Source organism: Streptomyces pseudovenezuelae, from assembly GCF_029892565.1.
In the GTDB taxonomy this organism is placed as follows: domain Bacteria; phylum Actinomycetota; class Actinomycetes; order Streptomycetales; family Streptomycetaceae; genus Streptomyces; species Streptomyces pseudovenezuelae_A.
In genome coordinates this window covers 56,823-113,879 of record NZ_JARXVH010000006.1, presented here as the reverse complement: position 1 = coordinate 113,879, position 57,057 = coordinate 56,823, and the positions used below count along the sequence as shown (strand labels likewise).

At 70.5% G+C, this 57,057-nt stretch carries 52 protein-coding genes; 18 read left to right on the top strand and 34 right to left on the bottom strand.

From position 1 onward, the window contains the following. Positions 1–207: 207 nt before the first annotated feature. From M2283_RS20445 to M2283_RS20430, 4 genes are all read left to right on the top strand, one after another. Positions 208–1,743 (top strand): DUF4331 domain-containing protein, encoded by a 1,536-nt coding sequence (locus tag M2283_RS20445; RefSeq protein ID WP_280877751.1) that lies wholly within the window; start codon positions 208–210, stop codon positions 1,741–1,743. 193 nt (positions 1,744–1,936) lie between these two features. Continuing rightward, positions 1,937–3,502: a tetratricopeptide repeat protein gene (locus tag M2283_RS20440; RefSeq protein ID WP_280877750.1), complete on the top strand. Its 1,566-nt coding sequence runs from the start codon at positions 1,937–1,939 to the stop codon at positions 3,500–3,502. Next, positions 3,499–5,169, top strand: a complete 1,671-nt coding sequence (locus tag M2283_RS20435) for a nickel transporter (RefSeq protein WP_280877749.1) — start codon at positions 3,499–3,501, stop codon at positions 5,167–5,169. Before M2283_RS20440 ends, M2283_RS20435 begins: the two co-directional genes overlap by 4 nt. A 63-nt stretch (positions 5,170–5,232) precedes the next feature. Continuing rightward, on the top strand, positions 5,233–6,852 hold the full coding sequence (locus M2283_RS20430) for a serine/threonine-protein kinase (RefSeq protein ID WP_280877748.1): 1,620 nt from the start codon (positions 5,233–5,235) through the stop codon (positions 6,850–6,852). A gap of 24 nt (positions 6,853–6,876) precedes the next feature. Here M2283_RS20430 and M2283_RS20425 read toward each other — a convergent pair whose 3' ends face one another. Continuing rightward, positions 6,877–7,683 (bottom strand): SGNH/GDSL hydrolase family protein, encoded by an 807-nt coding sequence (locus tag M2283_RS20425; protein ID WP_280877747.1) that lies wholly within the window; start codon positions 7,681–7,683, stop codon positions 6,877–6,879. Between the two features lie 315 nt (positions 7,684–7,998). Here M2283_RS20425 and M2283_RS20420 point away from each other — a divergent pair, with 315 nt between their 5' ends. The 6 genes from M2283_RS20420 (at position 7,999) to M2283_RS20395 (ending at position 16,743) form a co-directional block, all read left to right on the top strand. Next, a complete protein-coding gene (locus M2283_RS20420; RefSeq protein WP_280877746.1) occupies positions 7,999–9,207 on the top strand; it encodes a S8 family peptidase in 1,209 nt (402 codons plus the stop codon). 199 nt (positions 9,208–9,406) lie between these two features. Continuing rightward, entirely contained in the window at positions 9,407–9,835 is a 429-nt protein-coding gene (locus tag M2283_RS20415) for a hypothetical protein (protein ID WP_280877745.1), read from the top strand. A 370-nt stretch (positions 9,836–10,205) separates the two neighbouring features. Continuing rightward, positions 10,206–11,057: a glycosyltransferase family 2 protein gene (locus M2283_RS20410; protein ID WP_280877744.1), complete on the top strand. Its 852-nt coding sequence runs from the start codon at positions 10,206–10,208 to the stop codon at positions 11,055–11,057. Further along, positions 11,054–12,070 (top strand): glycosyltransferase family 2 protein, encoded by a 1,017-nt coding sequence (locus M2283_RS20405; RefSeq protein WP_280877743.1) that lies wholly within the window; start codon positions 11,054–11,056, stop codon positions 12,068–12,070. Before M2283_RS20410 ends, M2283_RS20405 begins: the two co-directional genes overlap by 4 nt. Further along, complete coding sequence (locus tag M2283_RS20400) at positions 12,063–12,863, top strand: polysaccharide deacetylase family protein (RefSeq protein ID WP_280877742.1); 801 nt, start codon at positions 12,063–12,065, stop codon at positions 12,861–12,863. The genes M2283_RS20405 and M2283_RS20400 overlap by 8 nt, the downstream gene beginning before the upstream one ends. Next, the gene (locus M2283_RS20395) at positions 12,856–16,743 is read left to right on the top strand and encodes a lipopolysaccharide biosynthesis protein (RefSeq protein ID WP_280877741.1); all 3,888 of its coding nucleotides are present in this window, start codon (positions 12,856–12,858) and stop codon (positions 16,741–16,743) included. Before M2283_RS20400 ends, M2283_RS20395 begins: the two co-directional genes overlap by 8 nt. 26 nt (positions 16,744–16,769) lie before the next feature. On the opposite strand, the gene M2283_RS20390 is transcribed toward M2283_RS20395, so the two are convergent. Beyond that, the gene (locus tag M2283_RS20390; RefSeq protein WP_280877740.1) at positions 16,770–18,194 is read right to left on the bottom strand and encodes a GH39 family glycosyl hydrolase; all 1,425 of its coding nucleotides are present in this window, start codon (positions 18,192–18,194) and stop codon (positions 16,770–16,772) included. A 201-nt stretch (positions 18,195–18,395) separates the two neighbouring features. On the opposite strand from M2283_RS20390, the gene M2283_RS20385 reads away from it, so the two are divergent. Beyond that, on the top strand, positions 18,396–19,490 hold the full coding sequence (locus M2283_RS20385; protein WP_280877739.1) for a DUF5925 domain-containing protein: 1,095 nt from the start codon (positions 18,396–18,398) through the stop codon (positions 19,488–19,490). Positions 19,491–19,574: 84 nt separating this feature from the next. Here M2283_RS20385 and M2283_RS20380 read toward each other — a convergent pair whose 3' ends face one another. Beyond that, on the bottom strand, positions 19,575–19,943 hold the full coding sequence (locus M2283_RS20380) for a GntR family transcriptional regulator (protein ID WP_280877738.1): 369 nt from the start codon (positions 19,941–19,943) through the stop codon (positions 19,575–19,577). 71 nt (positions 19,944–20,014) lie between these two features. On the opposite strand from M2283_RS20380, the gene M2283_RS20375 reads away from it, so the two are divergent. Beyond that, the gene (locus tag M2283_RS20375) at positions 20,015–20,944 is read left to right on the top strand and encodes a GNAT family N-acetyltransferase (RefSeq protein WP_280877737.1); all 930 of its coding nucleotides are present in this window, start codon (positions 20,015–20,017) and stop codon (positions 20,942–20,944) included. After that, the gene (locus M2283_RS20370) at positions 20,925–21,425 is read left to right on the top strand and encodes a DUF402 domain-containing protein (RefSeq protein ID WP_280877736.1); all 501 of its coding nucleotides are present in this window, start codon (positions 20,925–20,927) and stop codon (positions 21,423–21,425) included. Before M2283_RS20375 ends, M2283_RS20370 begins: the two co-directional genes overlap by 20 nt. A 52-nt stretch (positions 21,426–21,477) precedes the next feature. On the opposite strand, the gene M2283_RS20365 is transcribed toward M2283_RS20370, so the two are convergent. Next, positions 21,478–22,104 carry a class I SAM-dependent methyltransferase gene (locus tag M2283_RS20365; protein WP_280877735.1) on the bottom strand — a complete coding sequence of 209 codons (627 nt, stop codon included), beginning with the start codon at positions 22,102–22,104 and terminating at the stop codon, positions 21,478–21,480. Positions 22,105–22,244: 140 nt separating this feature from the next. Between M2283_RS20365 and M2283_RS20360 the strand changes: the two genes are divergently transcribed. Then, positions 22,245–22,379: a hypothetical protein gene (locus tag M2283_RS20360; RefSeq protein ID WP_280877734.1), complete on the top strand. Its 135-nt coding sequence runs from the start codon at positions 22,245–22,247 to the stop codon at positions 22,377–22,379. Between the two features lie 9 nt (positions 22,380–22,388). Here the strand turns inward: M2283_RS20360 and M2283_RS20355 are convergent, their stop codons facing one another. Both M2283_RS20355 and M2283_RS20350 read right to left on the bottom strand, forming a co-directional pair. Further along, positions 22,389–22,838, bottom strand: coding sequence for a GNAT family N-acetyltransferase (locus M2283_RS20355; RefSeq protein ID WP_280878193.1), 450 nt, complete (start codon positions 22,836–22,838; stop codon positions 22,389–22,391). A gap of 22 nt (positions 22,839–22,860) precedes the next feature. Beyond that, complete coding sequence (locus M2283_RS20350; RefSeq protein ID WP_280877733.1) at positions 22,861–23,283, bottom strand: hypothetical protein; 423 nt, start codon at positions 23,281–23,283, stop codon at positions 22,861–22,863. 285 nt (positions 23,284–23,568) lie between these two features. Here M2283_RS20350 and M2283_RS20345 point away from each other — a divergent pair, with 285 nt between their 5' ends. Further along, the gene (locus M2283_RS20345) at positions 23,569–24,612 is read left to right on the top strand and encodes a lytic polysaccharide monooxygenase auxiliary activity family 9 protein (protein ID WP_280877732.1); all 1,044 of its coding nucleotides are present in this window, start codon (positions 23,569–23,571) and stop codon (positions 24,610–24,612) included. A 59-nt stretch (positions 24,613–24,671) separates the two neighbouring features. Here the strand turns inward: M2283_RS20345 and M2283_RS20340 are convergent, their stop codons facing one another. Next, on the bottom strand, positions 24,672–25,547 hold the full coding sequence (locus M2283_RS20340; protein ID WP_280877731.1) for an esterase/lipase family protein: 876 nt from the start codon (positions 25,545–25,547) through the stop codon (positions 24,672–24,674). A 171-nt stretch (positions 25,548–25,718) separates the two neighbouring features. Further along, the gene (locus tag M2283_RS20335; RefSeq protein ID WP_280877730.1) at positions 25,719–26,165 is read right to left on the bottom strand and encodes a MarR family winged helix-turn-helix transcriptional regulator; all 447 of its coding nucleotides are present in this window, start codon (positions 26,163–26,165) and stop codon (positions 25,719–25,721) included. Between the two features lie 95 nt (positions 26,166–26,260). Here M2283_RS20335 and M2283_RS20330 point away from each other — a divergent pair, with 95 nt between their 5' ends. Next, on the top strand, positions 26,261–26,635 hold the full coding sequence (locus tag M2283_RS20330) for a cupin domain-containing protein (protein WP_280877729.1): 375 nt from the start codon (positions 26,261–26,263) through the stop codon (positions 26,633–26,635). Positions 26,636–26,686: 51 nt separating this feature from the next. Here the strand turns inward: M2283_RS20330 and M2283_RS20325 are convergent, their stop codons facing one another. The 15 genes from M2283_RS20325 to M2283_RS20255 form a co-directional block, all read right to left on the bottom strand. Further along, the gene (locus M2283_RS20325) at positions 26,687–27,361 is read right to left on the bottom strand and encodes a transglycosylase SLT domain-containing protein (RefSeq protein ID WP_280877728.1); all 675 of its coding nucleotides are present in this window, start codon (positions 27,359–27,361) and stop codon (positions 26,687–26,689) included. A 186-nt stretch (positions 27,362–27,547) separates the two neighbouring features. After that, positions 27,548–28,528, bottom strand: coding sequence for a DNA polymerase Y family protein (locus M2283_RS20320; protein WP_280877727.1), 981 nt, complete (start codon positions 28,526–28,528; stop codon positions 27,548–27,550). Further along, positions 28,525–32,010 carry a DNA polymerase III subunit alpha gene (locus M2283_RS20315; protein WP_280877726.1) on the bottom strand — a complete coding sequence of 1,162 codons (3,486 nt, stop codon included), beginning with the start codon at positions 32,008–32,010 and terminating at the stop codon, positions 28,525–28,527. The genes M2283_RS20320 and M2283_RS20315 overlap by 4 nt, the downstream gene beginning before the upstream one ends. A gap of 221 nt (positions 32,011–32,231) precedes the next feature. After that, a complete protein-coding gene (locus M2283_RS20310) occupies positions 32,232–32,399 on the bottom strand; it encodes a hypothetical protein (RefSeq protein ID WP_280877725.1) in 168 nt (55 codons plus the stop codon). A 20-nt stretch (positions 32,400–32,419) separates the two neighbouring features. Next, entirely contained in the window at positions 32,420–33,547 is a 1,128-nt protein-coding gene (locus tag M2283_RS20305) for a hypothetical protein (protein WP_280877724.1), read from the bottom strand. Next, a complete protein-coding gene (locus tag M2283_RS20300) occupies positions 33,547–34,548 on the bottom strand; it encodes a hypothetical protein (RefSeq protein ID WP_280877723.1) in 1,002 nt (333 codons plus the stop codon). The genes M2283_RS20305 and M2283_RS20300 overlap by 1 nt, the downstream gene beginning before the upstream one ends. A gap of 25 nt (positions 34,549–34,573) precedes the next feature. After that, positions 34,574–35,656 carry a hypothetical protein gene (locus M2283_RS20295; protein WP_280877722.1) on the bottom strand — a complete coding sequence of 361 codons (1,083 nt, stop codon included), beginning with the start codon at positions 35,654–35,656 and terminating at the stop codon, positions 34,574–34,576. A 39-nt stretch (positions 35,657–35,695) separates the two neighbouring features. Next, positions 35,696–36,553 (bottom strand): phage distal tail protein, encoded by an 858-nt coding sequence (locus M2283_RS20290; protein WP_280877721.1) that lies wholly within the window; start codon positions 36,551–36,553, stop codon positions 35,696–35,698. Then, a complete protein-coding gene (locus M2283_RS20285; protein ID WP_280877720.1) occupies positions 36,550–37,749 on the bottom strand; it encodes a phage tail protein in 1,200 nt (399 codons plus the stop codon). The genes M2283_RS20290 and M2283_RS20285 overlap by 4 nt, the downstream gene beginning before the upstream one ends. A gap of 50 nt (positions 37,750–37,799) precedes the next feature. After that, on the bottom strand, positions 37,800–38,636 hold the full coding sequence (locus M2283_RS20280; protein WP_280877719.1) for a hypothetical protein: 837 nt from the start codon (positions 38,634–38,636) through the stop codon (positions 37,800–37,802). 13 nt (positions 38,637–38,649) lie between these two features. Then, on the bottom strand, positions 38,650–38,820 hold the full coding sequence (locus M2283_RS51655; protein ID WP_348538916.1) for a hypothetical protein: 171 nt from the start codon (positions 38,818–38,820) through the stop codon (positions 38,650–38,652). A gap of 242 nt (positions 38,821–39,062) precedes the next feature. Continuing rightward, positions 39,063–39,353: a hypothetical protein gene (locus M2283_RS20270; RefSeq protein WP_124002523.1), complete on the bottom strand. Its 291-nt coding sequence runs from the start codon at positions 39,351–39,353 to the stop codon at positions 39,063–39,065. 78 nt (positions 39,354–39,431) lie between these two features. Then, positions 39,432–40,007, bottom strand: a complete 576-nt coding sequence (locus tag M2283_RS20265; protein ID WP_280877718.1) for a phage tail protein — start codon at positions 40,005–40,007, stop codon at positions 39,432–39,434. 185 nt (positions 40,008–40,192) lie between these two features. Beyond that, entirely contained in the window at positions 40,193–40,600 is a 408-nt protein-coding gene (locus M2283_RS20260) for a hypothetical protein (protein WP_280877717.1), read from the bottom strand. Continuing rightward, the gene (locus M2283_RS20255) at positions 40,597–40,779 is read right to left on the bottom strand and encodes a hypothetical protein (RefSeq protein ID WP_280877716.1); all 183 of its coding nucleotides are present in this window, start codon (positions 40,777–40,779) and stop codon (positions 40,597–40,599) included. Before M2283_RS20255 ends, M2283_RS20260 begins: the two co-directional genes overlap by 4 nt. A gap of 257 nt (positions 40,780–41,036) precedes the next feature. Here M2283_RS20255 and M2283_RS20250 point away from each other — a divergent pair, with 257 nt between their 5' ends. Then, positions 41,037–42,053 (top strand): DUF3533 domain-containing protein, encoded by a 1,017-nt coding sequence (locus M2283_RS20250; protein WP_280877715.1) that lies wholly within the window; start codon positions 41,037–41,039, stop codon positions 42,051–42,053. Positions 42,054–42,220: 167 nt separating this feature from the next. Here M2283_RS20250 and M2283_RS20245 read toward each other — a convergent pair whose 3' ends face one another. The 9 genes from M2283_RS20245 to M2283_RS20205 all read right to left on the bottom strand — a co-directional run bounded on the left by M2283_RS20245 (position 42,221) and on the right by M2283_RS20205 (position 52,978). Then, positions 42,221–43,303 carry a S1 family peptidase gene (locus M2283_RS20245; RefSeq protein ID WP_280877714.1) on the bottom strand — a complete coding sequence of 361 codons (1,083 nt, stop codon included), beginning with the start codon at positions 43,301–43,303 and terminating at the stop codon, positions 42,221–42,223. 233 nt (positions 43,304–43,536) lie between these two features. Continuing rightward, entirely contained in the window at positions 43,537–44,397 is an 861-nt protein-coding gene (locus tag M2283_RS20240; RefSeq protein ID WP_280877713.1) for a slipin family protein, read from the bottom strand. A gap of 186 nt (positions 44,398–44,583) precedes the next feature. After that, a complete protein-coding gene (locus M2283_RS20235) occupies positions 44,584–45,480 on the bottom strand; it encodes a S1 family peptidase (protein WP_280877712.1) in 897 nt (298 codons plus the stop codon). Between the two features lie 249 nt (positions 45,481–45,729). Beyond that, positions 45,730–46,512 carry a DUF1684 domain-containing protein gene (locus M2283_RS20230; protein ID WP_280877711.1) on the bottom strand — a complete coding sequence of 261 codons (783 nt, stop codon included), beginning with the start codon at positions 46,510–46,512 and terminating at the stop codon, positions 45,730–45,732. Positions 46,513–46,557: 45 nt separating this feature from the next. Continuing rightward, positions 46,558–47,859: an NtaA/DmoA family FMN-dependent monooxygenase gene (locus tag M2283_RS20225; RefSeq protein WP_280877710.1), complete on the bottom strand. Its 1,302-nt coding sequence runs from the start codon at positions 47,857–47,859 to the stop codon at positions 46,558–46,560. Further along, positions 47,856–48,935, bottom strand: coding sequence for an LLM class flavin-dependent oxidoreductase (locus tag M2283_RS20220; protein ID WP_280877709.1), 1,080 nt, complete (start codon positions 48,933–48,935; stop codon positions 47,856–47,858). Before M2283_RS20220 ends, M2283_RS20225 begins: the two co-directional genes overlap by 4 nt. Positions 48,936–48,981: 46 nt before the next feature. After that, a complete protein-coding gene (locus M2283_RS20215; RefSeq protein ID WP_280877708.1) occupies positions 48,982–50,745 on the bottom strand; it encodes an FAD/NAD(P)-binding protein in 1,764 nt (587 codons plus the stop codon). A gap of 384 nt (positions 50,746–51,129) precedes the next feature. After that, positions 51,130–51,726: a GTP-binding protein gene (locus M2283_RS20210; RefSeq protein ID WP_280877707.1), complete on the bottom strand. Its 597-nt coding sequence runs from the start codon at positions 51,724–51,726 to the stop codon at positions 51,130–51,132. 79 nt (positions 51,727–51,805) lie between these two features. Next, positions 51,806–52,978, bottom strand: a complete 1,173-nt coding sequence (locus M2283_RS20205; RefSeq protein ID WP_280877706.1) for a DUF5685 family protein — start codon at positions 52,976–52,978, stop codon at positions 51,806–51,808. Between the two features lie 290 nt (positions 52,979–53,268). Here M2283_RS20205 and M2283_RS20200 point away from each other — a divergent pair, with 290 nt between their 5' ends. After that, positions 53,269–53,709 (top strand): cell division protein SepF, encoded by a 441-nt coding sequence (locus tag M2283_RS20200; RefSeq protein ID WP_280877705.1) that lies wholly within the window; start codon positions 53,269–53,271, stop codon positions 53,707–53,709. A 37-nt stretch (positions 53,710–53,746) separates the two neighbouring features. Here the strand turns inward: M2283_RS20200 and M2283_RS20195 are convergent, their stop codons facing one another. Then, the gene (locus tag M2283_RS20195) at positions 53,747–54,937 is read right to left on the bottom strand and encodes an acyl-CoA dehydrogenase family protein (protein WP_280877704.1); all 1,191 of its coding nucleotides are present in this window, start codon (positions 54,935–54,937) and stop codon (positions 53,747–53,749) included. A gap of 424 nt (positions 54,938–55,361) precedes the next feature. After that, on the bottom strand, positions 55,362–56,969 hold the full coding sequence (locus tag M2283_RS20190; RefSeq protein WP_280877703.1) for an MFS transporter: 1,608 nt from the start codon (positions 56,967–56,969) through the stop codon (positions 55,362–55,364). Between the last annotated feature and the right edge of the window lie 88 nt (positions 56,970–57,057).

Here is a 57,057-nt window from a genome sequence, read left to right as displayed (position 1 = left end):
AGGCATTCGCAACGAACGCACCTCCGGATGGGGTTACGGATCAGCCTGCCCAAAAAGCGGGTCCGCGGCCGACGAAAACAAGATTCCCGGTCCGGCTGAAACAAGCTCCCGAGTCCGCCGTAAGAACGTTTGGGATTCGACCAATCCATCCTGCCGACCGCTCCGAATCAGCGTTCGTCAGGCAAGTTGGCACTGAGGACGGACGGCATGACACCTATCTCCAGGAGCGGTTCGGGACGCAGGAAGCTCGCGGCCCTCGTATGTGGCGCGCTCGCCGCCGGGGGGCTCGCAGCCGCCGGCACGGCCGCGCTGGAACCGGGAGTGGCCTCGGCCTCCTCCCACCGGGAGGCCCCCCTCATCTCGGGGACCCCGCAGTACGACAACACCGACCTGTACGCGTTCGCGAGCCCGGACAAGGCCAACACCACGACGATCGTGGCGAACTGGATCCCGTTCGAGGAACCCGCCGGCGGCCCGAACTTCTACCAGTTCGCGGACGACGCCCAGTACGACCTGCACATCGACAACAACGGTGACGCGCTGGACGACTTCATCTTCCGCTACACCTTCAGCACGCAGACCAAGAACAAGAAGACGTTCCTGTACAACACGGGTCCGGTGACCAGCCTCACCGACCCCGACCTCAACATCACGCAGTCCTACGACATCGACCTCATCAAGCTGAAGAAGGGGAAGCAGCAGTACAAGACCAGGATCGCCGACGACATACCGGCGGCCCCGTCGAACGTCGGCAAGGCGTCGATGCCGGACTACGCCAAGCTCCGCTCGCAGGCGATCTACAAGACGTCGAACGGCGGCGCGACCTTCGCCGGCCAGGCCGACGACCCGTTCTTCGCCGACCTGCGCGTCTTCGACCTGCTGTACGGCGGCAACCTCTCCGAGGTCGGCAACGACACCCTCAAGGGCTACAACGTCAACACGATCGCCCTCCAGGTGCCCAACGACCTGATCCGGCAGTCGAAGTCACGCCCGACCGTCGGCATCTACTCGACGACCCAGCGCAAGAACGCGCAGGGCTACTACTCGCAGGTCTCGCGCCTGGGCAACCCGCTGGTCAACGAGGTCGTCAACCCGCAGAAGGACAAGGACAAGTTCAACGCGTCCCAGCCCAAGGACGACGCGCAGTTCCTGAAGAACGTGACCGAGCCCGAGATCCCGAAGCTCATCGAGGCGATCTACAAGATCAAGGCGCCGGCCGAGCCGCGCAACGACCTCGTCAGCGTGTTCCTCACGGGCGTCAAGGACCTCAACACGGAGCAGCCGTACGCGACGCCGTCGGAGATGCTGCGCCTCAACACGTCGATCCCGGCGACCGCGCACCCCAAGCGGCTCGGTGTCCTGGACGGCGACAACGCGGGCTTCCCGAACGGCCGTCGGCTCACCGACGACGTGATCGACGCCGCGCTCCAGGTCATGGAGGGTGAACTCGTCGGTTCCAAGAACGACTTGGGCGACGCGGTCGACAAGAACGACAAGGGCTTCGAGAAGTACTTCCCGTACGTGGCCGAGCCGACCTCGGGTTCGCGCGGTCCGCTCGCCAAGGGCACGTCCAGCGGCACCGACGTCAAGAACCAGCTGGGCGACGCCCTCCAGCCGGCCGGTTCCTCGTCGAACGGCAACACCCCGCTGATCGCCGCCTCGGCCGGCGCCGGCGCGCTCGGCATCCTCCTGATCGGCGGCGGCCTGATGTGGTGGCGCCGGATGCGCGAGCGGGCGTACTAGGCCGCACGGCCCCTCATGGCCGGGCCGGGTGTACCCCGGCCCTCTAGGTGGCGGATCGGGCGGCTCTTGAAGCGGTGCCGCCCGGTCCGCGAACCCCGGCCCAACGACTGGCGCGGCCCGCTCGTACTCATCCCCCACGGCGCGGGCCGCGCCGCACGACTTCCGTTCACCGCAAGCCGATCGAGGAGAGGGCATGGCCCCGCGTACGAACGACACCGAGCCGACGAGGACGAACGGCAGTGCGCCGCCCCCCTCTTCGGACCCCGAGGCCATGCCCGACAAGCCCGTCACCGGCGAGTCGACACCGAAGGACACCAAGCAACGGCCCGTGCCCGTACTCCACTTGGTCTCCAGGGAAGACGCACCGACGCCGGCGCCCTCCGCCGCCGAGGACGAGCGCGTCGCGGCCGTGCGCCGCGTGGGTGCCGTCGGGCGGCGGATGAGGGCCGCCCAACTCGGCGGCTCCGTCGTGCTGTTGGCCATCGCGCTCACCGCCGGGTCGATCGCGGTCGGGGCCATCCGGGACGAGGGCCGTACGACCGTGGCCGCCGCGCCCAGCACGATGTCGCCGGCGCTGCTGGCCAGTGGCGACCTCGACTCGACGATCACCTCGCTGCAGTCCCAACTGCGCTCGCAGCCCAAGGACTTCGGCAGCTGGGCCACCCTCGGACTCGCCTACGTGGAGCAGGCCCGCACCAAGGGCGACCCCTCCCGCTACCCGCAGGCGGAGAAGGCCCTGGACCGCTCCCTCGACGTGAAGCCCGGCAACGAGGCGGCCGTCACCGGCCAGGCCGCCCTCGCCGCGGCCCGGCACGACTTCAAGGACGCCCTGAAGTACGCCGACCAGGTCCTCAGGGAGAACCCCTACAGCGCGAACGCCCTCTCCTCCCGCATCGACGCCCTCGTCGAACTCGGCCGCTACGCCGACGCCTCGAAGGCCGCCGACCTCGCGGACACCCGCCGCCCGGGCGTCCCCGTCTTCACCCGGTACGCGTACGTGCACGAACTGCGCGGCGACGTGAAGACCGCCCGCCGGGTCCTGGAGCAGGCACTCACCACCGCGACCTCCCCCGGCGACATCTCCTACGTGGCCGCCCAGCTCGGCCAACTCGCCTGGAACCAGGGCGACTACAAGAGCGCGCTCGACTTCTACGCCCGCGCCCTGTCCGCCGACGAGAACTACCTCCCCGCCCTGGAGGGCCGCGCCCGCGCCCTGTACGCCACCGGCGACAAGGCCGGTGCCGTCAAGGGCATGGAGCTGGTCGTCGCCCGCTACCCGCTGCCCGGCCCGCTGGTCGAACTCGGGGAGCTGTACGAGGACCGCGGCGCCGAGGGCGACCGGATGAAGGCCGCCGACCAGTACGCCCTCGTCAACGCCTGGATCGCCCTCGCCCGCGCCAACGGCGTCAACGCCGACCTCGACACCGCGCTGGCCGCCGCCGACCACGGCGACAAGGCAGCGGCCCTGCGCGCCGCCCGCGCCGAATGGGCCCGCCGCCACACCGTGCACACCGCGGACGCCCTCGCCTGGGCCCTGCACGTCAACGGCCACGACGCAGAGGCCCTCCCGTACGCCCGCCGGGCCACGGCCACCGGCTACCGCAACGCCTCCTTCATCTACCACCGCGGCATGATCGAGCTGGCCACCGGTCACGAGAAGGACGGCATCGCCCACCTGAAGGCGGCCCTGAAGCTGAACCCCGGCTTCTCGCCCCTGGGCGCCCGTACGGCCCGTGCGGCACTGGAGGCGGCCAAGTGACGCCCCGGCGCCTGTTCGCGTCCTGCACGGCCGTGTTCACGGCCGCCTGCGCGCTCGTGCTGCTCCCTTCCGGCGCCGCGAGCGCGCACCCCCTCGGCAACTTCACCGTCAACCGCTACGACGGTCTCGTCGCCGCCCCCGGCCAACTGCGCGTCGACCACGTCGAGGACCTCGCCGAGATCCCGGCCACCCAGGCCAAGCCGGACATCGAGCGGCTCGGCATGACCGACTGGGCCCGGGAGCGGTGCGAGAAGGCGGCGGACGGCAGCAAGGTCACCGTCGACGGCCGCGCCACCGACCTCACCGTCGGCACCAGCCACGCGCGCGTGCGCCCCGGCCAGGCCGGCCTCAACACCCTGCGCGTGGAGTGCCGCCTCACGGCCCCGCTCCCCAAGGGCGACACCGTCACCCTCGGCTTCCACAGCGCGGGCGCCACCTCCGGGCCCGGCTGGCGGGAGATCACCGCGCGCGGCGACCGGATGACGCTCAGCGCGACGGACGTACCCAAGACCTCGGTCTCCCACGAACTCACCAGCTACCCCAAGGAGTTGCTCTCCTCCCCCGCCGACACCGCGACCGCGTCCCTGCGGGTGCGGCCCGGCGGACCGGCCCTGGTCGAGGACGAGCGGGACGCCCCCGGCGCTTCCGTGCTGCCCCGCGGCGCCGACCGCTGGACCCGCGCCCTGGACAACCTGGTGGCCCGGCACGACCTCACCGTCGGCTTCGCCGCGCTCGCCCTGCTCATCGCGGTCGTCCTGGGCGCCATGCACGCGCTCGCCCCGGGCCACGGCAAGACCCTGATGGCCGCGACGGCAGCCGCGCGTGGGGGCCGGGCCCGCCTGAAGGACGTGCTGCCGCTGGCCGCGTCGGTGACGGTCACCCACACGCTCGGCGTGGTGGCCCTCGGCCTCCTGGTCACGGCCGGCTCGGCGGCGACCCCTTCGGTGATCGCCTGGCTGGGCATCGCGAGCGGTGCGCTGGTCCTCTTCGCGGGCGCGACCCTCGTACGCAGGGCCTGGCGCAACCGCACGCACGGTCACGACCACCCGCACCCGCACCCGCACGAGACCGCGACCAAAAAGGTCGAGGAACGCGCCCTCGTCCTGGCCTCCGCCCACTCCGCGCACGCCGACACCACCACCGAGACCCACCCCCATCCGCACACTCACGATCACGATCACCACACCCACGACCACGACCACGACCACGACCACAGTCACCCCCACCCGCACCCCCATTCCCACGACCACCCTCATCACCCCGCCCCCGACTCCCCCCTCGAACACACTCACGGCGGCTTCACCCACACGCACGCCGTCGCCCCGACTCTTCGCGGCACGATCCTGCTCGGCTTCGCCGGCGGGCTCGTGCCGAGTCCGTCCGCGGTCGTCGTGCTCGTCGGCGCGGCGGCGCTCGGTCAGGCGTGGTTCGGGCTGCTGCTCGTCGTGGCGTACGGCGTCGGGCTCGCCCTGACCCTGACGGCGGCGGGATTCGCCGTCGTGAAGCTGGGTACCGGAATGACTCGGGTGCTGGAGAACCGCCCGCGTCTGACGAGCCATCCGATGACGACCCTGGTGCGCAGGTCCGCCCCGCTGATGTCAGCGTTCCTGGTCGTGGCAATCGGGGCCGGATTGGTGCTCAAGGGGGCGGCATCCGCACTCGGCTGAGCTACTTTTGGGCACAAATGACGCGGAGTGGAGACATCGCGCGGATGCTATGGGGGGACGCCCGTGTCCGAAGAACCGGGCAGTGAACGTGTGATCGCCGGCCGCTACCGGCTCCTGTCGCCCCTCGGTGAGGGCGGGATGGGAACCGTGTGGCGCGCCCGCGACGAGTTGTTGCACCGCGAGGTCGCCGTCAAGGAGGTGCGCGCGCCCGCCGGTCTGCCGGACTCGGAGATCTCGCGGATGTACGCCCGTCTGGAGCGCGAGGCGTGGGCCGCGGCCCGGGTCGCCAACCGCAACGTCGTCACCGTGTACGACGTGGCGATGCAGGACGACCGCCCGTGGATCGTGATGGAGCTGGTGCGGGGCATCTCGCTGGCCGAACTCCTGGACATCGAGGGCCCGCTCAGCCCGCAGCGCTCCGCGCACATCGGTGCCGAGGTGCTGTCCGCGCTGCGGGCGGCGCACGCGGCCGGGGTCCTGCACCGGGACGTGAAGCCGGCCAACGTGCTGATCTCGAACGACGACCGGGTGGTGCTCACCGACTTCGGCATCGCCATGGTCGAGGGCAGTTCGGCGCTGACCATGACCGGCGAGGTCATCGGCTCGCCCGAGTTCCTGGCGCCGGAGCGGGCACTCGGCCGTACCCCGGGTCCGGAGTCGGACCTGTGGTCGCTCGGCGTGCTGCTGTACGCGGCCGTGGAGGGCAACTCGCCCTTCCGGCAGGCCACTCCGCTCAACACCCTGCGCGCGATCGTCGACGAGGAGCTGCCGTACCCGCACCGGGCCGGTCCGCTCGCGCCGGTGATCGAGGCGCTGTTGCGCAAGGACCCGGCCGAGCGGCTGCCGGCCGAGCAGGCGGAGCGGGATCTGCGGATCATCGCCGCGGGCGGCACGGTCGACGCGAACATGGCGCAGGCGCCCATGTATCCGCCGACGACCGCCGGCTACGCCTCGCAGGAGTCGTCGACGCCGTCCCAGCCGTATACGGCCGCCCAGACCCGGCCCGTCCCCGCGCCGGGGAGCACCACGACATCGCCCGCCACACCGCCGGAGCGCAATCGCCGGGCCGCCGTCGCGCTGATCGTGGGCGCGGTCGTCCTCGCGCTGGCGCTGGCCGGACTGACGTACGCGCTGCTGAACAACGGGGACGGGGACGGGGGTTCGGCCGACGCGGGGGCCAGTACCAAGACCGGGGGCGGGACTTCGCAGAGCGCCACGGCGACCAAGCCCGGTGGTGGCGAGGAGAGTTCCACGCCGAGCGCGAGCAGCAGCTCGTCGAGTTCTTCCGAACCGCAGTCGGTGCAGGTCACGTTGGCGGGGGCGAACACGGACTACTCCGGGTCCTGTCCGCCGTCGAGCGGTCAGGCGCCCACGTTCACGGCGACGATCACGGTGGGCAAGCTGCCGGCCCAGGTGAGTTATCGGTGGGTGTCCGAGGACGGGCAGGTCATGGATGACGGCTGGAAGACCATGTCCTTCTCCGCGGGCGGCGGGAAGACCAAGCAGGACAAGGCGTTCGTGACGACGTACGACAGCACGGGGACGTTCCGGAACTCGATCAGTGTCGAGGTGCGCTCGCCGGTGGAGAAGACGTCCAACTCCGTGCCGTTCACGGTGACCTGTGTGGCGGAGACCCCGTCGGACGGAGCCTCCGCCAGTGCGTCCGAGTCGCCGGACGAGTGACGGTCCGGACGCGGCCGGAACCGGTCAGGCGGCGCTGTTCATGACGGGCAGATAGCCGCCGGACTGGCCGGCCGCGGTCGGGTGGTACGACTCTCCGATGCTCAGCAGGTTGAGGCTGTGCAGCCAGGCGCTGCCGGAGCAGAGCTCGTGGCCGGTGAAGGTGGCGCGGACGTCGCCGTAGGTGAAGCCGTGGTTCGCGGCTGCCTTGTTGATGGCGGTGTCCAGATAGTCGGCCGCACCGTTGATCGCGCTCCGCTTGGTCCCGGAGAGGCCGACGCAGGTGGTGCCGAGCTTGTAGAAGCGCGGGTAGCCGATGACGACCACGTGCGCGTTGGGCGCCTTGCTGCGGATCGCCGTGTAGACGGTGTCGAGTTGCTTCGGGAGCGTCGAGTCGACGTACGCCTTCGCGGTCTTGATCCGGGAGAGGCAGGAGCTGTCGGACTGGAGCACACAGGTCGTCATGACGTCGGCGAAGCCCGCGTCGTTGCCTCCGACGCTGATGGAGACGAGGCTCGTGGCCGTGCTGAGCGGGCCCAGCTGACCGGAGAGAACATCACCCGTACGAGCGCCCGAGCAAGCCGTGAAGTCGAACTTCGAGGGTGAATGGGCGGCGGCCCACAGGTAGGGGTACGCCTTGGTGCTGCGATCGCAGTCGCCGCCGGATCGGATGTAGCTGCCCGCTCCGACCCCGGAGGAGTAGGAGTCGCCGAGGGCCACATAGCCCCCCGTGGCGGCGGTTTGGGACGCCTGCGCCGCCGCGGCCCCGGTGAGGGCCGTGCCGGTGGCGAGGAGGGTGGAGATCACGAAGACCGCAAATCGGGAACGTCTCATGGAACCTCCCTTTAGCAGGATCTCTGCCTTGACTGTCGTACCAACTACGCGCATGGACGGGAAGTGCTCATGTCAAGACTTTCCCGCTGGTACCGACGCCCACCCTGTGCGTTCACCATGGGTTTGATTACGTGCCCATGACAGATTTGTTGACAGCCCCTCAACTCCCTTGTTCTACGCACGTAGATGATCGACCCTTTACTCAGCCTTGAACGGGAACGCGACGTTCCGGGCCGTGTGCGCGACGACGCGCGCACCCCCCACAGTCGCGCGCCCGACCCAGGCGCGCGCAGCCTGGAGGAGGACTCCCTCGTAATGGCACAACTGCGTAGCAAGAAGCTCCGGTTCGCCGCCGTCACCGGCCTCGCGACCGCCGCCCTCGTCGGCGGACTCACCGCACTGCCCGCCCAGGCCGCCCCGGCCGAGGGCAAGGTCCTGTCGGCCGGCTCCCCCACCGCGGTCAAGGACAGCTACATCGTCACGCTGAAGAAGACCGCCGGCCTCAAGGCGGCCTCGACGGCGGGCAAGGGGCTGGTCAAGGAGTACGGCGGCACGGTCAGGAAGACCTTCGACACCGTGCTCAACGGCTACTCGGCCACCCTGACGGCCACGGAGGCGAAGAGACTCGCCGCCGACCCGTCGGTGGCCTCCGTCGAGCAGAACCAGCGCTTCCAGCTGGCCGACACCACACAGTCCAGCGCTCCTTGGGGCCTGGACCGCATCGACCAGGCCGCCCTCCCGCTCTCCGGCACGTACACCTACCCGGACACCGCGGGCGCCGGCGTGACGGCCTACGTCATCGACACCGGTGTCCGCATCACCCACACCCAGATCAGCGGCCGGGCCTCCTACGGCTACGACGCGGTCGACGGCGACACCACCGCCTCCGACGGCAACGGCCACGGCACGCACGTGGCCACGACGATCGCGGGCACGACCTACGGCGTCGCCAAGAAGGCGAACATCGTGGCCGTGCGGGTGCTCGACAACAGCGGATCCGGCACCACCGCGGGCGTCATCGACGGCATCGAGTGGGTCACCGAGAACCACACCGGCCCGGCCGTCGCCAACATGTCCCTGGGCGGCTCCGCCTCCTCCACTCTCGACACCGCGGTCGCCAACTCCATAGCCAGCGGCGTCACTTACGCGGTCGCGGCCGGCAACAGCAGTGCCAACGCCTCCTCCTACTCCCCGGCCCGTGTCGCCACCGCGATCACGGTCGGCGCGACCACGAGCGCCGACGCCCGGGCGAGCTACTCCAACTACGGTTCGGTTCTGGACATCTTCGCCCCCGGTTCGTCGATCCTGGCGGGCTACAACACGAGTGACACCGCCACCGCCACGCTCTCCGGTACGTCCATGGCGACCCCGCACGTCGCGGGCGCCGCGGCCGTCTACCTCGCGAGCCACACCTCGGCCACCCCGGCCGCGGTCGCCACGGCCCTGGTGAACGGGGCCACTTCGAACGTCGTCACCAGCGCGGGTACCGGCTCGCCGAACAAGCTGCTCAAGCTCGTCCCGTAACACCGCACCGCGGTACCCGAACGACCGTTCCCCGGAGGCAGCCGGCGCCTCCGGGGACGCGTGTTTGAGCCACGCGAGTACAGAGGGGTTCAGGGGCTGCCCAAGAAATGACGTGAACACCTTCCGCATCTTGACGCCCCGTCTAGTAGTGCGCGACATTGAAGTCCGGCATCCGGCGCGCTGGGGGGCATAGTCGCCAATGCAGACCATCCGTATCAAGAGAACGTCGACCGACGGCACCGAGCGAGCGCGACCAGGTCCGGGGAGGGACCTTTCGCCACTGCTCGCGGGCGCCGCCACGGCCGTGGGGGGATTCGGCGCGCTGCTCGCGCTGACCGATACCGACTCACCTCTGCGCGGCCCGCTCACCCTTTTCTTCCTGCTCGCGGCACCCGCTACGGCCATCGCCGTGGCGCTGCGCGGGCTGGAGTCCTTCGGCCGAGTGTTGACCGCGATCGCCGGTTCGATCGTGGTCAACATGCTGGTGGCCCAAGGGATGTTGGCCGTACACCGATGGTCCGTCCGCGGCGGTGTCGTCGCGGTGACCGTGATCAGTCTGCTGGTGTTCGCACCGGTGCTGGTCCGACGGTTGTACGGGCCTTCGGAAACGCCCGACAAAGTTCAGTAACGGTCAAACCAACAAAAACGTGAGGCCACGGTTCAGGTCTTGCCATACAGGTTCAATCATCAATACCGTCGTACATCTCACCCGCATCGGTCCATCATCTAGCGGCTCCAGGGGAGGGCTCAAGGACCGCGATGGCTTCCGGCGCGGGGCGCGGTAGGGGGGTGCCGTGCTCGGTGATCACTTTTGTGACCGAGTCGTGCCGCGTGACCGGCTGCCATTTTTCGGCAGACGGCCAGCTTTGCCAGCTCGCCCGGCATGTCCGGAGACCCTTTTCGGCATGTCGCAGGGGTGAGAACCCCCCTTTCGAACCGGACACGAAGCCGGGCCGCCCTTGGGGCGGGCGGCCCACCGGACGAGAGGGACCAGACTCATGAGTTCTGTTCTGCGGCCGGCGACCACGGACCACGGTCCGTCAGCAGCCAGCAAATACCGGCCGATCTCTTCTCACCTGGCCATCACGCCACCGGTGAGTGTGGTGATCCCCGCCATGAACGAGGCGGAGAATCTCCCGTACGTCTTCAAGACCCTTCCCGACTGGATACACGAAGTGGTTCTTGTGGACGGCAACTCCACCGACGACACCGTCGAGGTGGCGCGCGGCCTGTGGCCGGACGTCAAGGTGGTCGAGCAGCGCGGCAAGGGCAAGGGGGACGCACTGATCACAGGGTTCGAGGCGTGCAGCGGCGACATCATCGTGATGGTCGACGCGGACGGCTCGGCCGACGGCAACGAGATCGTCAGCTATGTCTCCGCGCTGGTCTCGGGCGCGGACTTCGCCAAGGGGTCCCGCTTCGCCAACGGCGGCGGCACCGACGACATGACGTTCATCCGCAAGCTCGGCAACTGGGCGCTGTGCACCATCGTCAACCGCAAGTTCGGCGCCCGCTACACCGATCTCTGCTACGGCTACAACGCGTTCTGGCGGCACTGCCTGGACAAGATCTCCCTGGACTGCACCGGATTCGAGATCGAGACCCTGATCAACATCAGGGTGGTCAAGGCCGGGCTCAAGGTGCAGGAGATCCCCAGCCACGAGTACCTCCGCATCCACGGCACCAGCAATCTGCGCGCCGTGCGGGACGGGATACGGGTGCTCAAGGTGATCCTCAAGGAGCGCTCCAACCGGCGTGAACTGCGCCGCCAGGAACACCACTCCCCGATGCTCGACACGGTCCAGCCTGCCTCGGCCCGGCTCGACTCCGTCCAGGGAGAGGTGTCTTGAGCGATCTCGACATCTCCGTCGTGATCTGCGTCTACACCGAGGACCGCTGGGAGGACATCCTCGCGGCGGTCTCCTCGGTGCGTACGCAGTCGCGGCCCGCGCTGGAGACCCTGCTGGTCGTCGACCACAATCCGGCTCTGCTGGACCGGTTGACCAAGGAATACAAAGAGTTCGAACTGTCCGGTGAGGTCCGCGTGTTCGCCAACGCGGGCCCCCGCGGCCTGTCCGCCGGCCGCAACACCGGCATCGCGGCCTCGCGCGGCGAGGTGATCGCCTTCCTCGACGACGACGCCGTGGCCGAACGCGACTGGCTGCGCCGCTTCGCCGAGGGCTACGCCGACCCGAAGGTGATGGCCGTCGGCGGTCGTACGATGCCGATCTGGGCGTCGGGCCGCCGGCCTGCCTGGTTCCCCGAGGAGTTCGACTGGGTGGTGGGCTGCACGTACAAGGGACTGCCCCCCGGCCGGGTCCGGGTGCGCAACGTCCTTGGTGGCAACGCCTCGTTCCGGCGTACGGCGTTCGACGCGGCGGGCGGTTTCGCGACCGGCATCGGACGCGACGGCGACAAGCGCCCGCTGGGCTGCGAGGAGACGGAACTGTGCATCCGCCTCACCCGCGCCCGACCGGACGCCGTGCTGCTGATCGACGACCGCGCGGTGATCCACCACCGGGTGCCCGATGTGCGCGAGCACTTCGGGTACTTCCGCACGCGTGCGTACGCCGAGGGTCTGTCGAAGGCGCTGGTCGCGCGAAGTGTGGGGGCGGACAAGGGACTTGAGTCCGAGCGCCGGTACGCGACCCGGGTGCTGCCGGCCGGCGTGGCCCGCGGACTGCGCGACGCGGTGCTGGCACGGCCGGGCGGCGCGGGCCGGGCGGGCGCGATCGTCGCCGGGGTGCTCACGGCGGCCGGCGGCTATGTGGTGGGGAGCGTCCGGGCGCGCAAGGGGGGCGCCACGTTCTCCGTGGTCGAGATCGAGGGGGATCACACGGGCCGAGGGGGTTCTCATGACTGAGACTCCCGTGCCGGTCCTCATGTACCACTCGGTCGCGACCGCGCCGAACGACGCCACGCGCGAACTGTCGGTCGCCCCGGAGGCGTTCTCCGAACAGATGGCGCTCATCGGCGACTTGGGGCTCGCCCCGGTCAACACGGCGGCTCTGGCGGCGTGTTGGCGTACGGGCCGACCGCTGCCGCCCCGTCCCGTGCTGGTCACCTTCGACGACGGCTACGAGGGCGTGCACCGGCACGCGCTGCCCGTGCTCGCCAAGCACGGCTTCGCGGCCACCCTGTTCGTCTCCACCGGCTGGATCAGGGGCGCCCACGACACCGGGGGCGGCCCGGACGCCATGCTCGACTGGGACCAGGTGCGCGAACTGGCCGCCACGGACGTCGAGATCGGCGGCCACAGCCACACCCACCCGCAACTCGACCAGCTCGACGACGAGACACTGCGCCACGAGCTGATCCACTGCAAGGGGATCGTCGCCGACGAACTGGGCACCGTCCCGGCCTCGTTCGCCTACCCGTACGGCTACTCCAGCCGCCGGGTGCGCACCGCGGTGCGCGAGACGGGCTACGCCCAGGCGCTCGCCGTCGGCAACGACCTCGCGCGCCGCCGCCAGGGGCCGTACGCCCTGCGGCGGGTCACCGTGCGCCGCACCACCGGGATCGAGGAGTTCGAGCGGCTGGTCGAAGGCCGCGCGATCGCCCGGAATTTCGCCAGGGACCGTGCCCTCACCAAGGGGTACGCCATGGTCCGCAGAGCACGACAGGTCCGCCGGAAGGCCATCCGTTCCCGTGTCTGACACGACGACCACGACCGAGGCAGAGCCCACCACCCAGGCGCCCGGGCAGTCGGGGCGCCGGCTCCGGCTGCCCGGCATGGGCAGGTCCAAGGGCGGCAACCAGCTGTTCCGCAACGCCTACGCCCTGATGCTCAACACCGGCATCTCCGCCGTGCTGGGCCTCGGCTTCTGGCTGGCCGCGGCCCGCTACTACTCCGAGTCCGCGGTCGGCCAGGGCTCCGCCGCGATCGCCGCGATGAAGTTCCTCGCGGGCCTGACCGCGGTGACCCTGACCGGCGCCCTGGCCCGCTTCATCCCGGTCGCCGGACGCTTCACGGTGCGCCTCATCTTCCGTACGTACGCGGGCAGTTCGATGATCGTGGCGGTCGCCGCCGTCGTCTTCCTGATGACGCTGAACGTGTGGGGGCCGTCGTACCGCTTTCTGCACGGGCCGCTCAACGGCCTCGGGTTCATCGTGGCCGTCGTCGCCTGGAACGTGCTCACGCTCCAGGACGGCGTACTGACCGGGCTGCGCAGCGCGCCGTGGGTGCCGGTGGGCAACACCGTGTTCTCGGCGGTGAAGCTGGCGCTGCTGGTCGGGCTCGCGACGGCGTTCACCACGAGCGGTGTCTTCGTGTCCTGGGTCGCCGCGATCGCCACCTCCGTGGTGCCGCTCGGCTGGCTGGTGTTCCGGCGGCTCGCGCCCCGGCACGCCAAGGCGACCGAGGGACGCGCGAAGCCGCCGACGCTGAAGGAGATCAGCAGGTTCCTCGCCGGCGACTACACCGGCTCGCTGTTCTCGCTCGCCGTCGTCTACCTGATCCCGGTGATCATCGCCTCGCAGGTCAGCTCCGAGGACAACGCGTACTTCTACATCACCACGACGATAGGCGGCACGGTCAACCTGCTCGCCATCAACATGGGCGCCTCGCTGACCGTCGAGGGCTCGCACGACCCGGCCCGGCTGGCCTCCAACACCCGTGCCGCGCTCAAGCGGATGGCGCGGATCATGCTGCCGATCTGCGGGCTGCTGTTCATCGGGGCGCCGTGGATCCTCGGCGTGTTCGGCGCGGGCTACGCGGACGCGGCGACCCCGCTGCTGCGCTGGTTCGCGGTCGGCGCGGTGCTCCGGGTCGTCATGGAGACGTACTTCGCGGTGCTGCGCGCGCAGAGCCGCACCAGTGGACTGGCCTGGCTGCAGGGCCTGTTGTGCGTGCTGGTGCTCAGTCTGACGCTGATCCTGCTGCCCCGCATGGGCCTCACCGGCGCGGGCGTCGCCGAGATCTCCTCGCTCGCGGTGATCGTCCTGCTCGCCGCGCCCAGGCTGTACCGCGTCCTCAAGGCCGCACCAGCCGCCGTCCCCGAGGACGCGGCACCCGACGGGGACCTCGCCGACCTGGGGGCGCGCGAGGTCCCGGCCACCGACCAGCCGCGCCGGCGCGGGCCGGCCTGGGCGCTGGACTCCGACACCCTCGCGCTCGGCATCCACGTCGACTTCGACCACCAGGAACGCCGTCCCGACGTGCGCCCTGGGCCGGGCACTCCACCCACCGGCACGTCCGTGGTACGCGCCGACCACCGGCCGACCTGGGCGAAGAACCCGGAGCTCGGACTGCCCGTGGAGGAGCGCGAGCCCGGCTCGGAGGCCTCTCTGGGGCCGTCCGAGGTGGAGGTGGACGCCCCCTTCGAGGCGGAGTTCGAGGCCGACTTCGCCTCGGCCACCGACACCGACACCGACACCGACCCGGACCCGAACTCGGAATCGGGCTCAGGTGCGGGGGGCGGACGAGCGGTGTCGGCATCGGTCGTACGGCAGGACCCGCCCGTACGTGAAGAGCTTCCCGAGCCTGTCGCGCCGCCGCCGGCCCTGTCGTTGCGCGAGCGGCTGCAGCCCACCCGTTTCGGGCTCGTCCTCGGCTGTCTGCTGGTCGCCGCGCTGCTGCTGTACTGGGTGCCCGCGGCCCGGCTCGACGACGCCGACCTGGACCGGATGGGCGGTCTGGGGCTCATCTCGATCCTGCCGCTGCCGACACTGGTCGGGGCCGCGCTGCTGATCACGGTGTTCGCCTCGCTGCTGTGGCTGGGCCGGGAGCACAAGGCGCTGCTGCTGATCACCCTGCTGGCGACCGTGGTGTCGCTGCACGCGCTGCCCGCGGTGATCGAGAGCGAGCCGCGGTTCCCGACGGCCTGGCAGCACCTGGGCTTCCTCGACTACATCGACCGCACCGGCTCGGCCGTGCCCGACCTGGACGCGCGCTGGAGCTGGCCGGGCTTCTTCGCGGTGACCGCGTTCGTCGCGAAGGCCTGCGGGATCAACGACCTGACGGAGGTCATCCGTTGGTGGCCGACGGCCATCGAACTCCTCTATCTGGCCCCGATGTTCCTGCTCGTGCGCTCGATGCGGGCGAGTTGGCGGGCCAAGTGGACCGGCATCTGGATCTTCGCGCTGAGCAGTTGGGTGGGCCAGGACTACTTCTCACCGCAGGGCTTCACGTACTTCCTCTACCTGCTGTTCGTGGCGATCCTGCTGGTCTGGTTCCGCGCACCACGCGTGATCTGGACCAAGATGCGCCCGGGCGAGGCGGAGGTCGAGCCGACGGACCGGCGGCAGAAGGCCGTTCTGATCTCCGTGCTGATCGGCCTGTACGCGGCGAGCGTGCCGGCCCACCAGCTCACGCCGTTCATGATGCTGGGCGTCCTGGCGGTGCTCGTGCTGATCGGCAGGTCCGAACTGCGCGGCCTGCCCATCCTGTTCGGCGTACTGGTCGCGGCCTGGCTGGGTTTCATGGCCGAGCCGTACTGGTCCGGGCACTTCCAGGACCTGTTCGGCGGGGTCGGCGGCGTCGGCGGCAACGTCTCCTCGTCGGTCTCCGGCCGTATCGAGGGCGGCAGTTCGACCCACAAACTGGTGCTGTACGCGCGCGTGCTGCTGGCCGGCGGCGTGATGGCCTTCGCCTGCTGGGGCTGGTGGCGGCGGCGCGACCACAAGTACCGCGAGCGCTCGCTGCTGGTCCTCACCTTCGTCCCGTTCCTGGGCTTCGGCATGCAGTCGTACGGCGGCGAAATGGCCCTGCGCGTCTTCATGTTCGCGGTGCCGGGGGCGGCCCTGCTGGCCGGTCTCGCCTTCTTCCCGCGCACCGGCGTCACCGCCGAGGAGCGGGACAAGGACCGGGTGAGCCTGGCCCCACTGGCCGCGCTCCTTGCCGGTCTGCTCCTCATGGGCGGCTTCCTGGTGGCCCGTTGGGGCAACGAGCCGTTCGAGCGGGTGCGCCCCGGCGAGGTCGCGGCGATGGACTACGTCTACGCCCACGACAAGCCGACGGCGCGACTGCTGTGGCTGACCAGCGACCCGGTGAACGACGTGACACCGGCGATGCCGTGGGGCGCGAAGGACATGGAACGGGTGAACTATCTGCCGACGTTGGCGCCGGCCGACCCGGTGCTGGTGTCCGGCCTGGTCAAGGCGCTCAAGGACGCGGGCCCGAACTCGTATCTGATGATCAATGTCAGCCAGATCAGGTATCTCCAGCTGGACGTGGGCTATTCGGCCACCTGGGAGCCCCGGCTGATCCAGAACCTGGACCAGCGCACGGAGCTCAAGAAGGTCCTGGTCAACGACGACGTCACCATGTACTCGCTGAAGAAGCAGCCGGCGGGCGCGGTGCCGAAGCCGGATCCGGGCCCGATCGGACCGCAGATCACCTGGACGCCGTGGTCGGTCGTCGGCGGCCTGGCCGCCCTCGCCCTGATCGTCCTGCTGACGACCCGCGAGGTGGTACGGGTCGCCGTGCGGCCGGGCGTGCGCCAACTGCGCTGGCTGCAGAGCAGTTTCTGGTTCTCACTGCCGCTGCTGGCGGTGCTGCTCGCCTCGCTGATCCAACGGTTCCTGACGATGAAGTGACGACGAGGTGAGGCTCACCAGGCCAACTACCTGGTGAGCCACTTCACTTCGTAGGCCTGCATCTCGAACTGCTTCCCGTCGACCTTCGCGCTGATCGACCGGTCGAGGGTGTTGACCACCAGGACCGCCTTGTCGGTGGCCAGGACGCGGACGTTGGGCACGTCGTCGGCGGCCACGGCGACGGTGCCGTACGTCGTACCGGGTCCGAAGGCCTGGTTGAAGCGGGCGACGAGGTCGAACATGGGCAGCTTCTTGCCGCCGTCCGCGCCGTCGGTCGGTGTCCACAGACAGCCGGGGCAGTCGGTGCCTTTCTCGTCCTCCGGGTTCCAGTAGAAGCCGGAGGAGGCGCCGCCCTTGACCATGGCGATCAGCCCCGCGGCCTGGACGGCGACGCGGCGGTTCTCGGACCAGCCCTTGCGCTCGTCCTTGCCGTCGGCGGGTTCGACGTAGTACTCCGCCCACCACAACGGCAGCTTGTCGCCGGTCTGTTGTCGCACCCACTTGCCGACGGCGGTGAACTTGTCGGTGGCCGCGAACTCGTTCGGCAGCAGCTCGTCGTCGTTTGTGTAGCTGGAGCCGTCGACGACGACGAAGTCGGCGCCCACCTTGTGCTCGTTCCAGTAGTCGAAGGCGTCCAGGACCCGCTGGTCCATGGCGCCCCAGGGCCCCTTGAAGGTCGAGGAGGCCTCGTCCGCGCGCGGGTCGACGCTGTCCATGACCAGGTAGGGACCGCCCACCATGATGTCCTTGTCGACCTTCTTCAGCGCCTTGTAGACCAGGTTGTAGAGCTTGGTGTAACCCTCGTAGTCCCAGCGGCCCTTGGAGTCGTTCCAGAAGCCCTTGAACTCGTTCCAGACGACGAAGTGGTGCACGTCCGGATAGCGCTTGGCGACGGTCGCGGCGAGCGCGGCGAAGTCGGCGAAGTGCGCGGGCTGCGGGGCGGTCTCCAGCGAGGCCTGGCTCCAGTCGGTGTTGTTCACACCGGCCTTGCCGCCCTTCATCCAGTCCGGGGAGCAGCACAGGGTGACGACCGGGGTACCGCCGGACTTGCGGATGAAGTCGATACGGCGGTCCATCGCGCCGAAGTCGTAACGCCCCTTCACCGGCTCGGGGTTGTCCGAGCCCCAGCCCATGACCGCCTGGTCCTGCGGCATGCCGCCGGCGTCGGAGACGAGCCCCTCGACCCGGTCGGTGGCGGCGGAGCTGCCCTCGTCGGCGCTGAACTGGGTGTGCGTGAACCCCCAGCCGACCTCGGGCCCGTCCTGGTCGGGCGGGGTCACCGGAGTGCCGTGCACGGTGTCGCCGTTGCGCGAGGTACCGGCGGTGCTCGCGCCGCCGTCCGGAAGCGTGTTGATCAGGGTCACGATGAGGGCCAGCGCGGCCATGCCCACGCCGAGCAGCGCGGTGAGCCGCCACCGCCCCGTCCCCGAAGTCCACCCATGACGTCCCATTGAGGGCAACAGTAACCAAGGGCGTCCCCGGTCGGGCAGACGTTGTGGATGCACAGCTCTGTAACAGGCGGGAGGGGATACGGAGCGGACACGACGGGGACATAACACGGACACAACCGGACCAAGCGACCGCAGCCGACACACCCGACGCACTGCGGAAAGCGGGTGCACCGGGCGCCCTCGTGTCGGATCATGGACGCCATGTCTGCCAACCCACACGACGCTCTGCCGATCCGGCTCAACGTAGACGACAGCGACTCGCCGTCCGACGTCGTCGACGCGCTGTTCCTCGGCCGCTTCGCGACGGGCGAGCAGCCGTACTCGCACGCGGCCAACATCGACCGCGTACGCACGGGCGCCACGCTGCTGCCGGCCGGCGCCCGGGTCCTGCGCGTCGCCCGCGACGACGACCGCAGCGCGACGCTGGCGGAGGGCGACGGCTGGACCCTGCTCGTCTCCCGCTGGAACCGGGGCGCCGACGTCACGGTCACCGCGACCACCGCCGACCTGGCCGAGAAGGTCCTCGACCAGGCCACGGACGGCGCGGCGGACGAGCCCGAACCCCAGCCGGAGAACGTGACGATGGGCTTCTGGTACGTCTCCCCCAGGCGCGGCCCGCACCGCACGACCCGGCAGATCTCCGCCGGCACCTGGGACGAGGTGCGGGACAACTACACGGCGCCGGTCGCGGACGCGATGGACCACCTGATGAAGACGACACCGGAGGACATCGCGGGCCGCCTGCTGCTCCTGCACGGTCCGCCGGGCACCGGCAAGACCTCCGCGCTGCGCACCCTGGCCCGTTCCTGGCGGGACTGGTGTCAGGTGGACTGCGTCCTCGACCCAGAGCGCCTCTTCTCCGACGTCGGCTACCTGATGGACATCGCGATCGGCGAGGAGGACGGCACGGGCAAGGGCCGCTGGCGCCTGCTCCTCCTGGAGGACTGCGACGAGCTGATCCGCGGCGAGGCGAAACACACGGCGGGCCAGGCGTTGTCGCGGCTGCTGAACCTGACGGACGGCCTCCTCGGTCAGGGCCGCAACGTCCTGGTGGGCGTGACGACCAACGAGGACCTGGAGCGCCTCCACCCCGCCGTGGTCCGCCCCGGCCGCTGCCTCGCCCGCATCGAGGTGGGCCCCTTGACCCGCGGCGAGGCGGTCAGCTGGCTCGGCACGGAGGAGGGCGTGAGCCGCGAGGGCGCGACGCTGGCAGAGCTGTACGCGTTGCGCCGGGGGACGTCACCGACGTCGGTGCCGGAGCCTCGGGAGGGGGCGGACGCGGGTCTGTACCTGTAGGGGAGGAGCGGGGTCTACCGGTAGGCAAGCGTGGTGGGCGACGTCTGCCGGCTTTCAGTGCACGCCGCTGCTCAGTGCACGCCGCTACTTCCCGTAGGCCGCCCGCAGGGCATCCCGCACAGCGACCAACGCCGCCCCTTCGTCCAACCCGAGACGCCGAACCCGATCGACGTAGGCCTGAGCGGCCGACGCCGCCTCCCGTTCAGCTGCGGAGCCGACCGCAGCCACGAACGTCCCGTTGCGCCCCCGTGTCTCGATCACCCCGTCCGTCTCCAGCGCCCGGTACGCCTTGGCCACCGTGTTCGCCGCGAGCCCCAGCGACTCGGCCAGCCCCCGCACGGTCGGCAGCCGGTACCCCACCGGCAGCACCCCCGCCCGCGCCTGTTCGGAGATCTGCGCCCGCACCTGCTCGTAGGGCGCGGCACTGTCGTCGATGTGGATCTTCAAGGTCACGGAGCGATTGTCCCGCACCCACCTGAAAATAGGAGGCACCGGGGTGTGTTCGACCCGTAGCGTTCGCCGTCATGACTGTGACCGTGCGCGACCTCCGCACCGACGTGCCGGCCGAGGTGGCGGAGTACTCCGACGTCCGCCACCAGGCGCTCCCCCACATCCTGTGGACCCCGGCAGCCATCCTCCACAACCTCACCCACACGCCCCCCAGCGCCCGCAACCGCTCCCTCGTCGCCGAGCAGGACGGCGAGTTGATCGGCACGGCCCAGGTGGGCCTCGCCCACGACAGCCCGGAGCCGGGCCAGGGGTACCTCAACATCTACGTCCGCCCGGACCGCGCCCACCGCGGCGCCGGCACGCTTCTGGTCCGCGCCGCCGAGGAACACCTGACCGCGCACGGGGCGACGAAGCTGTACGCGTGGGTCATCGACGCGCCGGCCAACCGCGCGTTCGCCGAGCGCCACGGCTACCGCGCCAGCCGCTCCGCCCACTTCCTCCGCCTGGACCTGGTGAACGGCGCGCTGCCGCCCCGCCAGGACCTCCCCGCCGGCGCCGAACTGCGCACCGGCGCCGACTTCGCGGACGACCCGCGCCCGGTGTTCCGGCTGGACGCGGAGACGATGGCCGACGAACCGAGCGACGTGGAGTTCGCGTTCACGGACTACGAGGCCTGGCTCGCGGAGACCTGGCGTCACCCGCAGTTCAGCCCCGAGCTGACCTCGGTCGTCCTGGTCGACGGCCGCCCCGCCGCCTTCACCCTGGCCCGCACCGACGGCGGCACCCGCTACGGCACCGCGATGACCGGCACCTCCCGCGACTTCCGCGGGCGTGGCCTGGCCAAGCTCGCCAAGAACGACTCCCTGCACCGCGCCCGCGCCGCCGGGTACACGGAGGCCCTCACGGGCAACGACGCCGGCAACGAGCCCATGCTCGCGGTCAACAAGTGGTTCGGATACGAGGTCTGCGGGACGGAGGTGCGGTATGTCCGCGAACTCGGCTGACCCGGCACGGTGGTTGGACGTCGTACTCGTCAAGGCGGGGCGCACGAAGATCCGTTACGCGGCCGAACTGCTCGGCGACGACGGCACCCGGATCGCCGTACGCGCCCCCTGGGCGGGCGAAGGCGTCCGCGACTTCGGCTTCGTCCGGTTCGAGAAGGGCGACATCTTCACGGAGTACTACTGGCGCGACCGCTGGTACTCGGTGAAGGAGGTCCGCGACTCCTCGGGCACCCTCAAGGGCTGGTACTGCGACATCACCCGCCCCGCCGCCCTCTCCGGCGCCGAACTGACCGTCGAGGACCTCGACCTGGACCTGTGGCGCTCCGCCGACGGCACGGACGTACGCCGCCTGGACGAGGACGAGTTCGCCGAGAGCGGTCTCACGGAGACGGACCCCGAGGCCGCTGCCGCCGCAGTGGCCGCGCTCGAGGAACTGGAACGCCTCGCCGTAGAGGGCGACTTCGACGCGCTGCTGACCTGAGGGCCGCCTCCCGACAGCAACCGGGCCGTACGCGTCCGTGTCTCCCGGCGTCTCACACCACAGCCACCACCACATACCGTTCGTCTTCTACGTCCCTCCCCCACAGCTGCGCGTCCCCCGACAGCCGCTCCACCCGGACCTGTCCGGCGAGCGGTGCCACAAGACCCGCAAGCCGCTCGGCGGGTATGCCGACCGGGCCGACCGTGCCCCACACGCCCTCGACGAGCACGAGCCGGCCGCCGGGGCGCAGCAGTCCCCGCCAGTGCCGCAGGGCCCGGCCGGGGTCGGGCAGCGTCCACAGCACGTGCCGGACGAGCACGGTGTCGTAGAGCTGCTCGCCCACCGGTGGTGCCGCCGCGTCACCGACCAGGAACACCGCGTCACGGCCGGCGAGCTTCGCTCTGGCGAGGTCGACCATGGCCGGGGACGAGTCCACGCCGGTGACGCGGTGTCCCTGCTCGGCCGCGAGGAGCGACAGGCTGCCGGTGCCGCAGCCGAGGTCGAGGACGTCGGACGCGCGCGGGGGCAGCCAGTCGCGCAGCCGCTCCGCCCAGGCTGCGCGCACCACGGGGTCGCGAAGCCCGTGGTCAGGCTCCTGGTCGAAGCCGGCGGCCTCGGCGTCCCAGTCCACACCCGCCCCGTCCACGCCCGCCCCGGGGAATCCCTCGTCGTTCGTCATGCGCCCAAGAGTGACACCCGCCACTGACAACCGAATCGTGACAGCCGCCACTGACAGACCGGGAGCGATGAGTCACCCTCCCGGGAAAGGTCTACCAACGTGAGAACACGGGAAATCGGTAGGCATCGAAGGAGGCAGCCATGCGCCGGACGACAGTGCAGAAGCCCCTGAAGAAGACGGACACCCGCAGGGTGCGCGAAGAGGCCGACGAGCGTCCGGCCGGGCGCCCCGAGGTCCGAAAGGACATCGCGCGCACATGGTGGCCCGACGGCTGACCCGGCCGGTCAGTCCAGGCGCCTGCGGTAGTGGACGCGGTCGTAGGGCCCGTCGGTGCGACGCTCCACGACCTCGTATCCGTACCTCGGATAGATCTTCTGGTTCTCCCACATCATCGCGTTGGTGTAGAGCCTGACCTCGGCCAGCCCGAGCGCACGCGCGCGTGCGTCCACGAAGCGCAGCAGCCGTCCGCCCACGCCTCTGCCGTGCGCGTCGGGATGGACGGCGATGCTGTCGAGGAACAGATGGTCGTCGCGCTCCTCGATCACGACCAGGCCGACGACGGGCTCGCCCGTCACGAACACCTTCCCTTCGGCCACGTTCGCCGCGTGATCCGCCTCCATGGGCTGCGGCGCGCGTCCGATGCGCTCGATGTAGGGCCGGTAGGCGGCATCGGTCACGGCCCGCACGGCCGCCACGTCGGCGGCGACGGCCCGCCGGATCTCATCGGTTCGCATTCCGCGCTCGGTCGACATCAATTCAAGTTACGGCGTCGTGGCGCACCTGACTGGTGACGTGGTCGGCTGCGTGAACCACTCGCCGCTTGCGAGCCGTCCTCTCGGCCGCGCCGGCCTGCTGCCCGTCCGGCGCGTCGTCTTCCTCGGTTCTCAACCGCCCAAGCTCTTGGAGCATCTGCCCGACCGCCTCGATCACAGGCCGTGTGCCAAAGGCGTTGACGCGCGCTCGGGTCTCAGCGGCCAGGACCGGCTTTTCGTCGTCGTCCGCAGAAGCGACGAAGTGCCGGACGGCAGCCAGGTGTTCCATGAGGGCGACATAGGCCGCGGCCCGCTGCTCCAGCAGCCATCGCTCCCGCTCACGCCTGCCTTGCGTATGCAAGCTGTAGATGGCAGTCGCCGCACTTGCCGCGACGGCTACGGCAGCAACGACATCCGCTCCCTCCATGAGATCAGTGTGGCGCATGAAGCCAACGCGGCACGACTGGGGCGTCGGCGGCGCCGCTCGCCCGCAGGTGCGGCAGGGCTCCTCAACCACCCTCCCTGAGCCCTCAGTTAGCTCTGCCTTAACGCCGCCATAAGGATCTCCGTCACCCGCCTCCAGCAGGCGATTCCACGGTTTCTTGGAGCTAGCTTGCTGATCGCCCCCCACGGGATTCCGCCCACGGCATCCGGCTACGGAGTCCGTGGGCGGGATCCACTCCAAGTCGAGGACCGTTTCGAGGAGTTCGCCATGCCCGCACGCCGCCGCAGGGTCGCCACGCTCGCCGTCCTCGGCACGGCTCCGCTCGCGCTGACCGCCCTGGCCACCGCGCCGGCGTCCGCGCACGGCTCGATGGGCGACCCGGTCAGCCGGGTCGCGCAGTGCTATGCGGAGGGTCCCGAGAGCCCGAAGTCGGACGCGTGCAAGGCGGCGGTCGCGGCCGGCGGCACCCAGGCGCTCTACGACTGGAACGGCATCCGCATCGGTGACGCGAACGGACAGCACCAGGCGCTGATCCCGGACGGGAAGCTGTGCAGCGCGAACAACGAGGAGTTCAAGGGCCTCGACCTGGCCCGCGCCGACTGGCCGGCGACGAGCGTGCGCAGTGGCCCGTACACCTTCAAGTACCGCGTGACGGCCCCGCACAAGGGCACGTTCAAGGTGTATCTCACCAAGGCCGGCTACGACCCGGCGCAGCCGCCGGCCTGGTCCGACCTGGACCTGGAGCACCCGGTGGCGACGTCCACCGACCCGGTCGCGGCGGGCGGCTTCTACACCTTCTCCGGCACCCTCCCCCAGCGCTCGGGCAAGCAACTCCTGTACGCGATCTGGCAGCGCTCGGACAGCCCGGAGGCCTTCTACTCCTGCTCGGACGTGACGTTCGGCGGAAGCAACACCGGCAGTGGCGGGAACACCGGCAGCGGCAGCGGTACGCCGGTCAGTGCGTCGCCCGCCCCGACCGCCTCCTCCCCCTCCGACGAGCAGATCTCGGACGGTGCCGACAAGTCGACGATCGAGCACCACGGGCACGGTGACGACGACGCGAGTACGTCGGTGAAGCCGACTCCCGAGGTGACGGACGACGGCGCGAACGACGGTGTGGAGCCGGCCGCGGCCAACGAGCCGAGGACGGCGGGCACTTCGGAGCCGACGAACCTCGCCGAGACCGGGAGCGACGACAACACCCCGTATCTCGCCATGGGTGGCGCGGCCGCCCTGGCGCTCGGCTCGGCGACCCTGTTCGCCACGGTCCGCAGGCGGGCGGCCGGTGGCGGACGGCACGGCCGCCCGTAGCGGTCGTGTGGGGGCGGGGTCTGCCCGGCGGCTCAGGTCGGACAGACCCCGCACGTGCCTCAGCCGATGACCGCGGAGGCGCAGGTGGTGGCGGTGGCGTGGACCGGGTCGAGCGCGTTGGTGACCTCGTGGAAGGCGATCCGGTCGGTCAGCCCGAGAAGGGCGTGCTCGGAGAGGTCGAGCGCGCACCGGTTCTGGATCAGGACGTTGCGGACGTCGGATCCGCTGAGGAACTGGCTCTGGTACGGCGTCACCACCTCGTCGTACTTGGTGGCGATGACGGTGTAGTGGACGCCGGGGACGGTGTCGCCGCCGGCGTTCAGCTTGGTCAGGAAGGCGGAGCCGACGATCTGGTCGGCCAGGGCGGGCGCGGACGTGGAGATCAGGTCCTCGGCGCCGGGGAAGTACGGCAGCAGGTTGGTCAGGCCGTCCAGGTCGGTGCCGTGGTTGTCGGGCGCGATGCCGACGAGGGCGTTCACCTTGGCGGCTCCGCCGAGGAACTTGAGGTAGTAGCGGGGCATCATGCCGCCCTGCGAGTGACCGACGAGGTCGGCCTTGGGGGTGCCGGTGGCGGCGAGCACCTCGTCGACGAAGGCGGAGAGCTGCTCGGCCGACCTGTCGATGGGGCCGAGGCCGTATACGAGGGGGATGCCGGGCAGTTGGCCGTAGTCGAAGGAGAAGACGCAGTAGCCGCGGTTCTCCAGGTAGGGCGCGAGGGCCAGCCAGTTGTCGACGGAGTTGGCGAAGGTGCCGTGGACCAGGACGACGGGGTGGGGGTGGGTGGTGGACGGCTTGCACGAGTAGTCGTTCCAGCCACTGTGGGGAGCGGCGGAATCCTCGGCGGCCTGGGCGGCGGTGGCGGTGGGGACGACGGCGACCGCGGCTGTCAGCAGCAGCGGGGCAAGCGGTCTGAGCAGTCGTTTCCAGGGCAGCATCGTGTGATCTCCTTGCGGCTCAAGGGATGTGCGACGGCCTTACGCCCTGTGATCCGGATCACAAAGATTGCTGTTCACTGTCAAGTTACGGGCGAGTAGTACAACTGTGAAGTTACGCGTCAGTAAAAACTTCCAGTGATAACTGACTCCGTAGTAGCTAATGCCGAACCGTCACCAGGCGGGCCTGAGGGGACCATAGGGCGCAATACGCCCCAATCGGTCGCGCAACGCGCGCACTTCACCCTCGCCGAGCAGATCGCTCCACTCCCGCACCACCTCGGCGGCCGCCTCCTCCGCCGCCCGGGTGCACGCCCACCCCCGCTCGGTCAGCACGACCAACCTGGCCCGCGCGTCACCGGGATGGGCGCGCCGCTCGGCGTACCCCCTCCGCACGATGTCGTCGACCAGTTGACTCGCCGCCTGCTTGGTCACCCCGAGGTGCGCGGCGAGTTCGGTGACCGTGGCGCCGCCCGGGGCGAGCCGGGCGAAGGCGAAGCCGTGCGCCGGCCGCACCCCCTCGAACCCACGGGCCACGACGCCTTCGTGGATGCGTTGGGTGAGCTCACCGGCGGCGGCGAGCAGGGCGGCGGACAGGGCCATGGCCTCGGAGTTCTGCACGGACGCATTGAAACACCCTTGACGGATTGGTCAAGCAGCTTGACCATGGAGGCCGGGAACATAGTCAAGCTGCTTGACCATCTGGAGGCAGAGCCATGCCCGTCGTCCGCCCGTCCGAGGCCCTGGTGCACGAAATGCACGGCGCCCGCTTCATCTCGTACGCCACTCCGCGCACCGGCAGCAAGGAGCTGTGCGCCTGGCGCGGCGAGATCCCGCCGGGCACCAAGGCGCCCGCGCACACCGTCAGCCGGGAGGAGATCCTGCATGTGCTCGACGGCGAACTACTGGTCACCCTCGACGGGCACGCCACCCGCGTCACCGTCGGCGACACCCTGATCATCAACCCCGGCGCGACCCTCGCCGTCGAGAACCCGGGCGACCGGACCACCGTCACCTGGGTCACGACGTCCATCGGTCTGGAGGCCGAACTGGCCGACGGGACACGGATCACGCCGCCTTGGACGCGCTGAGGCTCGTGCCGGGAACCGACCCTGGTACCTGGTCGGCCGGGTCAGGTGCGCTCAGTACGCGTGGTGGACCTGCCAGAACGACCAGGCGTCGCAGGGGCTGCCGTAGGTGGCGTTCATGTAGTTGAGGCCCCACTTGATCTGGGTGGCCGGGTTGGTCTGCCAGTCGGCGCCGACGGAGGCCATCTTGGAGCCGGGCAGGGCCTGGACGAGACCGTAGGCGCCGGAGGAGGGGTTGACCGCGAGGTAGTTCCAGGTGGACTCGTGGTCCACGATGTTGCTGAAGCACTGGTACTGGCCGCTGCCCACGATCTGCACGGCCATCGCCTTGACCTGCGCCACGGTGTAGGAGGGCTGCAGCGAGAAGGTGGCGTCGGGATTGCCGGCCTTGTCCTTGGCCTCTTGCCGGTCCCTGGCCGCCTGGTCGGCCGCGTCCTTCTTGGCCTTCGCCGTCTTGGCCGCCGCCACTCGGGCGGTCTGCTCGGCGTCCTTCCTGGCGCCGGCGTCCGCCTGGATGGCCACGGCGTTCGCCTGCTGCGTCAGGGACACGGTCTGCACCTGTGCCTGATGGCCCGCGGGCAAGTCCGCGAGGAGGGTGACATCGGTGGCCGTCGCCTCCGCGTCGTTGTTCTGCGCGCTGCTGCCCGAGGCAACACCGACGACGCTTCCGACAGCGGTGACCGCGGTGGCCGAGACCACTGCGAATCCCCGGACCGATATCCGGCTCACTCGCTTCTCTTCCTCTTCGTACGTGCCACCGTGGGTGGCAGCCGAGCAAGCATCTCGCTTGCTGAGTAAGACAGTTGCCACACTCTTGCGTGCCGACCCGGTCGGCGCAATCCCGAAGCGGGTGTGGATACTCACACCCGCCGAAGGGCCGGTCTGGCCGGCTGCCCTTTCGAACACGTCGGCCGGCTATCCGGCCAGGGTCGCCGGACCCACGGCTTCGGGACCGAAGCGGCGGCGGGCACGGTCGGCGGCCGCTTCGGCGGCGCGGGCACGGTCGGCGGCGGGATCGAGGGAGAGCTGGCGGTAGGCGTCGGCGGCCGGCAGCAGGGCGTCGGCGCGGAGCACGAAGGCCCGGACGCGGGCGCGTTGCAGTCCGAGGGACGCCAACAGGCCCAGGGCGGTGGCGGTAAGGGCGGGTGAGTGGTCGGTGTGTTCCGGCAGCGCGCGCGTACGTGTGGTGGAGGTGCGGTCGGCGTACCGGACCGTGAGGGTGAGCCGGCCGGCGATCTGCCGTTCGCCGCGCAGGCGTTGACCGATCTGCTCGGCAAGTCCCAGCACGGCTCGGTGGTGTTGTGCCGGATCGAGGCAGTCCCGGTCCAGCACCAGGTCGGCGGCCAGGTGCCGGGCCGGTTCCGACGGGGTGACCGGGCGGGGGTCGTGGCCGCGGGCGCGCTGGGTCAACAGCCGTGCCTGGCCTGCGCCGAGAAGGCGTTGCAGGGTCCCCGCGGGCAGGTCGACGACCTGCCCGATGGTGTGCAGGCCGTATCTGCCGAGCGTCTCCGCGATGGTCCGGCCGATCCCGGGCAGCGCGGTGACCGGCCGGGGGTACAGCCAGTCGGAAGCCTGCCCGGTGGGCACGCAGGTGGTGTCCCCAGGGGCAGATGCGTCGGCCGCCATCGCCGCCAGCATGCGGTTGCCCGCGAGGCCGGCGCTGCTGTCGATGTCATAGAGGGCCTTCAGCCTCATCTTCACCGCCTGGACCGCGTCGTAGGGAGACAGGTCGTAGTACCGAAGTGCCGAAGTCAGGTCCAGCTGAAGGGCGTTGGGCGGGACGGCCTGGACGTGAGGCGTGATTCCGGACACCAGTTCGATTACATCGTCGTACTGGGTCTCGGTCAGTGCGGTGTGCAGGTGAAAGTGGGCGATGTGCCGTAGGCGCGCAGTCATCCCGCACTCCCCGGGCTGCGATGACCGAACTTCTTCAGGTCGGCGGAGCGGGTGCCGGCCGGCTGGAGGTCGGCGTACGGGTGGAGGCGAGCACCGGTAGTGCCGTTGGCCAAGGTGCGCTGCGGCTGGGCGGGTTGCGGCTGACCCGAAGCAGGTTGGGCGGGGGTCGGATGCGGACGGTCGGCGCCCAGGAGGGCGAGCGCCGCCTCGGGCCCGTTGTCCCGGCGGGCCGCCGCGATCTCGTCCAGGTCCCAGGCCATGGAACCGACGACCGTACGGCGGGTTCCGCGCACCTGGACCGTGCCGCGCACCAGTAGCAGGCCGCTGTGGAAGACCGTGTACGCGCAGGCCGGGTGGGAGTCCTCGAAGAAGGCGAGGTCGACCAGACCCGAGCCGTCCTCCAACGTCACGAAGATGATCCGCTTGCCGCTCGCGATCGGCGGGGTCTGGGTCGAGGCCCGCACCCCGGCCACCAACACCTGCTGACCCGCACGCAGTCCGGCCAGGTGCGCCGCGTCGGTCGCGCCGATCTCGCGCAGCAGCCGATGGTGATGCTCCATCAAATGCCTGGAGACGTCGATGCCGAGGGTGCCCAACTCGGCGCTCAGCGCCTCGCGTCCGGTCATCTCCGGCAGCCCGCTCGGCTCCGCTCCCCCAACCGCACCCGTATCTATGGGCAGTTGACCCGAGCCGGCGGTCCGGTTGCGGGACTGGCGATGCAACTCGGCGATCTGGAGCAGCAGATCACGTCGAGTGAGGCGGCCGTCGTGCAGACAGGTGAACGCACCGATCTCCGCGAGGCGTTCGGCCACCGGTCTGCTGGGGCGGGCCCGCTGCCAGAAGTCCGACAGCGATCCGTACGGCTGCCCCTCCTCGATCCGCGCGCACTCCTCCTCGCCGATGCCGTGCACCCCGGACAGCGCGAGCCGCACGCCCCACTCCTCCTGCTCGGTCATCTCCACGGTGTGCTTCGCCCTCGAACGGTTGATGTCGACGGGCAGGACCTGCACCCCACGCCGACGGGCATCCGAGACCAGCACCCGCTTGGGCCACATCCCGGGGTCGTGTTCGAGCAACCCCGCCAGCAGGAACGCCGGATGGTGCGCCTTGAGCCAGGCGCTCTGCAGGGCCGGTACGGCGAAGGCGACCGCGTGGGCCCGGCAGAAGCCGTACGCGCCGAAGGCCTCCACGGTCTTCCAGACCTCGTCCCGGACGGCCGCGCTGTAGCCACGCTCGCGAGCCTTCTGATGGAACCACTCCTTGATCCTGGGCAGTTGGTCCTTGTCGCCGAGCGCTCGTCGGGTGAACTCCCCGAAGGCCCGGTCGCACCCGGTCAGCACCCGCAGCGTCTCGATGATCTGCTCGTGCCAGATGGTCACGCCGTAGGTGTCGGCGAGCACGGGTTCGAGGTCCCGGTGCGCATACCCCGGCGTACCGCCATGGCGTGCGGCGATGTACCGCTCGGGCATGCCCCCGGCGACCGGCCCCGGACGGAAGAGACTGATGTCGGCGATGACGTCCTGCACGTCACGGGGCTGGAGCCGGGAGAGGAGATCCTGCTGACCCGGCGACTCCAACTGGAACAGCCCCAGCGTCTGGCTCTCCTGGATCAGCTTGAACGCGAACACGTCGTCGAGTGGCACCTGCCCGGGGTCGTCCAGGTCGATGCGGTCGCCGGTGGCCCGTTCGATCTCGGTGACGGCGTGGGCCATCGCGGACTGCATCCGTACGCCCAGGACGTCGAGTTTGATGTTGCCCAGCGCTTCGATCTCCTCCTTCGCGGCCATCGCCATCGGGTAGTCGCCCTGCGGGGTGGGCTGGACCGGCAGTCGGTCCAGGAGAGTCGCGTCGCTGATGACCACGCCGCAGGGGTGCATGGCCATGCCGTGGATCAGGGAGTCGAGGCCTTCGGCGAGCTCCCACAGCGGCCCGAACCGGCCCGTCTCGCCCGCCAGTTGCCGTAGTTCGGGCAGTTCGGCGAGCGCGCTCGTGATGTCGGAGGCGCGCAGGTGCGGGAAGCTCTTGGCGATGCGGTCGACGTCGGCCGGGGCGATCCCCAGCGCGAGGCCGGTGTCCCGCAGCGCCCTGCGCGCCCGGTAGGTCTCGGGCATCGCGGTGACCGCCACCCGTTCCTTGCCGAACCGTTCGAAGATCGTGTCGTAGCACTCCAGGCGGCGGGCGGACTCCACGTCGATGTCGATGTCGGGCAGTGTCTCCCGGCGCCGGCTCAGGAACCGTTCGAACAGCAGGCGGTGGTCGAGCGGGTTGGCGGTGGCGATGTCCAGCGCGTGGCAGACCAGCGAGCCGGCGCCGGAGCCGCGGGCGGCGACCCGGATGCCCTTGGCCCGGATGTCGACGACGACCTGTCCGACGGCGAGGAAGTACGCGTCGTAGTTCCAGTGGGAGATGACGTCGAGCTCCTCCTCCAGCCGGTCGCGTGCCGCCGGGTCACGGTCGAGGCCTCGTCGGGCCAGGCCCTCCTCACACCGCAGCCGCAGCAGCCGGGCCGCGTCGCCCGCTCCCGGTCCGGCGCCGAACAGCGACGGTTCCGGGAAGTGCCGCCCGCCGAGGCCGAGATCGGCCGCCGGGTCGACGACGCACGCGTCCGCCGTGTTCGCGGTGTCCGCCATCAGCCGACGGGCCCGCCGTACGTCCGTTCCGGCGCACTCGGCGATCATCCGGGCCACGCTCACCATCCCTCTCTCGTCCTTGAGCCAGCGCTGCCCGCTGTCCAGTCGCCGCCGGTCGATCGGCCGCAGCAGCCGGGCCGCGTCCAGGACGTCGGCGAGGCGGTGCTGGTCCGGATCGGCGTAGCGAACGGCGTTGGAGAGCACAGCAGTTGTCCCGGTGCGGTCGGCCAGGGCCAGGGTGCGGGCGGCCAGGCGCAGGGAGCCCGGACCTGTGCCGAAACGTTTCTGCGCGACGGCCTCCAGTCGGACCTCCCTCCCGAAGACCTCCTTCCAGGGCGCCAGCAGCTTCATCGCGACGTCCTCCCGGCCCACCGACAGCGCCCGCACCGGCTCCGAGAGGGGACCCAGCAGAACGGCCAGCCCCGGACCGCCGTACTCGCGCAGCGCTTCCCACGGCACCACCACCGGTGCCGCGCCGGACGCGGTGCCGGCATGGGCGGCCGACGTGATGCGGCACAGCCGGGCCCAGCCCTCCCGGCTCTGTGCGAGCAGCACGAACCGGAGCGGTGGCTCGACGACATGCGCGCCGCCGTGTGCCGGAGTGCGGCGACGTTGGGCGGGCGGCGGGGGCGCCAGGGCCTCGACCGCGAGGTCGATGCCGAAGAGCGGCCGGATCTTCTCCTGCGCGCAGGCCTGCGCGAACCGGACGGCGCCGGTGACCGTGTCCCGGTCGGTGAGCGCGAGGGTGCCCATGCCGCGGCCGGCCGCCCGCCGGGCGAGCTGCTCGGGGTGCGAGGCACCGTAGCGGGCGGAGTAACCGGACGCGACGTGCACGTGGGCGAAGCCCGCCATGCCGCACCTCCATCACTCCACCCCTTTTCAGCCATACGCCCGATATCGTCGTCGCACGTCCGTTCGATTACTCTAACCCCATCAGCACCGGTCAGCGACCTCGGACTCGAACACATCACCGATTCTCTGGAGGGTGAGTGATGGCTAAAACGGGACTGCCCCGCCATCTCCCGGGCGGGGCAGAGCACTTGAGAGGTCGACGACAGAAAGTGACGATAGAACTACTTTTCGTGACGCTCCGAGGCCTGTTCGGATTCATCGGCTCCAGGAGTGTCCGTCTCCGCTGTCGCGTTGCCCGTCGTGCGCTGGGCGGTCTCCAGGGCGTGCAGGCGGCGCTTGATGTCACGGAGTTCGGTGAGGAGGGTGTCGGGGCGGTTGATCCTGGTCACGGTGTGCTCCTGGTTCGAGGTCAGGGGGTGTTCGTGGCGGGTGTCACGGTCAGCTGAACCTGCTCCTCCCCCGCGTCGCTGCCCGGGGTGACCTCGATCCCGGTGATCCGTACGTCGAAGTGGGTGCCCTCCGGGAAGAACACGTCCTTGATGACGACGGTGGCGTCGTCGCCCACCTGGTAGGAGCCGAGTACGGGTTCCAGGTCGGCGCGCACGGTCAGTTCGGGCAGGACGACGGGGGCCGACACGGCGGCGAGGGCCGAACGGGCCTGGGAACGAAGGATGTTGACGTCGGCGAGCTGGACGTAGGAGACCTCGGTCTCGGTGAGCGGCCGTCCGGTGGTGCGGTCCTCGGCGACGGCGACGAGCTGGCTGGTCTCGCGCTGCTCGCCGAGGGCGAAGACTCGGGTCGCGGTGGAGGCGCCGTCGACCGGCCAGGCGTAGCCGATGAGGTTGGCTCCGTACTCCCACACGTGCGGGGTGCCCTGCTGGCCGAGGTGGGGGGTGCCGACGCGGAGTCTGCGGACGGGGCGGCCGTCGGTGCCGTACGCCATGTCGAAGAGGAAGTCGGGGCCGTCCTCCAGGCTGGCCAGTTCGCGCAGCGCCTCGCCGGTGCTCTTGAGGCCGGCGCCGGGGTAGTCGAGGGTGCGGGTGATGCCGGAGGGGGCCGTGGACTCGGGGCGTATCCGGATGTCGCCGCCCGCGTGGGCCTGGGCGACGGCGACGAGGGTGCGGGCGATGTGGGACTGGTCGGTGTCGGTGAAGGAGACGTGGACGGAGGCCAGGTCGGTGGTGTTCGGGTCGAAGTCGGCGGGCAGGACGCGGCGATGGTCGAAGTAGGAGAGGAAGCCGGCCGCCCCGATCTCCAGGTGCTGGTCGGCGGAGGTGTACTTGGCGGTCCAGATCACCCCGCCCCAGACGAGGACGCCGTCGCGCTCGACGTAGAGGGCGGCCCGCCCGGGTTCGGTGAGTTCACGGGGGCGGTGGACGCTCACCCGGGGGTCGCCGAGGGGCAACCGGGCGCGGAACTCGCCGGCTTCGTTCAGCTCCGTACTGAACGTGGCGTCGTACAAAGGGAGTTCGTCGGTGATCGCGCCGGTGGCGAGGTCGGCGGTGTAGTAGGTGTAGCGGGTCGGGCGGGTGGTCACTAGCCCACCAGCCAGCTGGTGTTGAGGTAGAGCAGCTGATTGACCGGCAGCGGGGTGTCCTGGGGGAACACCGCCACGGAGCCGTCGGTGCGGACTATGAGTTCCAGGCCCCGCGTCACTCCGCCCAGCACGGTGTACCAGTGGTGCCCCATCGTCGGGCGGAAGCCCGCCGGGACGTTGATGACGGTGATCCCGTTGCCCGCGACGGCGACGGAGGTGCGGATGGCGCCGCGCATGTGGACGAGGGAGCCGATCCGGCGGACGGCCGGCGTCTCGCCGTTGTAGACGGTCCAGTTGGTGAGGAGGGTGAGGGTGGTCCAGCCGGTGTCGTCGTTGACCGCCCGCCAGCCCGCCGAACTGTCGTACCACTCAAGGTGGTTGGTGTCCCAGCGGTGGATGTACATACCGCTGTAGGGGTAGGCCGGCCGGCCGGCCTCGCCCCAGACCCGCAGGATGCCGCCGGCGCCGGTGGTCCAGACGCGCAGGTCGTCGATGTCGCCGGCGGCGATCGACGTGGCGTTCTTCGCGACCCTGATCCGGGCGAGCGGGATGAAGTCGCCGGTCACCGCCGGGTCGGTGGGGGTGGCGGCGGCGGTTCCCTTGACGAGCTCGACGGTCATCGCGGTGGTGGTGTCGCCGTACTGCGCGTCGCGCTGCCGGGCGATGATCAGGTCGTTGCGCGGGTTGGCCGAGTCGGCGGGGTTCGTGCCGAGCGCGTCGAGGGTCTTCTGCTGGTCGAGCGTGACGAGGTAGGCGCCGGTCGCGGTGGCCCTGGTCCCCTGGATCACGCCCTGGAAGGGGCTGACGGTGACCTTGCCGGACACGGTGGCGGTGGGCTGGACCCTGGCGGGGTCGGCCGTGGCCGGCCGGATGCCGCTGCGGGCCTGGACCGGGCTTGCCCCGGGCGCGGCGAGCACGCCGGTGGCGAGCCGGGCGTCCTCCGCGTCGACGACACCGCCGGAGATCCAGCCGGAGTCGCGTTCTGGGGTGGGCGTGCTCATGGAAGTGCCTCTTCCGGTCGGAGGGTCACGGGACGGGGAGGGCCAGGACGCGCAGGCCGGTGTAGTGCGCGGCGGCCGAGAACACGGCCGCGGTGCCGGTCGTGACGCCGCCGCCCCGGCCGAAGTACTGCGTCAGCACCAGCGGAGTCGTCGCGGGGAGCAGCCGGTGGCCGGTCGCGACGCTGGTGATGATCTTCGTAGGACCGCCGTGGAAGCAGGCGAGGGCCGAGACCGCCCCCTCCTGTCCGCGCACCACGTGGTCCCACCGCTCGTCGGTGCCCGAGGTCTGCACGGTCACCTGCGCCGTGATCTGGAGCATCCGGGGGTAGGGCGCGGCCGGCACGGTCACCTGGTTGAAGGTGTACGGGCTCGCGCCCGCCGAGCCACCGGTCTGCGGCCAGCCCGTGTCGGCCGGGCCGAAGAGCTGGACGGCGCCGGTGGCCGCGGGGCGCCAGCCGGTCCCGGCGCGGACGAGGTCGAGCCCTGTCTCGAGGTCGTACAGGCGCTGTCCGGAGTAGCCGTCGGCCGGCAGGGACTCCTGGGCCTGGAGGGGAAGTACGCCGCCTGCGGCGACGGTGTAGGCACGCAGGTCCCTGATGTCCGCCGGGGTGATCGCCCCCGCGTTCGCCCGGACGGTGAGCTCGGCGAGCGGCAGCCAGTCGCCGGTCACGGTGGGCGCGACCGGTGTGACCGCGGGCGTCCCGGGCACGACCCGCACGAGCATGCCGTCGCTCTCGTCGCCGTACTGCCGGTCGGTCTGCTGGGCCACGACGAGGGCGATCCGGGGGTTGGACGAGTCCGCCGGGGCGGCGGTGAGCACGTCGAGGGTCTTCTGCTGGGCGAGCGTGATCAGATACGCGCCCGCGGCGGAGCTGCGGGTGCCCTGGATGACGCCCTGGAAGGGCCGTACCGTCACATTGCGCGAGGGAGTCGAGGTCGCCTCGACGTTGCCGGGGCTGCCGGGTCCGGGTCTGATTCCCGTGCGGGCGGCGATCGGGTTGCCGGGGTTCGCGGACGCCGCGGCGAGCACGCCGGTGGCGAGGCGGGCGTCCTCGGCGTCCACGACGCTGCCGGAGAGCCATCCGGAGTCGCGCTCGAAGTCAGCCATGCGGGGCGTTCCTTCTGTAGCCGTTTGTCGGGGGCGGTCTCAGAGCCAGGCGTCGCGCCACTCGGCGGTCAGCCGGGCGGCCGGGGCGTAGTCGCGGGCGCGGAAGAGGACGGGCGTGGCGCCCGGCCGGAACGGGAACCAGTCCGAGCCGGGCCGCAGGGTGGAGCGGCGGGAGGCCGTGCCCTGGAGCAGGACCGAGCGCGCGTCGGTGTCGATGAGCAGGAACTCGCCTTCCTGGAGGGTGAGTTCGAAGGCGAGTTCGTCGCCGGTGGCGGTGTTGGTGATCACCGGCTGGACGCAGGGCCCGGCAATCCGCCAGACCGGCCAGGTGGGCGCGGTGCCCGCGTTCTCCAGCAGCAGCCGGCCACCGGAGGAGCCGGACCCGAAGTTCAGCGGGAAGGAGAGCGGGAAGCTGACCCCGCCGCTGGAGGAGGGCAGCGGACAGGTGCTCGCGTTCAGCCCGTACGAGTACCGCAGCGGGTCCGGCGCGGTCATGGTCAGGGAGAACTCGAAGCCCGACTTGCGGTCGACGATCTTCGTCTCGGCGCTGAGGCGGACCAACGCCCGTCGGGTGCGGTGCGGTTCGGTGACGACGAGCGGCAACAGCGTGCTGCCGTCGGCGAGTACGGCGGCCAGCCGGTCCTTGGCCGCTTCCCGCACCGCCCGTTCGGGGGTGACGGCGGTGCCCTCCAGGGTGATCACGCGCGGGCCCCGGTAGGAGGGGGCGTCGAACGCGCCGTGCCGCTCGGGGCGGTCGATCAGGGTGAGCCGGACCGGCGGGGTGGCGGCCCAGCCCTGCTCGCTGGTGACCCACCATTCGACGCCGGTGTCGTCGACGGTGTTCCCGGCCCAGCCGTCCACCTCGAACACCGGCTGCTGGAGCTGCTGTCCGGTCATCGCTTGGCCGCCCAGGCGAGTTCGCGGGCGGTGATCCGGCCGATCTCGTACTCGGACTGGCCGGGGCGGGGGTGGACGTTGACGGTGACCGGCGCGGACGCGGCGGCGCCGGTGCGGATCGCCGACCGGGCGCCCGCGGCTCCGGCGAGGCTGTAGCCGGGGCCGATCACACTGCGCGCGGTGGCGGTGGCGAGCCGGCCGGCGGCGCCCGCGACACGGTTGCCGGCGCCCTCCATCCCCAGGGCGAGGCCTTCGCCGATGTCCCCGCCGAAGCCCATCATCACCTTCGACGGGGAGGAGATCCCGAGGGCGCTGCGGATCGGCCCGGGGATCTTGTCGACGATGAAGTTCTTGACGGCGGAGAGGACGGCGGAGGCCTTGTCGCGGATGCCGTTGATGAGGCCCTGGACGATGTCACCGCCCATGTTCCTCAGTTTGCCGGGCAGTTCGGCGAAGAAGCTCACGATCTTCCCGGGCACGCTCCGCAGGAAATCGACAACGGAGTTCCACTTGTCGACGATCCAGTTGCGGACCGAGCCGACCGCCTCCTTGATCCGGTCCCAGTGCTTCACGATCGCCAGCACGGCGATGCCCACCGGGCCGGTCAGAATGGCCACCAGCAATGGCCAGTTGGCCTTCAGCCAGGTGACCACGTTCTTCCCCGCGTCGACCAGCCACCGGATCGCGGTCGACGCCGCTTTCATGGCCGCCCCCACCACCTGGCCGATGATTTTGAACGCCGCCTGCATGACGGCCTGCACGGTCTTCGACTGCATCGCCATGTCGATGAGCTTGGTGATGAGGGGCATGATGAGGGAGAGGATCGCGCCCATGATGTTGGCCTTCATCGCGGTGTTCAGGCCGCGTTGGGCGGTGGTCGCGGTCTTCAGTCCCTGACTGAACCGGCTGAAGAGGCCGCCGCCCGACGCCGCGCTGCGGCCCGCCCGCTGGACATCGGCGGAGGCGACCACGGCGGCGGTCCGCATCTGGTTGAGACCGGCGCTCGCCTGTGTGGCCGAGGTCCGCAGCCGGCCGGTGGCCGTGCTCGACTGGGTCGCCGCGTTCTTGAGCCGGTCGACGGAACCGGTGGCGCCGGTGACCGCGGTCCGCATGCGCGTGACGGCACCGCCGGTGTTGGTGGCGGCGGACCTCATCTGGTTCAGCGCCCGGGTGACCGATACGAGTGACGTCTGCATGGTGGGTTGGCTCCGTCGGTGTCGCCGTTGGGGTCGGTGTCGTGCGGTCGCTATCGACGCAGGGTCTGTTCAAGGGAGTTGAGGTCGTTGCGCAGCCCCTGGATGGACCGCCCCGCCCCCCTGGCACTGCCCTCCAGCTCACGGACCTGCTGCATGCCGTCCTTGACCTCACGGTCCAGGGTGCGGACTTTCCTGAGAGTGGCCTTGAGATCTCCCTCGGCCTCCCTCGTCTTGACGAGTACGTGTCTGCGCAGGTCTCTGATCTGCTGCAGGGCGTTCCTGCCGCTCTGCTCCGCCGAGTGGGCCACCCGGTTGGCGGTCCTGAGGCCGGCTCGCACGACGGCGACCTGCTCGCGCACCCGCTGGTCGCCTGCGTTCGCTGAGCGCCGGACCTCTCTGGCGCTGGTGGTGATGCGCTCCTGGACCGCGCTGATCGCCGCCCTGATGTTCCTGTCGGTCCGCACCAAGTCCGCGAAACGGCCGTCGATCACCCGGTCCCGGTTCCTCTGCTCGCGGTCCTCCAGGATCTTGTTGAGGTCGAACACGGCCTTCTCGTGTTTGAACAGGCTGTACTCGAACTGCCCCCCGGCAATACCGACCTGGAGGCCAGTGGCCTCGACCTTGCCGCCGACCGCCTCGGCCTTGCCGCCCACGGTCTCGGTCTTGGCCGCGATGTTCTCGTGGTCGTAGTGCTGGGCCTCCTGCTGCGCCTTCCAGGAAGTGATCTCGGTCTGGACGGCGTTCTTGAACTCCGCCGGAATGCTGGAGGCGGCCGCGAGCTGCTGCTTGAACCGGGCGGCGAACAGAGCCGGTGTCCCGCCGGGGTTGTCCTCCAGCTTCTGGACCCTGGCGTTCAGTTGGTCGACCAGTTCCTTGATGTCGCTCAAGTGCCGGTTCCTCTCATCTCGGCGAGCTCAGGAAGGCCACGATCTCCGCCGCCGACGCTCCTTGCTCCACGGTCGGCGGGGTCTCCTGCTCAGGAACCTCGGTGGCACCGTCGCCCGGCCTCGGCACCGCCTCCGGATAAGGCGCCGGCTCCGTGTCCTCGTCGCGGTTGACCGTGGCGAACATCCAGTTGGCGACGGCCAGTTGGTCGACGACCGACGCCAGCAGGTGGTCGGTGATCGTCCAGTCCGCCTGTTCGCCGTGGACGGCTCGGGCGAAGGACGAGTCGGCCGGCAGGTGTTCGGTCAGGACGCGCAGCCGGCGGGAGGAGAGACGGCCCCGGTGCCAGTCGAGGAGGTCGACGCCGTAGTGGCGGAGCAGGTCCGCCTCCAGGGCCTCGGCATGCTCGTCGACCAGCGCGCCGAGGCTCAGCCTTCCCCCAGCGTCATCCCCGTCTCGCTGCCGTACGCCTCCAGGATCGCGGAGACGTCCTGGACGCTGACGTCGTACTTGCAGAACCGCTCGAACTGCTCGGGTCCAAGGAGCAGCGCGAGCAGACCGTCGATGTCGTTGTCCTCCAGCGTGGCGATCTGCTTGGCGATGCTGCGCGGGAACTCGGTGGGCAGGTGGAAGACATCCGTGTCCACCTCGAACTCCCAGTCCTTCCCGAGGGTTTCGAGGCGCTGGGCGCGGGCGGCGTTGACGTTGAAACGGGCCATGAGGGGTCGGGCTCCTTGCGGGACGGCTCAACAAACGGGTCAACAGGCGTGCGGGGGGCGCGGAGTCAGGCCGCGGAGTCAGGCCGCGCTGAAGCTCGGGTCCTTCATCAGGAACGTCGCCAGCGGGGCGCCGTCCACCGTGGCCAGCGCCGTGAACGTCACACCGAGCTTCACAGGGGCCGTGCGGACGAGGGAGATCTCCTCCGTCTCGGTCACCTGGCCGCGGGCGACGATCATGCGGTACCTGACCTCGTCCCCGTCGGTGAACTCCAGCCCGAGCATGCGCTCGTCGAACTTCGGCTCGGCCGCCAGCTCGTACTTGTAGAGCCCGGACCCGGTCGCCGTCTCCTTCACCTTCCCGCCGCCGAAGAAGAACGGCAGGGTGTCCTCGTTGAGTTGGAGGAGCTGGAACTTGAAGCTGAGGTCGCGGTCGGAGTAGACGAACCTCGCCGAGCTGACGCTCTGCCAGGTGTCGACGGGGTCCAGCTTGTCCTTCTTGGAGATCTTGACCCCGTCGGTGGTGGTGTAGCCGAGGTCGCTCCAACCGGCGCCCCAGGCCGCGGCGGTGTCGGCGGGCGGGGCGGTGGCGAGCGGGGCGATGAGAACCCGGCCGCTGCCCGCGACCCTGATCTCCTTGGCGTTCATTCCGGCCATCACTTGCTCCTTGATGGGAGTGGGACATGACGTGCTACGGACGTGGTGCGGACCTGCAAAGGCCGTGGTGCGGAGGTACTGCGGATGTGGCGCGGGCCGTGCGCGGGACCGACCCGGCACCCCCGCCCCGCGCCGAGGGGACGGACACGCATCCCGCACCGGAAGTGGTGCGTTCAAGGCGGCCGTCAGGCCGGGCGGACCACCAACCGGGTCGTCGAGACATAGCGGTTGGCGGTGGCGTGCCGGTAGTCGGGCAGCCAGCGCGGGCCGTCCTCCTCGACGACGTCGACCACGGTCGCCTCGGCGTACACCGCTCCCCGGAGTTGGAGCATCAGGGCGCGGGCGACGAGGGAGACGGTGTGGGCCGCGGGCTTGGACGGGCCGTACACCTCCAGGTCGACCAGCGGGTTGTCCAGGCGGGGATCCTCCGCCCAGGCACCGCCGACCCGGGAGACCAGCACGGCGCGCTGCGTGCCGTCGAAGCCGGAGGGCGGCTGGACGTCGACCAGGACACCCGCCAACTCGCTGCGGTCCTTGAGGAGATCGACGACCAGCTGTTCCACGTCGGGGAAGGTGATGTACGGCTCGCTCATCCCCGGGACTCCGCCTCGGCCTCCGGCTCACCCTCGGAATCAGGTTCAGGCTCAGGCTCGGACTCCGGCACGGGGCGCGCGATCACCCCGAGCACTCCCCGCGCGGTCGGGTCGTCCACCTCGACGACATCGCCGGGCTCGTGCCCGTTCCACCAATAGGTCAGCTCGACCTTCTGCACAGCGCTCCCCCGTTGCTCGGCTGCACGACTCCCCCGCGGAGACCGACGACGGCGAAAGCGAACTGATGAATGGTCAACTTCTGTCGCTTCCGCCCGAGTTGGCGCCCCCGGGGCCCCAAATGTAACCAGCGCCCCAAGAGCAGCGTGAGTCGCGTAATGTTTCGAACAGATAACGATCACATAGAACGTATGTACGGCAACCATTCGGCCGTCCCCCACCTGCGGAAACCGCCGCCCCCACGGACCCTGGGGGGGGCATGACACAGAACGACAGCTTCCTCGCCGAGGTGAAGGACGCCGTCACCCCGCGGGCCACCCTGCTCGTCCTCGGCGTGGTCGCCCTCCAGCTGCTGTTCATCGCCTCCTACGTGGGCGCGCTGCACAACCCGAAGCCGAAGGACGTGCCCTTCGGGGTGGTCGCGCCTCAGGCGGCGGCCCAGCAGGCGGTGACCCGGCTGGAACGGCTGCCGGGTTCGCCGTTCGACCCGCGCACGGTGACCGACGAGGCGACGGCCCGGAAGCAGATCACGAACCGGGACATCGACGGGGCGCTGATCGTCGACCCGGCCCGGACCACCGACACGCTCCTGGTCGCGAGCGGCGGCGGTACGGTCCTCGCCACCACCCTGGAGAAGTACGTCACCACCCTGGAGACCTCCCAGCAGCGGACGGTCCGGACGGTGGACGTGGCCCGGGCCTCCGCCCAGGACTTCGACGGACTGTCGTCGTTCTATCTGGTCGTCGGCTGGTGCGTCGGCGGTTACCTGTGCGCCTCGATCCTCGCGATCAGCACCGGCGCCCGGCCCGCCAACCTGCGCCGCGCGGTGATCCGGCTGGTCGTGATGGCGCTGGTGTCGATCGCCGGCGGGCTCGGCGGCGCGGTGATCGTGGGGCCGATCCTGGGCGCGCTGCCGGGCAGTGTCCTGGCCTTCTGGGGGCTCGGCGCGCTGATCACCTTCGCGGTCGGGGCGGCGACGCTCGCGCTCCAGGGGGTCTTCGGGGTCGTCGGCATCGGCCTGGCGATCCTGCTCGTGGTGATCGCGGGCAACCCGAGCGCGGGCGGCGCCTTCCCGCTGCCGATGCTGCCGCCGTTCTGGAAGGCGATCGGCCCGGCGCTGCCGCCGGGTGCCGGGACCTGGGTCGCGCGCTCGATCGCGTACTTCAAGGGCAACGACACGACGGCCGCCCTGCTGGTCCTGTCCGCCTGGGCGGCGGCCGGCATCGCGATCACGCTGCTGGCGGCGGGGCTGCGCAGGGAACGCGCCGCGGACTGAGCCTCCGTAGCGCCCCTTCTCCTACGCACTCTCCGCAGCGCGTCTCCCTCAGCACGCCCGCCTCACCCCACCGCCCTCGGGTACGCGAAAGTCCCGCCCCTCGCGCGCGGGGCGGGACTTCACTTCACTTCATGACCGCAGGTCAGGACCGTTCGGGTCGGGTCGGGTCAGCCGATCTCCGCGCCGAAGGTCGACAGCGCCTCCGTCACCGGCTGGAAGAACGTCTCCCCGCCGGAGGTGCAGTCGCCGCTCCCGCCGGACGTGAGGCCGATGGCCGCGTCCCCGTCGAAGAGCGAGCCGCCGCTGTCGCCGGGCTCGGCGCAGACGTCGGTCTGGATGAGGCCGTTGACGATGTCGCCGTTGCCGTAGTTCACGGTGGCGTCGAGACCGGTGACCGTGCCGTCGTGGACCTGCGTCGTCGACCCGCTGCGGGTCACCTTCTCGCCGACGGTGGCCGCCGCGGCGTGCGTGATGTTCTGCGCGGAGCCGTTGTAGAGGTCGACCTCGCTCGGGTGGTCCACGTCGGACGTGTATTTGACCAGGCCGAAGTCGTTGTCGGGGAAGCTGGACTGCTCGTTGGTGCCGATCTGGTTGCCGCTGGAGTCGGACCAGGTGGAGATCGCCTCGGTGCAGTGCCCGGCGGTGATGAAGTACGGCTGGCCGCCCTTGACCACGTTGAAGCCGAGCGAGCAGCGCCCGCCGGAGCCGGTGATCGCGTCGCCGCCCGCGATGAAGGGCTTGAACTCCCCCTTCGTGCGCTGGAGTTCGGCCACCGTGCCGAGCCCGTCGACGACCTTGCCGAGCTTGGTCCACTCGGCCTTCGAGACCGTGCGGTCGGCGGTGACGACGACCTTGTTGGTGGTCGGGTCGGTCACCCAGGAGGTGCCGGGGATGGTCGCGTCCTGCTTGAGCGTCGTACGGGCGCCCTTGAGCTCGGCGAGGGAGTTCTCGACGAGTCTGGCCGTGGCGCCGGCCGCCTCGACGGTCTTGGCGGCGGTCTCGTCGAGGACGTTCACGACGAGGCTCTTCTGCTGGGCGTCGTAGTACGTGCCCGCCGCGTCGGTGCCGAGATCCTGGCCGAGCGTCGAGGCGAGCTTTCCGGCCGCCACGGCCGTCAGGGTGTGCGGCGCGGAGTCCTTCGCGGGCTCGCTGGCGTTCGCAGTCTGGAAGGTGACTCCCGCGGCGACCAGTGCGGTGACACCCGCACCTGCGATGGCCACACGCCGCCTGGGTATGCGTCGGTGCTTCAACTCACGTCCTCCTGTGGGGGGTTCGGCCCGGGAGATTGTGGGGACCTCGCGGACCGGAAGGCTGGTTGACGGGCGCCTACTATTCCGAGGTGCACAGGGAGCACACAAGGTCGAGTTCAGGACGCGCGTAGAACGACGGCGTGCGCGCCCCCGCCCGCAACCCTTCGCAGTCGCCCCAGGAAAATTCGCACTGCAAACACTACGGGCGAGTAACTGGCGTCATAGGGTGAGGATCAGTCGTGGCTTGAATTCGACTCTCCGGAGGTCTGCGGCAGTTGCGGCGGCTCCTGAGCCTGCGGTTGCACCTGGGGCTGCGGCTGTTGTGGCGCCTGCGGCGGCTGCGCCCTCTCCAGGAACCGCAGCAGCTCCACCGGGAACGGCAGCACGAGCGTGGAGTTCTTCTCGGCCGCGACCGCCACCACGGTCTGCAGCAGGCGCAGTTGGAGCGCGGCCGGCTGCTCGGACATCTCCTTGGCGGCCTCGGCCAGCTTCTTCGAGGCCTGCAACTCGGCGTCCGCGTTGATGACCCGGGCCCGCCGCTCACGGTCCGCCTCGGCCTGCCGGGCCATGGACCGCTTCATCGTCTCGGGCAGGGAGACGTCCTTGATCTCGACGCGGTCGATGGTGACGCCCCACTCCACCGCCGGGCTGTCGATCATCAACTCCAGCCCTTCGTTGAGCTTTTCGCGGTTGGAGAGCAGATCGTCCAGCTCGCTCTTGCCGATGATGGAGCGCAGCGAGGTCTGTGCCATCTGCGCCACCGCGAACCGGTAGTCCTCGACCCGGACGATCGCCTCGGCCGCGCCGGTCACGTTGAAGTAGACGACGGCGTCCACCCGCACCGTGACGTTGTCCCGGGTGATGCCCTCCTGGGCCGGCACCGGCATCGTCACGATCTGCATGTTCACTTTGCGGAGCTTGTCCACGAACGGGACGATCATCGTGAACCCCGGTCCCCGCACCTCGGACCTGAGCTTGCCGAGGCGGAACACCACGCCTCGTTCGTACTGTTTGATGACGCGCGACGCGGCCATCACGTACACCGCTCCGACGGACGCGAGGGAAGCTCCCGCCGCCACCAGCTCCTCGACCATGCCGGCCCCCAGGGTCCCGAGTGGGCGTTACAGAGGAGTTCTGCCTGACTTCGACGGTAACTCCGGGGTACGGACAAGGGCGAGCCCCCGCACGCCAGTTGCGTACGGGGGCTCGCCTGCCGCCGGCTGCGCTGTGCACCTGGGCTCGTCAGCCGAGGCACATTCCAGAACTTTTCCGCGGCTTGATCAGCCGACGCTCACGCCGTAGTAGCTCAGCGCCTCGGTGACCGGCTGGAAGAAGGTCGTGCCGCCGGAGGAGCAGTTGCCGCTGCCGCCGGAGGTCAGACCGTAGGCCACCGAACCGCCGTACAGCGGACCGCCGCTGTCGCCGCCCTCGGCGCAGACCGTGGTCTGGATCATGCCGTAGACGACGTCGCCGCTGCCGTAGTTGACGGTGGCGTTCAGGGCGGTGACCCGGCCGCTGTGGGTGCCGGTGGTGGAGCCGCGGCGGTAGACGGTCGTGCCGACGCTCGGCGTGGCCGCGCTGGAGATGGTCTGGCTGCCGACCGCGCTCGGGTGGGCGACCGAACCGGTGTACCGCACCAGCGCGAAGTCGTTCGTCGGGAAGCTGTAGCCCACGTTGGTGCCCAGCACCGTGGTCTTCGCGGAGTTGGAGTACCAGGTGGAGGCGACCTCACCGCAGTGACCGGCGGTCAGGAAGTAGTACGTGCTCCCGCTGTGCACGTTGAAGCCGAGGGAACAGCGGTAGGCGCCGCCGTAGATGGCGTCGCCACCGGTGATCAGTTTCTTGAACTGACCCGCGGTGTGCTTGATCGTGAGGGCACCGGAGTCGCCGCCGGCCTGCGCCTTGATCTTGGCGATCTCCGTCGTGGAGACCGTGCTGTCGACGGTGACGACGACGCGGTTGGTCTTGCTGTCGACGGCCCAGGCGGTGCCCGGGACATCGGCCTTGAGCACCGAGCCGCTGACGCTCTTGAGTTGCGCCGTGCTGAAGGGGGTGACGGTGGACGCGTTCGCGCTGGGGACCGCGAACGAGGCGGCGGCCACGAGTCCGGTGGTGACGGCGATCAGCGGGGTCCGTCTCGAAATGCCGCTGCGCGGAGTGGTGCGCTTGATCCTCACTTGTCGTTCCTCCACATGGGGAAGTCGGGGGCCCGCGTGGGGTCGGGGCCCGTGAGGCGCAGCCAGGGCCCACTTCGTCCGGATTCCGGACATGCCGTGCCCCTGACAAGCGCTGTGGGGAGTATTCGGCCGAACAACCGTTAGACACAAGGGCGCCTTTCGGCCGTGGATCTTTGCACCACCTGTGCCACAGGGCTTGGACCACCTGTGCGACCAGGCCGCTTCCCCTGGATGCCGATACCCCCGAACTCAGAGCAGGTTGCGCTCCCCCGCCTCGATCGCGAGGTCCAGCGTATTGCCCGGCGGCGGGAAGGGGCAGATGAAGGCGTCGGCGAATGCGCACGGTGGGAGCAGGGCGCGGTTGAAGTCCACGGTTGTGCGCCCCTCCGCGTCGGGCGCGGCCGGCCGCAGGAACCGGAACCGGTAACTGCCCCGCCCACTGGTGGCATCGGCGAACACCGCCCACAGCGAGCCGTCGCCCTCGACCGTCACCTGGAGGGTCGACTCCCGCCCGTCGAGGGTGAATGCCAGCTCTCCGCCGAGCCCGAGCCCGCGCTTGCGTCCGTCCGCGTTGTCGACGCGTACGGTGCGGTCCTCGGCGTACGGCGTGAAGCGCCCCGGCACCGACCACCGCGGGTCGTGGGACGCGGCCTCGATGCCCCGGAAGGCCCGCCGGGCCGGCGCGTCCGGGTCGAAGTCCCGTACGCCCCACACGCCTTCACGCACCAGCACGACCAGCCGCCGCTCGCCGGACGCGACCCGGGCCGCGGCCGCCGGACCGAGGTCAGGGGCGATGCGGACCGTTCCGTCGAGGGGCCGTCCGTCCACCGTCAGCCCGTCCGCCGCGGTCGCTGTGAGCGCCACCGCGTCGCCGTCGTCGACCCAGTTCCCGGGGATGTCCGGAAGTAGCCCGTCCGGATAGTCCTCCAGCCAGTGCGTGCCGGTCAGCGCGAGCGACCCGTGCGGCGCCGAGGCCGAGGCCACACGGTGCTCGTGCCACTGCTGCCACTCCTCGGCCACGTCCGCGGTCATGCGATCAACCCTCGTCATCACGTCATCAACCCCGCCGTCATGTGATCAGCCCCGCCCCGCCGGGTCGGACAGCCCGAGGTGTGAGCGCAGGGTGGCGCCCCGGTATTCCGTGCGGAACGCGCCGCGTTCCTGGAGCAGCGGCACCACCCGGTCCACGAACTCGTCGAGTCCGCCCAGGGTCAGATGCGGTACGAGGATGAAACCGTCGGCGGCGTCCCGCGTCACGAACTCCTCCAGTTCGGCGGCGACGGCCTCGGGGGTACCGATGAAGGACTGGCGGGCGCTCGCCTCGATCACGGTCTGCCGGATCGACAGGCCCTTCTCCCGCGACAGGGCCCGCCACTTCTCGGCGATCGCGACGGTGTCCCCGCGCCGGGTCCGCCCCTGGCTGATCCCGGAGTCGGGCACCGGGTCGAAGTCGGGGAGCGGCCCGTCGGGATCGTACGAGGACAGGTCGGCACCCCAGACCTGCTCCAGCGCGAGGATCGCGTTCTGCGGGGAGACCTGCTGCCGGCGGATCCCGGCGGCCCGCTCCTGGGCCTCGGCGGCGGTGTCGCCGAGGACGACGGTGACACCGGGCATGATCTTCAGGTCGTCCGCCGTACGGCCGTACCGCGCCAACCGGCGCTTAACATCGGCGTAGAAGGAGCGGCCCGCCTCCAGGGTGCCGTGCCGGGTGAAGACGACGTCGGCCGTGGCCGCCGCGAACTCCCGCCCCTCGTCGGAGTCCCCGGCCTGGATCACGACCGGATGCCCCTGCGGCGAGCGCGGCACGCCGAACTCGCCCGCGATGTCGAAGTGTTGCCCGCGGTGCGCGAAGGGCCGGAAGACACCGTCCGAGTCCCCGGAGTCCCACAACTCCCTTGCCACCTCGATGAATTCGGCCGCTCGCGTGTACCGGTCTGCCCGGTCGAGGAAGCCGCCGCGCCGGAAGTTCTCGCCGGTGAAGGCGTCGGAGGAGGTCACCACGTTCCAGGCCGCCCGGCCGCCGCTGAGGTGGTCCAACGTGGCGAGTCTGCGGGCGAGTTCGTAGGGCTCGTTGAAGGTCGCGTTGACCGTGGCGGCGAGGCCGAGGTGTTCGGTGACCCCGGCGAGCGCGTTCAGGACGGTGAGCGACTCCGGACGGCCGACGACGTCCAAGTCGTGGATCCGGCCCTTGTGTTCGCGCAGCCTGAGGCCCTCGGCGAGGAAGAAGAAGTCGAACAGGCCGCGTTCGGCGGTGCGCGCGAGATGCTCGAAGGACGAGAACTCGATCTGCGACCTCGACCGCGGATCCGCCCACACCGTGGTGCTGTTGACCCCGGGAAAGTGCGCGGCCAGATGCATCCGCCTGCGTCGTACGGTCATGACGCGCCCCCTGCCACGGCGTACCGGTTGGCGGGCCGGGCCAGGCCCAGGTGCTCGCGGAGCGTGCTGCCCGGGTAGAAGGTGCGGAACAGGCCCCGGTGCTGGAGCAGTGCGACCGTGCCGTTGACGAGCCGCTCCAGGTCACGGCGTGGCTCGGCGGGTGTGAGGTGGAAGCCGTCGACGGCGCCGTCCTTGTACCAGGCGGCGATCAGCTCGGCGAGGTCCACCGGACCGCCCCGGTACAGCGGGCCCTGCGCGGTCTGCCGGGGACCGCCCCCGCCGTGGCCCGGCTCGGCCGCGTGCTCGCCGTCGCCGAGGTCGATCAGCAGACTCGCGAGGACCCGCGGGGTGCCCGGGCCACGCCCGAACTCCCGAGCCCTGCGCCGCAGTTCGTCGCGTACGGCCGCGGCCTGGGCCGGGCTCACCGCCTGCACGAGCGCCACGTCCGCGTACCGGGCGGCCACGGGCCGGGCGTGCCCCTCGGTGGCGTCGACGACCCGCACGGGGTGGCCCTGCGGGGGCCGCGGCACGATCGAAGGGCCCTTGACCGAGAACGAGTCGCCGGCGAAGTCGACGTGGTGCAGCTTGTCCCGGTCCAGGAAACGCCCGGTCGGCGCATCACGTATCTCCGCGTCGTCCTCCCAGCTGTCCCACAACCGCGCTGCCACGTCGGCGACTTCACCGGCCTCCCGCCACAACTCGTCCGGTGCGGCCGCGTGCCGGCGGCCGAAGAGACGGGCCTCGCCCTCGGTGCCCGACACGTCGATCCGCCAGCCGGCCCGGCCGCGGCTGACCCAGTCGAGGGTCGCGACGGCGGCCTGGACGTGGAAGGGCTCGGTGTGGGTGGTGGTCACGGTCGGGACGAGACCGACGCGGTTGGTCGCCGGCGCCACCCGCGAGAGGACACAGAGCGCGTCGGGGCCGGGCCGGGCGAAGGTGTCGTCCAGCGTGACGAAGTCCAGCCCGCCGCGTTCGGCGAGCCGCGCCAGCTCGACATGGGAGCCGGCGTCGAACACCGCCGGCTGGTCGATGGCGGCGGCCAGGTGCAGCAGCCCCCGGCCGTACGAAGGGCTCATGTCGGGGATCCTTTTCGGTGGGGGACGCCACGGGTGGCGAAGAGGGTCACGCGGCCGCCCGGGCGGAGAGTTCGGCCAGGAACCGCAGCGCGGCCCGCGCCGTCGCGTCGTTCTGCCGGAACGCGGGCCCGCCGGTGCGCGGCCGGGTGAAGGCGCCGGACGTCCGGGCGTCGGTGAAGGGCCCGAGCGCGAACCGCCGGGGATGCGGCCGGCCGGCCCGGTCGAGGATCCGTCCGTCGCCGGGGTCCACCCGCAGCAGCCCTTCCGGGGTCTCGGCGACCCCGTCCCCTTCCTCGTACAGCTCGCGCAGCAGGGTGTCGCGGGCCCGGCCGACGGTGGGCTCGGGCAGTCGTGCCTCCACCAACGCCCGTGTCTCGACGGAGGAGTTGGGCACGGTCGCGCTGGTGGCCCGGAACACGCCGTTCCCGGTGGTGACGGTCATGTCGGCGCCCAGGAAGTTCAGGACACCGGCGCGGGACAGGGCGAGCAGCTGCCGCAGCCGGGGCCCGGGCGGACCGGAGGCCAGATAGCTGAAGAACCCGTGCCACCAGGGCCCGATGTCACCGAGCCGGATCAACTGCCCGTAGACGGAGAGCAGTCCGAGGAAGACCGCCAAGTCCGGGCTGTACTCCGGATCATGACGCCGGCTCAGATCCCGCTCGACATAGCCGCGCAGCCCCTCCTGGAACTCCTCGAACGAGCCGTACCGCACCCCGTCCAGCGGATGGTCGAGCGCGGCGAGGTCCAGCCGGTCCGCCGGTTCGGGCACCGCGGACGCCACGAGGGCCTCGCGCTCGGCCAGGTCGGAGGCGGCCGCGTACTTCTCCTCGAAGTCGGTCCAGGACATCGCGGTCCGCTCCGGGTGCACGGTGAACAACCGGTGGTAGTGGGCGAACCCCAACTCCTTCTCCACCAGCGGCCACACGTCCCGCCGGAAGTCGAGGCCGCCGGGCCTGGCGAGCAGTTCCGCCACCTCGACGGGCCCGAAGAACCGTGGCAGCGGCGGCCGTTCACCGCTCCAGTCGTAACCGATCTTCGAGTGGTACGGCACTCCGCGCCGCGATCCGACGTACAGCACCGGCTCCCGCCCGGACGGGACGTAGGTGTCCCCCTCGTAGCGCCCGCCGCGCCCCTCCGTCAGCAGCACCATCAGGTCGACGAAGGCGAGCCCGAAGCCGCGGACCAGGACGGGTTCGCCGGCCTTCAGCGAGGACAGGTCGCTGTCGGCGGTGAAGTCCGGCGGCAGATGGACCAGGCCGTGGGCGGCGGCGTACGACGCCAACTCGCGCTGCCGCTCGTCGAGTTCGGCATCCAGGTGGCCCAGCGCCAGCACGACGAGGTCGGCCAGGAGCGGACGCGGGCGGCCCTGCAGCCACACCTGCTGCCGGCCCTCGCGCGGCCCGCCGACCCGCAGGGCGCGGGTCGGGTGGTGGTGGACGGTGACGCCGTCGGGCAGGGCGGCGAGGGCCTGCTCGTGCACCCAGCGCAGGTACGAGCCCTGCAGCTGGCGGTCGGCGAAGACGTCCGCGTCGATGCCGGCCCACTCGTGCAGCGTGGGGCCCTCCCGGACGGGACCGTCCATGGCCACGGTCTCGTCGGTGAACATGGTGACGTCCTCGGCATGGGAGTTCATCAGCAGCAGCGGCGACTGGGCCGCCCGCCAGATGCGTCCGGCGCCCGGTGGATGCGGGTCCACGAGATGGATGTCCAGGCCCGAACCGGCGTACAGCTCAGGTGCGTTGGCGGCGATCCGCTGGATCAGGCCGGTCCCTCGCGGCCCGGCCCCGACGATCACCAGGGAGGGCCTCATCGGGCGCGCTCCGAACCTGGAGCGTCCGGTGCGCCGGGAATTCCGACGAAGGTAATGACGAGGGTGTCGAATGGCATGCGAAGACTCCGTGACACTTGGGTCGAGCACGGGTGCCTTCACACGGTGCGCCGCTGGGCGCGCTACGGCCGAGCCCCTCAGCAGGGCCGTCTGTCGACTCTACGGCGCCGTTTCCCCTCGCTGTCAAGGTTGTCCATCATGTGAGCAGCACGTCTCAGCTCGGTTGACGGAAAACCGGATGCCTGTTCCACTTGGGCCATGCATCCACAGCAGTGGCTGGTCAAGCGCTCCCACATCGACTTCGGTCGAGTGTGGTCCTCTTCCTGTTGAGCCGACCGCGCTGCACGTGTTCTTCCTGCTCCGCCTTCACACGCACACCCCTCCCCTCCCCTTGGGCGCCGCCCGGACCCCGATCACCCGGTCCATCAACGCGCCGAGCACGTCCCGCACCGACCCGCGGTCCCGAGCATCACACTCCAGCACCGGCACATCGCCCCTGAGCCCCAACACCCTGCGCACTTCGTCGAGTTCGAACCGATCGGCGCCGTCGAAGCGGTTCACGGCGAGCACGAACGGCGCGCCCTGCGTCTCGAAGTGGTCGACGGTCGCGTAGCACTCCTCGAGCCGACGGGTGTCCACGAGGACCACCGTCCCCAGCGCGCCCTCCTCCAGGTCGTGCCGGAGGAACGAGAACCCGTCCTGGCCGGGCGTCCCGAACAGGTACAACGCGATCGACGGATCGAGCGTGATCCGCCCGAAGTCGAGCGGGACGGTCGTCGTCGTCTTCGACTCGGTCCCGTCGATCGCGTCGACCCCCATCGAGATCTGCGTGATCGCGGCCTCCGCGTCCAGCGGCTCGATCTCCGAAATGGCCCCGATGAACGTCGTCTTGCCGACCCCGAGCCCCCCGCTCACCACGATCTTCACGGCGAGCGGCACGATCCTGTCAGAGCGCCCTGACATGGTCCCCGATCCTTTCGAGCGGCCGCACGCACATCGCGTCCTCCCCGGAGGTACGTCTCAGGGCGCCCCGGCGTTCAATTCAGCAACTGCAGTCGCAGCCGCAATCGCAGCAGTCGCAGCAACTGCAACCGTCGCAGCAGTCACAACAGTCGCCGCAGTCCGGGTTGCAGAGACCTTCCTTCGGCTCCCGGCTCCAGGGGTCCTCGTACGAGCCGCAGCACAGCTGGCACGTACAGGCGAGGCCCGCCCACACCGCGCACCCCGCAAGGAGCCCGCGCCGGTCCCGGCGCGGCGGCTCGGGCGGCAGCGGCGGCCCGCCCGGGCCGCCGGGCGGTGCGTACGGCCCGTACAGCGACGGCGCGTCCGCGTGCCCGTGGCCGCACGAGGCGCCCCGGAAGGCCCGGTCGACGGACGTGCGCAGTTCGTGCACGAGCAGCCGGTGCGCGAGCTTCCCGTCGCCGAAGTCGACCTCGCGCAGCGCGAGCCGTATGCCGTGCAGGGCGTCGTCGGCGAGCCGGCGCGCCTCGCCTACCGGGGTCCCGGTCGCCGTGAGCGGGTTCCAGGCACCCGACGCGGCGTCAGGTTCCTTGTCCTCCACGGCGTCCAGCAGATGCGCGAGCCGCCCGAAGAGGCGTCCGGCCTCGGCGAGCGGTTCGGCGTTGCCCGGCCGCCCGGCCAGCAGCGCGGTGTGCGCGAAGGCGGCGGCCGTGGCGGTCTCGGTCGGTTCGGTGACCGTCAACAGCGACGTCCCCGGCCCGGCAAGCGCCTCGATGCCGACCTGCCGGTCCACCGCCTCGACGAGCACGGCCGTGTCGAAGCCGACCTCGGATCCGGTACGGGCCCCCGCCGCGTCCCAGCGCTTGGCCACCCGGCGTGCCGCGAGCGCCACCGGCTTGCGCGCCAGCAGCCCGTCCCCGTCGGCGACATGGTCACGCATCTTGGCCGAGGCGAGCACCAGCGAGACGGCGGCCGCGAGCCGGGCCCCCTCGCCCCGGGCGACGGAGGCGGTCCGCATCCCGCGCAACGGACACGGTCCCGCCGTACGCCGCCATCCGCTCGACTGCCCGGTGGCTCTGTCGGCTTGAGCCTCCGTCAGAACCGATATGAGAAGCCCGTCATAGTTCGTCACGACACGTGCGAACTGTCCATGGTCCTTGCGCAGTGCGAGACACAGCCCGCACAAGTGGGCCATCCACTGGGTTTTGAGATTTTCACCGAGCCGATGACGGCAGGGCCTGACGATTCCGAACACAGCACTCCCCCGTGACGTGTAGGACGTTGAGCTGCTGCATCGTAGCGACCACCCCGTTCACCCGTACGCCCCGCGCATCACCCATACGCCGTGAAGAATCATATTTCACTCACAGTCAGCAGCCGTGTGGGGAACGACCCTTGCTACAACCGGGCTCTCGACGTATGGGCTGTGCACCAGTACCGTCACAAACCCCCCGCGCGGCGTCTATCCACTTGGCGCGCCATCCGCATCATGGATGACCATAGGGATGCGGAAAGCAAGAAAGACCGCTGTGAGAGGAGGCGTCCATGGGATCGGTACGCAAGGCGAGTGCCTGGCTTGGCCTCGTCGACGACAACGATGACGAGCGCTACTACGACGACGACTACTCCGAAGGGACCGAGCAGCCCGGGGATGCCTGGGTCACCGACCCTCGGGTCAAGGTGGCTTCGGACACCGCAGAGGAGACGGGCCGCCGGATCGGCACGGTCACCCCGGACAGCTTCCGGGATGCCCGCGCCATCGGTGAGCTCTTCCGTGAGGGCGTCCCGGTCATCATGAACCTCACGGCCATGGAGGCGTCCGACGCCAAGCGCGTCGTCGACTTCGCGGCCGGGCTCATCTTCGGACTGCGCGGTTCCATCGACCGTGTGTCCAACCGCGTCTTCCTGCTCACGCCCGCCGACACGGAGATCGTCAGCGGCGAGCCGGCGGCGCACCGGACGGACGGTTTCTTCAACCAGAGCTAGGGCAGGGCCGCTCACCGGCCCTGCCCCCGCGCAGGGTTCACCGGAAGGCGTCAAGACCGGTGAGCGCCTTGCCCAGCACCAGCTGGTGCATCTCGACGGTGCCTTCGTACGTCAGCACCGACTCGAGGTTGGTCGCGTGCCGCATGACGGGGTACTCCAGCGAGATCCCGTTGGCACCGAGGATCGTCCGTGCCGTACGGCAGATCTCGATGGCCTCTCGTACGTTGTTGAGCTTGCCGAAGCTGACCTGCTCGGGACGCAGGCGGCCGGCGTCCATGCGGCGCCCCAGGTGGTGGGCGAGCAGGATCCCCTTGTGCAGTTCGACCGCCATGTCGGCGAGTTTGGCCTGGGTGAGCTGGAAGCCCCCGATCGGCCGCCCGAACTGCTCCCGTGACTTCGCGTAGTCCACGGCGGTCTCGAAACAGCTGCGCGCCGCGCCCATCGCGCCCCACACGATCCCGTAACGGGCGTGGGACAGACAGCTCAACGGCCCCTTCAGCCCGACGACCTCCGGCAGCACGGCATCGGCGGGCAGGCGCACATCGTCGAGGACGAGCTCACTGGTGACGCTGGCGCGCAGGGACCACTTGTGCTTGATCTCGGGCGCGGAGAAGCCGTCGCTGTCGGTGGGCACGGCAAACCCGCGGATCCCCTCCTCGGTCTGCGCCCAGACGACCGCGACCCCGGCCACGGACCCGTTGGTGATCCACATCTTCCGCCCGTTGAGCACCCAGTCGCCGCCGTCCCGCTTGGCGTACGTCCGCATCGCGGCGGGGTCGGACCCGTGGTCGGGCTCGGTCAACCCGAAGCATCCGATGACGTCGCCGGCGGCCATACGCGGCAACCAGTCCTGCTTCTGCGCCTCGCTCCCGAACCGATGAATGGCATACATGGCGAGCGACCCCTGCACGGACACGAGAGACCGAATCCCGGAGTCGGCGGCTTCGAGTTCCAGACAGGCGAGCCCGTACTGCACGGCACTGGCCCCGGCGCACCCGTACCCGGTGAGCGACATCCCGAGCGCCCCGATGCCCCCGAGCTCCCGGGCAAGCTCCCTGATCCCCGGCAACTCCCCGTCCTCGTACCACTGGGCGACATACGGCACCACCCGATCCGCTGCCCACGCCCGCACGGTCGCCCGCACGGCGAGGTCCTCCGGCTCCAGCAAGTCGTCGATCCCCAGCGGGTCGGCAGGATCGAACGGGGGCAACTTCGAGGACGCGGCCATGGAACCCTCCGACACAAACGAAAACTAGCGCTGCTAGTTGGGGCAGGGCCCCGACGCTACGACGACGCGTCCCGCCCGTCCAGTACCTGGCCCCCCGCCCACCCGTGCGGGCCAGTCGGGAGGGGGGTCGCTTGTGGGGGGGGTGGCTCGCCGTGGGCGGGGTGGCTCGCCGTGGGCGGGTGCGGGTGCGGGTAATCCCCAGCTCCACCCCGAGCCCCGGCCCCTTCCCCGCTACCGACCTACCTCCGCCCACACATTCTCCGCCGCAACGGCGAGCACCCCCACGGCGCACTCCGGCGGTGCCGAACCAACCCGCACCACGAACCGCCCCCCACTCCCGCAAGCCGCCACCGTCGAGAAGCCCCGCAGGCGACGTCCGCCCCTCAACTGCCCCGCACGGGTGGGCGGGTGGGCGAAGGTTTGGTTAGGCGGAGACGCGGGACTCTGCTACGTCCCGAGGGGCCGGTACCTCGACCTTCACCCCGGGCTCCGTGCACTGCATGACTCGGGGCAGCCGTAGCGCCATCACCGCGCCGAGCAGCAGCAGACCCGCGCTCACGAGCAGCGTGACGTGCAGGCCGTGCACGAAAGAGTCCTGGGCCGCCCGACGCAGCGCAGCGCCACGTCCGCCGCCCAGACGCGCGGCCACGTCGTACGCCTCGCCCAGTGAATGCCCCGCAGCGGCGGAAGCCGACGCCGGTACTCCGGGAACGGCCGACAGCCCGGGGGCGTACGCCGCGTTCATCACGCTCCCCAACAGCGCGATACCGATCCCCGCGCCGAGTTGGTACGAGGTCTCCCCCACCGCCGCGGCCCCGCCCGCCTGCGAGGGCGGCGCCTCGCTCAGCATCGACTCGTACGCCCCGAAGAGCGTCGTCTCCAGCCCGAACCCGAGCAGCAGGAACCCGGTCAGCAACAGCCCCGTGTTGTCGGCACGACCCATCGCGGTCAGCAACAGCACCGCGCCCGCGGTCACGAGGAACCCGACGCAGACCATCCGACGCGGCCCGAACCGGCGTAGCATCCGCGCCCCCGCCAGCCCCGCCGCCATCGCGGCGAACGTCAGCGGCAGCAGCCGTAGACCGGTCTCCAGGGGCGACAGGCCGAGTACCAGCTGGAGGTACTGCGCCGCGATCAGCTCAAGGCCGACCAGCGCCAGCATCGCCAGCACGATGCAGCCCACCGACGTACTGAACGCCGGCCGCGAGAACATCCCGAGGTCCACCAGAGGATGCGTACGCCGCCGTTGCCGCCGTACGAAAAGGACCATCAGCACCGCGCCCACGACCAGCGGCGCCACCGTGAACACGCTGTCCACCGGCTCACCGCCACCCAGCCGCTTCACGCCGAACACCACGCCGAACAGCCCGGCCGCGGCCATCAGCGCACCGACCACGTCCCACGGACCGTCGCCCGCGCCCCGCGACTCGGGCAGCAGCAGCCGGCCCACCGGCAGGCTGACCAGCATCAGCGGGATGTTGACGAGGAAGACCGAACCCCACCAGAAGTGTTCGAGGAGGAATCCGCCGAGGAGCGGACCGACCGCCGCGCCCACCGCCGCGACCGCGCTCCAGATGCCGATCGCCAGCGCCCGCTCCCGCCGGTCGGGAAAGACCTGGCGCAGGATCGACAGCGTGGCCGGCATGATCATCGCCCCGCCGACGCCGAGCAGCGCCCGCGCGAAGATCAGTACCTGCGCGTCGTGCGCGAGGGCCGCGAGGCCGGAGGCGATGCCGAACAGGCCGTAGCCGAGCAGCAGGATCCGTCTGCGGCCGACCCGGTCGCCGAGCGTGCCGAAGAGGATCAGCAGCGAGGCGCAGACGAGGGGGTAGACGTCGACGATCCAGAGCAGCTCTATCGCGCCGGGCTTCAGGTCCTCGGTGACCGCGGGAACCGCGACATGCAGCACGGTCGCGTCGACCGCGACCAGCAGCAGGCTCACACAGAGGACGACGAGGACGACCCAGCGGTTTGCACCGGCCCCGGCCGCCCGACGGCGCAGCGCAGCGGCGGCCGTGGTCGTCCCGGACATGTACGTACCTCCCAGATGTTCCCTCGCGTTCGGCGGGCACACAGGGTGGGGACTCCCCGTGATCTCGGCCGGAGAGGAGCGGTGATCT

Coding starts and splice junctions, on each gene's coding strand:
- M2283_RS20340 (WP_280877731.1), bottom strand. CDS start 25,547: ATGCTGCCCTGGAAACGACTGCTCAGACCGCTTGCCCCGCTGCTGCTG.
- M2283_RS20400 (WP_280877742.1), top strand. CDS start 12,063: ATGACTGAGACTCCCGTGCCGGTCCTCATGTACCACTCGGTCGCGACC.
- M2283_RS20295 (WP_280877722.1), bottom strand. CDS start 35,656: ATGGCTGACTTCGAGCGCGACTCCGGATGGCTCTCCGGCAGCGTCGTG.
- M2283_RS20195 (WP_280877704.1), bottom strand. CDS start 54,937: ATGGCCGCGTCCTCGAAGTTGCCCCCGTTCGATCCTGCCGACCCGCTG.
- M2283_RS20375 (WP_280877737.1), top strand. CDS start 20,015: ATGACTGTGACCGTGCGCGACCTCCGCACCGACGTGCCGGCCGAGGTG.
- M2283_RS20240 (WP_280877713.1), bottom strand. CDS start 44,397: ATGGTCGAGGAGCTGGTGGCGGCGGGAGCTTCCCTCGCGTCCGTCGGA.
- M2283_RS20415 (WP_280877745.1), top strand. CDS start 9,407: ATGCAGACCATCCGTATCAAGAGAACGTCGACCGACGGCACCGAGCGA.
- M2283_RS20265 (WP_280877718.1), bottom strand. CDS start 40,007: ATGGCCGGAATGAACGCCAAGGAGATCAGGGTCGCGGGCAGCGGCCGG.
- M2283_RS20220 (WP_280877709.1), bottom strand. CDS start 48,935: ATGAGCCCTTCGTACGGCCGGGGGCTGCTGCACCTGGCCGCCGCCATC.
- M2283_RS20215 (WP_280877708.1), bottom strand. CDS start 50,745: ATGAGGCCCTCCCTGGTGATCGTCGGGGCCGGGCCGCGAGGGACCGGC.
- M2283_RS20420 (WP_280877746.1), top strand. CDS start 7,999: ATGGCACAACTGCGTAGCAAGAAGCTCCGGTTCGCCGCCGTCACCGGC.
- M2283_RS20445 (WP_280877751.1), top strand. CDS start 208: ATGACACCTATCTCCAGGAGCGGTTCGGGACGCAGGAAGCTCGCGGCC.
- M2283_RS20425 (WP_280877747.1), bottom strand. CDS start 7,683: ATGAGACGTTCCCGATTTGCGGTCTTCGTGATCTCCACCCTCCTCGCC.
- M2283_RS20250 (WP_280877715.1), top strand. CDS start 41,037: ATGACACAGAACGACAGCTTCCTCGCCGAGGTGAAGGACGCCGTCACC.
- M2283_RS20260 (WP_280877717.1), bottom strand. CDS start 40,600: ATGAGCGAGCCGTACATCACCTTCCCCGACGTGGAACAGCTGGTCGTC.
- M2283_RS20410 (WP_280877744.1), top strand. CDS start 10,206: ATGAGTTCTGTTCTGCGGCCGGCGACCACGGACCACGGTCCGTCAGCA.
- M2283_RS20210 (WP_280877707.1), bottom strand. CDS start 51,726: ATGTCAGGGCGCTCTGACAGGATCGTGCCGCTCGCCGTGAAGATCGTG.
- M2283_RS20440 (WP_280877750.1), top strand. CDS start 1,937: ATGGCCCCGCGTACGAACGACACCGAGCCGACGAGGACGAACGGCAGT.
- M2283_RS20230 (WP_280877711.1), bottom strand. CDS start 46,512: ATGACCGCGGACGTGGCCGAGGAGTGGCAGCAGTGGCACGAGCACCGT.
- M2283_RS20345 (WP_280877732.1), top strand. CDS start 23,569: ATGCCCGCACGCCGCCGCAGGGTCGCCACGCTCGCCGTCCTCGGCACG.
- M2283_RS20290 (WP_280877721.1), bottom strand. CDS start 36,553: ATGACCGGACAGCAGCTCCAGCAGCCGGTGTTCGAGGTGGACGGCTGG.
- M2283_RS20355 (WP_280878193.1), bottom strand. CDS start 22,838: ATGCGAACCGATGAGATCCGGCGGGCCGTCGCCGCCGACGTGGCGGCC.
- M2283_RS20330 (WP_280877729.1), top strand. CDS start 26,261: ATGCCCGTCGTCCGCCCGTCCGAGGCCCTGGTGCACGAAATGCACGGC.
- M2283_RS20390 (WP_280877740.1), bottom strand. CDS start 18,194: ATGGGACGTCATGGGTGGACTTCGGGGACGGGGCGGTGGCGGCTCACC.
- M2283_RS20225 (WP_280877710.1), bottom strand. CDS start 47,859: ATGACCGTACGACGCAGGCGGATGCATCTGGCCGCGCACTTTCCCGGG.
- M2283_RS20315 (WP_280877726.1), bottom strand. CDS start 32,010: ATGGCGGGCTTCGCCCACGTGCACGTCGCGTCCGGTTACTCCGCCCGC.
- M2283_RS20200 (WP_280877705.1), top strand. CDS start 53,269: ATGGGATCGGTACGCAAGGCGAGTGCCTGGCTTGGCCTCGTCGACGAC.
- M2283_RS20350 (WP_280877733.1), bottom strand. CDS start 23,283: ATGGAGGGAGCGGATGTCGTTGCTGCCGTAGCCGTCGCGGCAAGTGCG.
- M2283_RS20365 (WP_280877735.1), bottom strand. CDS start 22,104: ATGACGAACGACGAGGGATTCCCCGGGGCGGGCGTGGACGGGGCGGGT.
- M2283_RS20190 (WP_280877703.1), bottom strand. CDS start 56,969: ATGTCCGGGACGACCACGGCCGCCGCTGCGCTGCGCCGTCGGGCGGCC.
- M2283_RS20320 (WP_280877727.1), bottom strand. CDS start 28,528: ATGACTGCGCGCCTACGGCACATCGCCCACTTTCACCTGCACACCGCA.
- M2283_RS20270 (WP_124002523.1), bottom strand. CDS start 39,353: ATGGCCCGTTTCAACGTCAACGCCGCCCGCGCCCAGCGCCTCGAAACC.
- M2283_RS20360 (WP_280877734.1), top strand. CDS start 22,245: ATGCGCCGGACGACAGTGCAGAAGCCCCTGAAGAAGACGGACACCCGC.
- M2283_RS20300 (WP_280877723.1), bottom strand. CDS start 34,548: ATGAGCACGCCCACCCCAGAACGCGACTCCGGCTGGATCTCCGGCGGT.
- M2283_RS20285 (WP_280877720.1), bottom strand. CDS start 37,749: ATGCAGACGTCACTCGTATCGGTCACCCGGGCGCTGAACCAGATGAGG.
- M2283_RS20370 (WP_280877736.1), top strand. CDS start 20,925: ATGTCCGCGAACTCGGCTGACCCGGCACGGTGGTTGGACGTCGTACTC.
- M2283_RS51655 (WP_348538916.1), bottom strand. CDS start 38,820: ATGTTCGCCACGGTCAACCGCGACGAGGACACGGAGCCGGCGCCTTAT.
- M2283_RS20385 (WP_280877739.1), top strand. CDS start 18,396: ATGTCTGCCAACCCACACGACGCTCTGCCGATCCGGCTCAACGTAGAC.